This is a genomic window from Polyangium sorediatum (assembly GCF_029946465.1).
Taxonomy (GTDB): Bacteria; Myxococcota_A; Polyangia; order Polyangiales; family Polyangiaceae; genus Polyangium; species Polyangium fumosum.
The window spans coordinates 1-57671 of the sequence record NZ_JARZHI010000050.1 but is presented as its reverse complement, the minus strand read 5'-3'; the positions used below and the strand labels follow the sequence as shown (position 1 = coordinate 57671).

42 protein-coding genes and 1 pseudogene (1 of these 43 running past the window's edge) are annotated in these 57671 nt (G+C 69.0%); 20 read left to right on the top strand and 23 right to left on the bottom strand.

What is annotated here, in order from left to right; translation table 11 throughout:
• The 4 genes in view from QHF89_RS36135 to QHF89_RS36120 are tightly spaced (at most 18 nt apart) and all read right to left on the bottom strand, a layout consistent with a single transcriptional unit that may run on beyond the window.
• Nucleotides 1–545 carry the beginning of a hypothetical protein gene (locus tag QHF89_RS36135; protein ID WP_136972100.1) on the bottom strand. It extends 1003 nt beyond the left edge of the window, so 545 of the gene's 1548 nt are visible here — the first part of the coding sequence; the start codon lies at nucleotides 543–545; its stop codon lies off the left edge, out of view.
• Nucleotides 542–2092, bottom strand: coding sequence for a hypothetical protein (locus QHF89_RS36130; RefSeq protein WP_136972101.1), 1551 nt, complete (start codon nucleotides 2090–2092; stop codon nucleotides 542–544). Before QHF89_RS36130 ends, QHF89_RS36135 begins: the two co-directional genes overlap by 4 nt.
• Before the next feature lie 18 nt (nucleotides 2093–2110).
• Complete coding sequence (locus QHF89_RS36125; protein ID WP_136972102.1) at nucleotides 2111–3058, bottom strand: PEGA domain-containing protein; 948 nt, start codon at nucleotides 3056–3058, stop codon at nucleotides 2111–2113.
• Nucleotides 3055–4554: a serine/threonine-protein kinase gene (locus QHF89_RS36120; RefSeq protein ID WP_284721370.1), complete on the bottom strand. Its 1500-nt coding sequence runs from the start codon at nucleotides 4552–4554 to the stop codon at nucleotides 3055–3057. The genes QHF89_RS36125 and QHF89_RS36120 overlap by 4 nt, the downstream gene beginning before the upstream one ends.
• Here QHF89_RS36120 and QHF89_RS36115 point away from each other — a divergent pair.
• Nucleotides 4553–4681: a hypothetical protein gene (locus QHF89_RS36115; protein WP_284721369.1), complete on the top strand. Its 129-nt coding sequence runs from the start codon at nucleotides 4553–4555 to the stop codon at nucleotides 4679–4681. The genes QHF89_RS36120 and QHF89_RS36115 overlap by 2 nt on opposite strands.
• Here the strand turns inward: QHF89_RS36115 and QHF89_RS36110 are convergent.
• The 5 genes from QHF89_RS36110 to QHF89_RS36090 all read right to left on the bottom strand — a co-directional run bounded on the left by QHF89_RS36110 (nucleotide 4678) and on the right by QHF89_RS36090 (nucleotide 14535).
• Complete coding sequence (locus QHF89_RS36110; RefSeq protein ID WP_136972104.1) at nucleotides 4678–5586, bottom strand: hypothetical protein; 909 nt, start codon at nucleotides 5584–5586, stop codon at nucleotides 4678–4680. The genes QHF89_RS36115 and QHF89_RS36110 overlap by 4 nt on opposite strands.
• 104 nt (nucleotides 5587–5690) lie before the next feature.
• The gene (locus QHF89_RS36105; protein ID WP_136972105.1) at nucleotides 5691–8906 is read right to left on the bottom strand and encodes an error-prone DNA polymerase; all 3216 of its coding nucleotides are present in this window, start codon (nucleotides 8904–8906) and stop codon (nucleotides 5691–5693) included.
• Nucleotides 8903–10732 (bottom strand): DNA polymerase Y family protein, encoded by a 1830-nt coding sequence (locus tag QHF89_RS36100; RefSeq protein ID WP_284721368.1) that lies wholly within the window; start codon nucleotides 10730–10732, stop codon nucleotides 8903–8905. The genes QHF89_RS36105 and QHF89_RS36100 overlap by 4 nt, the downstream gene beginning before the upstream one ends.
• Nucleotides 10733–10753: 21 nt before the next feature.
• Complete coding sequence (locus tag QHF89_RS36095; protein WP_136972107.1) at nucleotides 10754–11485, bottom strand: ImuA family protein; 732 nt, start codon at nucleotides 11483–11485, stop codon at nucleotides 10754–10756.
• A gap of 221 nt (nucleotides 11486–11706) precedes the next feature.
• Nucleotides 11707–14535, bottom strand: a complete 2829-nt coding sequence (locus QHF89_RS36090) for a winged helix-turn-helix domain-containing protein (RefSeq protein ID WP_136972108.1) — start codon at nucleotides 14533–14535, stop codon at nucleotides 11707–11709.
• Nucleotides 14536–14652: 117 nt separating this feature from the next.
• Between QHF89_RS36090 and QHF89_RS36085 the strand changes: the two genes are divergently transcribed.
• Nucleotides 14653–16131: a VCBS repeat-containing protein gene (locus tag QHF89_RS36085; protein WP_284721367.1), complete on the top strand. Its 1479-nt coding sequence runs from the start codon at nucleotides 14653–14655 to the stop codon at nucleotides 16129–16131.
• Here QHF89_RS36085 and QHF89_RS36080 read toward each other — a convergent pair.
• From QHF89_RS36080 to QHF89_RS36055, 7 genes and pseudogenes are all read right to left on the bottom strand, one after another.
• The gene (locus QHF89_RS36080) at nucleotides 16058–16423 is read right to left on the bottom strand and encodes a hypothetical protein (protein ID WP_136972110.1); all 366 of its coding nucleotides are present in this window, start codon (nucleotides 16421–16423) and stop codon (nucleotides 16058–16060) included. The genes QHF89_RS36085 and QHF89_RS36080 overlap by 74 nt on opposite strands.
• A 446-nt stretch (nucleotides 16424–16869) precedes the next feature.
• Nucleotides 16870–18354: an RCC1 domain-containing protein gene (locus QHF89_RS36075; RefSeq protein ID WP_136972111.1), complete on the bottom strand. Its 1485-nt coding sequence runs from the start codon at nucleotides 18352–18354 to the stop codon at nucleotides 16870–16872.
• A 322-nt stretch (nucleotides 18355–18676) separates the two neighbouring features.
• Nucleotides 18677–18874, bottom strand: a pseudogene (locus QHF89_RS50260) (two-component regulator propeller domain-containing protein); the annotation flags it as partial.
• 27 nt (nucleotides 18875–18901) lie between these two features.
• Nucleotides 18902–19696 carry a hypothetical protein gene (locus QHF89_RS36070; protein ID WP_136972113.1) on the bottom strand — a complete coding sequence of 265 codons (795 nt, stop codon included), beginning with the start codon at nucleotides 19694–19696 and terminating at the stop codon, nucleotides 18902–18904.
• A gap of 66 nt (nucleotides 19697–19762) precedes the next feature.
• Nucleotides 19763–20566 carry a hypothetical protein gene (locus QHF89_RS36065; protein WP_136972114.1) on the bottom strand — a complete coding sequence of 268 codons (804 nt, stop codon included), beginning with the start codon at nucleotides 20564–20566 and terminating at the stop codon, nucleotides 19763–19765.
• A 332-nt stretch (nucleotides 20567–20898) separates the two neighbouring features.
• Nucleotides 20899–21759, bottom strand: coding sequence for a pilin (locus QHF89_RS36060; protein WP_136972115.1), 861 nt, complete (start codon nucleotides 21757–21759; stop codon nucleotides 20899–20901).
• A gap of 203 nt (nucleotides 21760–21962) precedes the next feature.
• Entirely contained in the window at nucleotides 21963–22787 is an 825-nt protein-coding gene (locus QHF89_RS36055; protein ID WP_136972116.1) for a hypothetical protein, read from the bottom strand.
• 2048 nt (nucleotides 22788–24835) lie between these two features.
• Here QHF89_RS36055 and QHF89_RS36050 point away from each other — a divergent pair.
• From QHF89_RS36050 to QHF89_RS36010, 9 genes are all read left to right on the top strand, one after another.
• Entirely contained in the window at nucleotides 24836–25183 is a 348-nt protein-coding gene (locus QHF89_RS36050; RefSeq protein WP_136972117.1) for a DUF2934 domain-containing protein, read from the top strand.
• A 62-nt stretch (nucleotides 25184–25245) separates the two neighbouring features.
• Nucleotides 25246–26391, top strand: a complete 1146-nt coding sequence (chrA, locus tag QHF89_RS36045; protein WP_284721366.1) for a chromate efflux transporter — start codon at nucleotides 25246–25248, stop codon at nucleotides 26389–26391.
• A gap of 113 nt (nucleotides 26392–26504) precedes the next feature.
• Nucleotides 26505–27833 carry an aspartate kinase gene (locus QHF89_RS36040; protein ID WP_136972119.1) on the top strand — a complete coding sequence of 443 codons (1329 nt, stop codon included), beginning with the start codon at nucleotides 26505–26507 and terminating at the stop codon, nucleotides 27831–27833.
• A 33-nt stretch (nucleotides 27834–27866) separates the two neighbouring features.
• Complete coding sequence (locus tag QHF89_RS36035) at nucleotides 27867–29387, top strand: fucose isomerase (protein ID WP_136972120.1); 1521 nt, start codon at nucleotides 27867–27869, stop codon at nucleotides 29385–29387.
• A gap of 179 nt (nucleotides 29388–29566) precedes the next feature.
• The gene (locus tag QHF89_RS36030; RefSeq protein WP_136972121.1) at nucleotides 29567–32095 is read left to right on the top strand and encodes a hybrid sensor histidine kinase/response regulator; all 2529 of its coding nucleotides are present in this window, start codon (nucleotides 29567–29569) and stop codon (nucleotides 32093–32095) included.
• A 414-nt stretch (nucleotides 32096–32509) separates the two neighbouring features.
• Complete coding sequence (locus tag QHF89_RS36025) at nucleotides 32510–33067, top strand: hypothetical protein (protein WP_136972122.1); 558 nt, start codon at nucleotides 32510–32512, stop codon at nucleotides 33065–33067.
• Between the two features lie 88 nt (nucleotides 33068–33155).
• Complete coding sequence (locus tag QHF89_RS36020; protein ID WP_136972123.1) at nucleotides 33156–34565, top strand: RCC1 domain-containing protein; 1410 nt, start codon at nucleotides 33156–33158, stop codon at nucleotides 34563–34565.
• A gap of 9 nt (nucleotides 34566–34574) precedes the next feature.
• Nucleotides 34575–35528 carry a hypothetical protein gene (locus tag QHF89_RS36015; protein WP_136972124.1) on the top strand — a complete coding sequence of 318 codons (954 nt, stop codon included), beginning with the start codon at nucleotides 34575–34577 and terminating at the stop codon, nucleotides 35526–35528.
• Between the two features lie 29 nt (nucleotides 35529–35557).
• The gene (locus tag QHF89_RS36010) at nucleotides 35558–37282 is read left to right on the top strand and encodes a putative metal-binding motif-containing protein (RefSeq protein ID WP_284721365.1); all 1725 of its coding nucleotides are present in this window, start codon (nucleotides 35558–35560) and stop codon (nucleotides 37280–37282) included.
• A 151-nt stretch (nucleotides 37283–37433) separates the two neighbouring features.
• On the opposite strand, the gene QHF89_RS36005 is transcribed toward QHF89_RS36010, so the two are convergent.
• From QHF89_RS36005 to QHF89_RS35995, 3 genes are read right to left on the bottom strand one after another with little or no spacing between them, the layout of a single operon-like run.
• Nucleotides 37434–38393, bottom strand: coding sequence for an ABC transporter permease (locus QHF89_RS36005; RefSeq protein ID WP_136933729.1), 960 nt, complete (start codon nucleotides 38391–38393; stop codon nucleotides 37434–37436).
• Entirely contained in the window at nucleotides 38390–39904 is a 1515-nt protein-coding gene (locus tag QHF89_RS36000) for a sugar ABC transporter ATP-binding protein (RefSeq protein ID WP_284721364.1), read from the bottom strand. The genes QHF89_RS36005 and QHF89_RS36000 overlap by 4 nt, the downstream gene beginning before the upstream one ends.
• On the bottom strand, nucleotides 39889–40878 hold the full coding sequence (locus QHF89_RS35995; protein WP_136933727.1) for an ABC transporter substrate-binding protein: 990 nt from the start codon (nucleotides 40876–40878) through the stop codon (nucleotides 39889–39891). The genes QHF89_RS36000 and QHF89_RS35995 overlap by 16 nt, the downstream gene beginning before the upstream one ends.
• A 24-nt stretch (nucleotides 40879–40902) precedes the next feature.
• Between QHF89_RS35995 and QHF89_RS35990 the strand changes: the two genes are divergently transcribed.
• The 4 genes from QHF89_RS35990 (at nucleotide 40903) to QHF89_RS35975 (ending at nucleotide 45303) form a co-directional block, all read left to right on the top strand.
• Nucleotides 40903–42567 carry an FGGY-family carbohydrate kinase gene (locus tag QHF89_RS35990; protein ID WP_136972126.1) on the top strand — a complete coding sequence of 555 codons (1665 nt, stop codon included), beginning with the start codon at nucleotides 40903–40905 and terminating at the stop codon, nucleotides 42565–42567.
• A gap of 4 nt (nucleotides 42568–42571) precedes the next feature.
• Nucleotides 42572–43897 (top strand): acetyl-CoA hydrolase/transferase family protein, encoded by a 1326-nt coding sequence (locus QHF89_RS35985; RefSeq protein ID WP_284721363.1) that lies wholly within the window; start codon nucleotides 42572–42574, stop codon nucleotides 43895–43897.
• Nucleotides 43898–43992: 95 nt separating this feature from the next.
• Complete coding sequence (locus QHF89_RS35980) at nucleotides 43993–44454, top strand: thrombospondin type 3 repeat-containing protein (protein ID WP_136933724.1); 462 nt, start codon at nucleotides 43993–43995, stop codon at nucleotides 44452–44454.
• Nucleotides 44455–44547: 93 nt separating this feature from the next.
• Entirely contained in the window at nucleotides 44548–45303 is a 756-nt protein-coding gene (locus QHF89_RS35975) for a hypothetical protein (RefSeq protein WP_136972127.1), read from the top strand.
• Between the two features lie 13 nt (nucleotides 45304–45316).
• On the opposite strand, the gene QHF89_RS35970 is transcribed toward QHF89_RS35975, so the two are convergent.
• The 4 genes from QHF89_RS35970 to QHF89_RS35955 all read right to left on the bottom strand — a co-directional run bounded on the left by QHF89_RS35970 (nucleotide 45317) and on the right by QHF89_RS35955 (nucleotide 51574).
• Nucleotides 45317–48514 carry an efflux RND transporter permease subunit gene (locus QHF89_RS35970; protein WP_136972128.1) on the bottom strand — a complete coding sequence of 1066 codons (3198 nt, stop codon included), beginning with the start codon at nucleotides 48512–48514 and terminating at the stop codon, nucleotides 45317–45319.
• A 3-nt stretch (nucleotides 48515–48517) separates the two neighbouring features.
• Nucleotides 48518–49747, bottom strand: coding sequence for an efflux RND transporter periplasmic adaptor subunit (locus tag QHF89_RS35965; RefSeq protein WP_284721362.1), 1230 nt, complete (start codon nucleotides 49745–49747; stop codon nucleotides 48518–48520).
• Entirely contained in the window at nucleotides 49744–50433 is a 690-nt protein-coding gene (locus QHF89_RS35960) for a TetR/AcrR family transcriptional regulator (protein ID WP_136933721.1), read from the bottom strand. The genes QHF89_RS35965 and QHF89_RS35960 overlap by 4 nt, the downstream gene beginning before the upstream one ends.
• Nucleotides 50434–50521: 88 nt before the next feature.
• Nucleotides 50522–51574, bottom strand: a complete 1053-nt coding sequence (locus QHF89_RS35955) for a hypothetical protein (protein ID WP_136972129.1) — start codon at nucleotides 51572–51574, stop codon at nucleotides 50522–50524.
• 112 nt (nucleotides 51575–51686) lie between these two features.
• Between QHF89_RS35955 and QHF89_RS35950 the strand changes: the two genes are divergently transcribed.
• The 5 genes from QHF89_RS35950 to QHF89_RS35930 form a co-directional block, all read left to right on the top strand.
• A complete protein-coding gene (locus QHF89_RS35950) occupies nucleotides 51687–52382 on the top strand; it encodes a TetR/AcrR family transcriptional regulator (protein ID WP_136972130.1) in 696 nt (231 codons plus the stop codon).
• 5 nt (nucleotides 52383–52387) lie between these two features.
• Nucleotides 52388–53575, top strand: a complete 1188-nt coding sequence (locus tag QHF89_RS35945; protein WP_284721361.1) for an efflux RND transporter periplasmic adaptor subunit — start codon at nucleotides 52388–52390, stop codon at nucleotides 53573–53575.
• Nucleotides 53576–53608: 33 nt separating this feature from the next.
• Nucleotides 53609–56707 (top strand): efflux RND transporter permease subunit, encoded by a 3099-nt coding sequence (locus QHF89_RS35940; RefSeq protein ID WP_136972132.1) that lies wholly within the window; start codon nucleotides 53609–53611, stop codon nucleotides 56705–56707.
• A gap of 93 nt (nucleotides 56708–56800) precedes the next feature.
• Complete coding sequence (locus tag QHF89_RS35935; RefSeq protein ID WP_136933716.1) at nucleotides 56801–57274, top strand: pyridoxamine 5'-phosphate oxidase family protein; 474 nt, start codon at nucleotides 56801–56803, stop codon at nucleotides 57272–57274.
• 169 nt (nucleotides 57275–57443) lie between these two features.
• Nucleotides 57444–57671 (top strand): hypothetical protein (locus QHF89_RS35930; RefSeq protein ID WP_284721360.1); only part of this gene is annotated, 228 nt, incomplete at its 3' end.

The following is a 57671-nucleotide window of genomic DNA, read 5'->3' as shown; positions in this document are numbered from 1 at the left end:
AGGTGGATCTCCCCCAGTGGACACGCAGGCGCGGGCAATGTCGCCTCGTCACACCCACCCACACACCTCTCCGGCTCCACCTCCGCCGGCACGCATGCGCCCTTCACGCACGTCTGCTCCGCGGGACACTCGATCCCCTGGCAAGCGATCCGCAAATCGACCCGCATCGGCAATTCCTGGTTCGGCGAGAACCGGAGCTGCCGCCGCGCCACGATGCAGCCCGATGGCAGAGGTGAGGTCAGGCATTCCTCGATCGATCCCTCGTCCACACGCGTCGCAATGGCGAATGCGAGAGGTTTCTCCCGATCGTCCGCCGGCGCGATCACCACGTTGCCCGCGCGTCCCGGCTCGATGCAGCCGCGGGTCGTGCTCGACGGCGCGCGCGAGGCGAGCGAGAGGAGATCGGGCGCGATCGTGAGGGAGACCTCGGCGTTCTCGGCGCAGTCGACCTCGGTGAAAACGTCGACGGTGATGGCGGTGGGCGGCGCGCAAGAGGAGGCGACGAGCGCGGAGGATCCGACGATGAGCACTCTCCACGAAGTCATGGCGCGCTTCCATCGCAAAGGACCGTGCTGTATGCATCCGACGTCATCCCGGTGGGATATCCCACGTAGGCGATATGCACGCGATCGGCCCGCGCTGCGATTGCATAATCGTTGCCCCCGAGGACCAGCGCATCTCCTGGCCAACGAGCCGCTGGACGAACGACGTCCCCGCCCTCCAAAAGAGCTGCGTACATCTCCCTGTACTGGTTCAGCTCCTCCGCGAAGATGACCCATGTCTTCCCCGTGGTGAGCGAGACGGAGCGGGGCACCTGGAACATACTCATGGATTGCGGCGATACGACGACGGGCGGCATGGTCGTGTCGCCTTGCCCGTCGAGCTGTACGTACTCGATGCGACCACCGACCTCGTATACATAATTCCAGCCCTGCGGGTGCCCCGATAGATGGGGCGACGAGCACGATGGCGCCACGAGCTTCTCGGGCTCGCTCGACGTTCCGTCGGCTGAAACGAGTGTGACGTAGCAATTGCCATCCGCACCGCGCCACGAAGCGCCGAAGCTCGTGCCGTTCCAAGCGACGTTACCGAGGGCGGTTGCTTGCGAGATCACATGCGCCGGCCCCAGCACGCCCGAGGGATCCATGGTTGCGACCGAAAACTCGATTGCTGACACGCTGGAGACCCAGAACGCGAATCGTGTCCCATTCCAGGGCATTTCCCGTAGCTGCTGCCGGTACATGCTCGTCGGCGAGATAGGTCCCGCCAGCACGTCACCTTGGAGGTCGACCTTCTGGAACATCATCGTCAGGACATCCTGGTACACCAAGACCTGACTCGACCCATCGTACCCCAACAGAAAAAAGTAGTTGTCCGCCTGGCCAGCGGAAATGGGCGCCGCAGGCGAGCTCTTCGGCGCTCCGCCCACCGTGAGCTGTTGCAGATGAATCGTGGACGACTTGTCGGGCTGTACGATACGCCATGCCGCGACAGGACCACTCGGCGTATCGACGAGCTGCATGGACGACGTCCCCTCGACGGTTCCGATGAGGTGGGTCTCCGCAGGCCCACACGAAAGAGGAGGCAACGTCCCCTCGTCACACCCGCCCACGCACCGCGAAGGCTCCACCTCCGCCGCCACACACGCGCCCTTCACGCACGTCTGCTCCGACGGGCACTCGATCCCCTGGCAAGCGAGCCGCAAATCGACCCGCATCGGCAACTCCTGGTTCGGCGAGAACCGGAGTTGCCGCCGCGCCACGATGCAGCCCGCAGGCAAAGGCGACGTCAGGCACTCCTCGATCGACCCTTCGTCCACACGCGTCGCAATGGCAAACGCGAGCGGTTTCTCCCGATCGTCCGCCGGCGCAATCACCACATTCCCCGCCCGCCCCGGCGCGACGCACCCACGCGTGGTGCTCGACGGTGCGCGCGCCGCGAGCGACGCCAGATCCGGCGCGACCGTCAGCGAGACCTCCGCATCGCTCGCGCAATCGACCTCGGTATACACGTCCACCGTGATGGCCGTCGGCGGCGCGCAGGAGGCGAACCCCAGCGCAGCGACGGCGACAACCGTGAATGACCTTTTCATCCGCCCTCCCGGGCTCCCTCAAAAACGAATCTGCCCCGGCGAAAAACTCCCTGTCGGCGCCGCCCGCTCCGTCGTCACGACCACGGCCGTCACCACCGCGCCCGCGACCACCACGCCCGCCGCCGTCCAGAACCACCACTTCTTGTAGATCGGCGTGCTCGCGAGTGGATCGAGCGAGAGTTCCTTGCGCTCCCCCGCCACGATGACCACCTGCGTGCGCGCCGCATCGTAGCCGTCCCGAAACACCTCGACGTCGTGTTTGCCCGCGCCGAGCGACGCCTCCGCCGGCACCACGCCGATCGCCTTGCCGTCCACCTCGGCCCGCGCCCCGGTGACGCGGCTCTTCACGACGAGCAGCCCCACCCGGCTCTTCGCCTGGAGCTTTGCTTCGACGGCGTTCTCGGCCTCGTCTCCCGAGAGATCGACCTCCCGCGAGAACGGCAGATACCCGTCAGCCAGGATCTCCAGCGTGGCGCGGCCGGCATTCACCGGCAGGGCCGCGTCGACCGGCGTGGTCCCGATCTCACGCTTGCCGAGCAGCACGCGCGCCCCTTCCACGTCGCATTGCACGCGCAAGAGCGCGACCTTCCCGCGCACCTCCGCGATGATGTCCTTCAACGTCGGCACCTTGGCGCGCACGGCGGGCAGCGCGTCGGCCTCGAATTTTCGGAAGGCGGCGAGCGCCTCGGGATACCGCGCCAAGAACTGGAGCGCGCGGCCGCGGTTGTACTGGAGGACGGGATCCTTCGCGAGCGCGTAGGCCTCGTCGTACGCCCGGAGCGCGTCCTCGTACCGCTTGACGCGCATGTGGTCGTCGCCCTGCGATTTCAGCTCGGCCGCACGCGCGACCTCCGCCGCCGGGGCCGCCACGGCGCTCGGCGCGGCGAGGGTCGGGCCGAGACACGAAGCCGCGAGGACCGCGGCTAGAAAAATGGAAAACCTCGTTCGATGACGACGATGGCTCATAAAAAATCGGGCGCAGCGGACGGCGAGGACGACTTTTTCGACGTGGTCGGCGTCCGCCCCGGGTTCGCCGTATTCGATGGTGCCGTCGCGCGCTTCGCCGCTGCGCTGGTCGCGGGAACCGCAGAGGCCGACGTGAGCGGACGAGCGGCCGATTCCACGGCGGGAGGCGCGGCGGACGGAGGCGGCGGGGCCACGAGCGGCGCAGACGCGGCGGGAGAGGCCTCCGGCATGATCGCGGGGCGCACGAAGGCTACGTAGACCAGCCCGGTCGTCGCGGCCACGGCGAACGCGACGGCGCCGGCGATCGCGGCCAATCGCGAATCACGCGGGGCTACTCGCGGGGGGACCTCGCGCGGGAGCGCCTCCACGTACACCGATTCCCCCGCGGCCGGCGGACGCGGCACGACCGCGGCCAGGGGCGTCGGGCCGGACGGAGGACCGACCTTCTTCGTGGTCACGTCGTCCGATTGCGAGGGCGCGGGAGTCCGAGCGGAGAGCGGCGGCGAACGCACCGACGGCGGCTCCTCGGCGGGCGCGCTCTGCTGCGCCGATTCGATGTACGCCACGATGACGTCGCGCTTCGCGAGCGCCTCGGCCGCCATCGACGAAACCCACTCGCCGATCTCGGCCGGGCTCGCGAGCGGGCATGCGCGCTCGAGGTCGAGCGCCATTTCACGCGCCGTCGGGAACCGCGCGGCGGCATCCTTTGTAATGGCGCGCATCACGAGCGCGTCGAGCGCAGGCGGCACCTCGGGCCGGACGGAGCTCGGGGGGGACGCCTGCGTCGTGAGCATCTGCATGATCGCCTGGAAATCATTCTCGCCGCCATAAAGGCGCTGCCCCGTGAGAGCCTCCCATAACACCACGCCGAAGGCATAGACGTCGGTCGCGCGCGAGGCCTGCCCGTGAAATTGCTCGGGCGCCATGTACGCAGGTTTGCCCTTGAGCTCGCCCTCCTTGGTGTTCTGGAGGCGCTGCGCGGCCTTGGCGATGCCGAAGTCGACGACACGCGCGAGCCCGTCGACGCCGACGAGCACGTTTTGCGGCGAGATGTCGCGGTGCACGAGCTCGAGCGGCTTGCCCGACGCGTCTCGCGCCTCGTGCGCCGCGTGCAGGCCGTGAAGCGCCTGCGCCACGATCCCGGCGACGATACGCAAGGGGGGAAGCGTGCCGCGGATCCTGTGCTGGCGGAGCGGCCCCGCGAGCGATTCACCGCGGACATAGTCCATGACGATCAAAAGCTCATCTTCGCTGCGCACGACGTCGATGACCGGCACGACGTTGGGGTGCTGGATGCGCGAAGCGAGCCGGGCCTCGTCAAGGAACGCGTTCGCCAGCGCGACGTCGTCGAGGAGGTGCGGATGCATGCGCTTGACCGCCACGATGCGACCGAACCCCTCGGCGCCGACGAGGCGACCGTAGTGCACCGCCCCCATGCCCCCCCGGGCGATTGCCTCGTAGATCTCGTACCGGCCGACGATCAGACGGGGTTGCATGACAGACGGCCGATGGTACGCGCTGAACGAGGTTTCGCCAAGGCTCTTGTCGGAGCGCATCCCGCGCATCGCTGGATTGAGCTGCGCTTGTTTCTCGTTTGGCGCGGCGGGCGCGATCTCGCGCTAGAGCGGATCCATGATCAAGCCATAACCGACGACCTCTGGCTTGCCCGCTCGCTCGAACTTCACCGTGAAGATCCCCGGCTCGGTCTCACTCTGCATCACGGCCCGGCGCATCGTGCCCGCCCACTCGGCCCATACGACCGCGCCCGGCTTGCCTTTCCATTTGATGGGGATCGGCTGCAAATCCGCTTCGTCGGCGATGAGCGCCGCGCCGCCGAATCCCAGGCAGAACCAGCGCTTCACGCCGCCGGCTTCAAACGGCGAGACGAGCAGCACGTGCCGGACCTCGCCCTCCTGCCGGTGCGCCGCATAGTTACCAGGTTCGAGCCCGTTCACCTGCTTGACCCAGCGCACCCCCTTCAAGAGCCCCTCGGGCGCGCGCGCCTCCATGTCCGTGTATCGGACCGCGATCCGATCCTTCACGTACCGCCGCACGACGGCGTGCTTCATCACGCCGTTCCACTCCGTCAGCACGGCGTCGTTGAGCTTCGGCTTCACGTTGTCCGGCACCGGGATCACGTAGCCCGGGTGGACCTTGTACGACGGGCCGCCGGATTGGCCCTCGATAACCAGGTCGTCGCCGTCGAAGCCGATCGCCGTGGCCGCGTAGAGCACGAGCGTCGAGCCGATGCGCGCGTTCGTCAGCATGGGCTCGGAGAAGGTGAAGACGCGGCGCCCCGGGTCGAGCTTGATCTTGCGCGGCGGCAGGCCGAGCGGGTTCGGCTGGGGCGACTTCGGCTGCGGGGGCTGCGTGGGGCTCGGCGCGATGAACGAGCCGAGCGGCGGAGGCCCCGGCGATCCGCTCGCAGAAGGCGCCGCCTCGGTGGTCGTAGACGACCCGCTGCTGCACGCGGCGAGCAGGGCCGCGGCGAAGAGGCCGCGGACGAGGGGTCGGTACGGACCGAGCATCGGCCAGGATCTTTGCCGCGTCGCGGCCGGTCTGGCGAGCAAAAAGCGACCGGGGAGGCGCAGGTTCCGGTCGGTATGTGCACAAACGATTCCCCTCGCGCGCCTCAGTGAAAGTCGCGTGATCGCGTGGGAACGCCGCGTTTTCCGGGTGCGTCGAGGCGCTCGAGGGCCTCGGCGAGGATGTGAACGACCTCGTAGCTCGACGCCCCGGGCTCCGGGGCCCCGGCCCCCTGCCGCTCGACCCGGCCCCGCACGGCCATGATCTTCGCGTACCGCGCGGCCGCGTAACTCGCCTCGAAGAGGTCCTTGCGCACGATGACGTTGACCACGCCGGTCTCGTCTTCGAGCGTGACGAACGTGACACCGCTCGCCGTGGCCGGGCGCTGCCGGCCCACGACGAGGCCCGCGACGCGCACCGTTTCGCCCGCGCGCCGCTCCTTGATCGAGGCCGCCGTCACCGTGCCCTCCTGCTCCAGCCGCGCGCGCAGGTGCCGCAAGGGGTGGTCGTGAAGGGACAAACCCACCCGCCCGTAGTCGAGCACGAGCTGCTCGGCAGCGCGCATCTTCGGCAGGCCCACGTCCTTCTCTTCTTCGAGCGGGACCTTCGCGAAGAGGCCGTCGGGCAGGCGTGGCGCCCGCGCCCTCCAGAGCGCCTCGCGCCGGCTCGGGACGAGCGCTTCGAGCGCGCCCGCCTCCGCGAGGGCCTCGACCTCGTTCTTCTGCAGGCCCGCGCGCCGCACGAGGTCCGCGACGCCCGTGAACGGCGCCTCCGCGCGCGCCCGGAGCACGCCCTCGGCCCCACCCCAGCCAAACCCCTTCACGAGCCGCATCCCGAGCCGGATCACGCCGGGGTCTTCGAGGAAATGATCCCAGCCGCTCGACACGACACACACGGGCCGCACGATCACGCCGTGCCGCTGCGCGTCCTGGACGAGGGAGGACGGGCTGTAAAACCCCATCGGCTGGGAGTTCAGGAGCGCGCAGGTGAACGCGGCCGCGTGGTGGACCTTGAGCCACGCGGAGGCGTAGACGAGGAGAGCAAAACTCGCCGCGTGGGACTCGGGGAAGCCGTACTCGCCGAAGCCGTGGATCTGCAGGTAGAGCTGCTCGGCGAAGCGAGCCGAGATGCCCTTCTCGGAGAAGCCGCGCAGGAGCCGCTCGCGGTGCCGCGAGAGCCTTCCGTGTTTTTTCCACGCGGCCATGTCGCGCCGGAGCTGATCGGCCTCGCCGGGCGTGTAGCCCGCGCCGACCATCGCGATCTGCATGACCTGCTCCTGAAAGAGCGGGACGCCGAGCGTGCGCGCGAGGATCCCGTCGAGGCAAGGGTGCGGCGAGATCGGCGCCTCCTGCCCCGTGCGGCGCCGCAGGTACGGGTGCACCATGCCGCCCTGGATCGGGCCCGGTCGCACGATCGCGACCTCGATCACGAGGTCGTAAAACGTCTTCGGCTTGAGGCGCGGCAGCATCGACATCTGCGCGCGGCTCTCGATCTGGAAGACGCCCACCGTGTCCGCGCGCTGGATCGCCTGGTAGACAGCGGGATCCTCGGCCGGGATGCGGGCGAGCGCGTCGATCGGGTCGAAGGGTTCGTCGGGGCGCGTTCGCTCATGGACCATCGCGAGCGTCTTGCGGATCGCGGTGAGCATGCCGAGGGCGAGGATGTCGACCTTGAAGAAGCCGAGCTCGTCGAGGTCGTCCTTGTCCCAGGGGATGACGGATCGGCCGGGCATACGCGCGGGCTCGATCGGGGCGACGTGGTGCAGCGGCGCGGCCGAGAGCACGAAGCCCCCCACGTGGATCGACAGGTGCCGCGGCATGCCTTCGAGCGCGTTCGCCAGGAAAATCACCTGCCGCAGGCGCGCGTCGTTCGGGTCGAAGCCGAGCTCGGCGAGCTTCTTCTCGCTCGTGTCGGCCTCGTGGTAGAGCGCGAGCCCGCTCAGCCGATCGAGCTGATCCGTGGTCAACCCGAAGACCTTGCCGACCTCGCGCAAGGAACTCTTGCCGCGGTAGCAGATGACCTCGGAGACCATGGCGGAGCGGTCGCGGCCGTACATCTCGTAGATGGCCTGGATGACCTCCTCGCGGCGCTCGTGCTCGAAGTCGACGTCGATGTCCGGCGGCTCGCGCCGCTCGGGCGAGAGGAAACGCTCGAAGAGCAGGCTCGAACGCGCCGGATCAACGGCTGTGACGCCGAGGACGAAGCAGACCGCGCTGTTCGCCGCGCTGCCACGCCCCTGGCACAAGATGCGTTTTTCCCGGGCGATCGAGACGATCTGGTGGACGCTCAGGAAGTACGCGGCGACGTCGAGCAGCTTGATGAGATCGAGCTCCTTCTCGATCTGCGCTCCGACGCGGGGCGGCGTGCCCTCGGGGTAACGGTCACGCGCGCCCTCGTACGTGAGGCGGCGGAGCGCGTCGTCCGGCGTTTCGCCGGGCAAACAGAGGCCCTCGCTCGGGAAGTGGTAGCGGATCTCGGCGAGGGAGAAGCGGCAGGCCTCGGCGACCTCGACGGTGCGCCCGACCCAGGCGGGTTCGTCGCGGAAGAGGTTCCGCATCGAGGCGGCGCCGCGCAGGGTGGCCTCGGCGTTCGGGGCGAGGAGGGCGCCGGCCTGGTCGAGCGTGGTCTTGTGGCGGATGCAGGTGAGGACGTCGGCGAGGGGCTTGCGGCCGCCGTGGTGGAAGAGGGGGCGCGCGGTGGCGAGGACGGCGAGGCCGTACCGGGCGGAGGCCTTCGTGGTGGCTTCGAGGCGCGGGGCGTCGCCGCGGTCGAGGTGGCGCCAGGTGGCGAGGAAGGCGCGCTCGGCAAAGGCGTCGCGGAGCGGCCCGAGGAGGGCGTCCGTCGCGAGCGCGGGGCTCCCGAGGGGGACGAGGGCGAAAAGGCCGCGGTGCGCCTGCGCGACGTCCTCGACCGTGATGCCCGCCGTGCCCTTCTCGTGTGTCGCGTGGGCGAGCGTGAGCAGGCGGCAGAGGTTCGAGTAGCCCTCGTGATCCTGGGCGAGGAGGACAACACTGCCGCTCCTTTCGCCCTCCCTCTCCAGCGTCAGCTCGGATCCGACGATGTAGGGTTGTCCGAGCTTCTTCGCCTCGGCGTGCGCCCGCGCCGAGCCGTAGAGGCCGTCCCGATCGGCAATGGCTATCGAGGACAAACCCAGCTCGTGCGCCCGCCGCACCATCTCCTCGGGCTGCGAGGCGCCTTCGAGGAACGAGAAGGCCGAGCGCGCGCAAAGCTCGGCGAACGCGGGCTTTTCCGCGGGCCCTTCGGGCGAAGGCTCGGAGGCACCACCGGAGACGACGGAGAGGGCCGGCCTTCGTCGGTTCATTCGCACCAGCCCTGGAGGTACCCTTCCCCGGTCGTCCGGTCCACGAAGACCCACGCGAGGCCGGCCGCCCGCGACGCCCCCTCGGCCTTGGATCCCGCCGGGCCCTTCGCGCTCGTGGCGCCCGGGACGAGCCAGGCCACCCCGTAATCCCGCGAGGCCGCCGAGCTCGTCCACCACTCGACCCCGTCGAGCCGCATCACGAACCGCAAGGACTCGATGGCGTAGAGCCGGTTGTCGATCGCGACGACCGCGCCCTTCGTGATCCGGCCGATCGCGACGGGCGTCGCGAAGAGCCGCGTGGGCAGGGGGACGTCGCGATCCTCGGCAGCATCGAGGTCGCCTGCTTGGGCGGGGACGCGCTTCTGGTCGAGATCCCGGACGGGGACAAGCTTCGAGCGCGCCTCGGGCTTGTGGGCGTGTGTCGCTTCGAGCAGGCCCACGCGGTCCTGGCCGATCTCGGCCGAGAGCTCGGCGAGCAGGGCCGGGAGGGCGTCCGGACGAACGGCCTTGTCGCGCGAGAGGTCGATCTGGACACGCCGCGCCTCGACGATCTGCGAGACCTCGAGGTGAACGCCGACGGCCGGCGCGAAGAGCTCGGCGCGCTCCAGCTTGGCCCGGAGCGCGCGGTGGAGGTCGCCCGCGTCGGAGAGCGGTGAGGGCAGGTCGATCGAGAGCGAAAGGACGGGCTCGCGGGCGGGATCCCGCAGGCTCGCGATGGATCGGTCGAGCGGGATCGTGATCACGAGCGAGAGGCAAGCCTCGCCGCGGGCGCCGAGGCGGGCCGCGAAGCGCGAGGTCATGCCGCGGAGCACGAAGAGGATCGGCTCGACCGTAGCGATCGGGTCCTCAAAACTCGTCTCCTCGACGATCGTGCGCGGGGGCGCGTACGGGACGAGCGGGAGCTCGTCGCGGCCGGCGGCGAGATCGAGCACCTCGGCGGCGCGCAGGCCGAGCCGCGGCGTGAGCTCGCTGCGCGGGAGCTTCGTCAGGGCCTCGACCGTGAAGATGCCGAGCCGCCCGAAAAAGGCGGCCGTGTCGGGATCGAGCGGCAGCGCCGTGAGCGGCAGCGGGCCGAGGACCCGCGCGCCGGGCTTGGCGACGACCGTGGGGTGGGGCGCTTTGCGGACGAGGAGCGGGGGTTCGGGGGCGTAGCTCGGCTTGTCCGAGCGTAGCCCCTGACCGTTGACCGAACCATTCGCGAGCACGGGGCTCGCGGCGAACCGGGCGAGGGCGCGGGCGATGCGCGGGCCGTCGGCGATCGCGGCAAGGACCTTGTGGCCGAGCGCGTGGATGCGCTCGCAAAGCTCGTCGAGCAGGGCTTCCTCGCCGCCCACGAGGTGCGCCGCGCCCGTGACGTCGAGAAAGACCGTGTCGAAGGGCGCGTCGCCTGCGGGGCCGCGGCGTTTGTCTTCGTCGGGATGTGGGGGGGCCAGCCGAATGGCCGCGGTCGTCCCGAGGCTCAAACAAACCTCGGCCACGCGGCCGAGCGCCGTGTCGACCTCGGCGAACGAGACGCTCTGGATCGTCAGCTCGGCGAGCGTGGCTTGTGCCTCGGCCACGCGCTGGCCGGGGCGGATCCCGTACCGCCACGCGACCTCGTCGACGAGGTCGAGCGCGGCCGTCGCCCGATCCTGCGCCTCCCCTCCCCCGTCGGGTTTGCCCCTCGCGAACAAGACGGCGAGCGGGCCGCCTTCGTGGCTCTCCTCTGGGGTTTGGGGCGAAGGGCGCTGAAGGCGATCCGAAGCCCCAAGCGTTGGAATGGCGCGTTGCCGCACGAGCTCGCAGCCGAGCTGCGGCAAGACCACCGCCACGATTCGCCGGCCCATCACCCGAACCTCATGCGCCCATCATGCGCTCTTTCCAAGCTCGATCGACTGCGCCCCCGTCACGCGGCCGCGCCGGTCCTTGGCGACCCGCAGGCCGAGCCGATCCTCGCCGAGCCGCTCGAGCTCGATGCGCATCGCGGCCGGCAGCGGCATCGCGCGGGAGGCGGCCGCGTCCGTGAGCAAAAGAACGGTCGTGTCGCTGCCTTCGACGGCGAGGGCGAGGCGCCGCACGATCGTGACCCATCGGTCGAGCCGGGTCTCGCCGCGGCAGCCGGGCACGCCGGCCGTGTCGACCACGACCACGGAGAAGGCGTGGCAGCCGGCGACGCGGACGGCGACGCGGGCGAGGTCGTCGAGGTCCGGCCGGACGACGAGCAGCCGGTCGGGATCCACCCCGGCGCGGGCGAGAGCGGGCGCGAAGAGCGTTTGTGTAGGATCAAGCCAGGCGCACCACGCTCCACGCGTGTCGCTCTCGCCGCGCAGGCGGGCCTCGGCTTGCGCGGAGGCGCAGAGGGACAAGGCGAGCGTCGTCGAGCGGGCGAGGCCCTGGGGCGCCGCCAGCTCGACCACGGCGCCTCGGGGCAGGCCTCCTTCGGGCAAGGACGCGTCGACGGTGTGCAGGCCGAGCGGCAGGGCCTTGGCGCGGCCGGAGAGGCCCTCGATCGCGGGACGGACGAGGGCGCTCTGGAAGAGCTCCTTGTGGCGGGCGTCGGCGTCCGTGGCGAGGACCGTGGCAGCGGCGGCGCGGTGCATACTGAACACCTTACCAGGTACCTGAACGCCGGCCAAGAAAGATGACACGAACCGGGCGCCTGTGACGGACGTACTCTGTCCGATCACCGGTGAACTTGTCCGGGGAAGACCGAAACGGGCCCGCGGGATCCTGGTTCGTGTCCCGGACGACGGATCAGGAAAGGACCACTGAACAGACCGGGCGAGAGGGGCCGCGCACCGCGTTCGCGTCCGCCTCCGCCTCACACGCGGACGTGGATCACCTGCCCCGGGTCGAGCAGGTAGCCGTCGTCGCGCGTGCGGAGCACGTCACGCAGGCCCAGCGAGCGCAGCGTGGCGATCGCCACGTACACGCGGTTCTCGGCGACCCCGCGCCGAGGCCGCTCGTCAGGCCAGGCGCTGGCGAAGACCTCCGCGAGCGACAGCGCCGCGCCGGGGCTCCGGCGCAGGTGCTCCACGAGCCGGGCCAGGATCGCCCGAAGCACGGGCCTTCGGCCGAGATCCACGGGCGTCCCCCCGGCCGGCGTGAACCACGAGCCGTCGGCCGCCACCTCCGGGGTCGAGGCAGCTCCGGCGCGCGTCGACGAGGGCGCCGGAAGCGGGCCCTCGAGCGCCGCGAGCTCGGTCCGCAAGAGCTGCGCGGCGAGCCGGATGTCAGCCCAGGAAACGGCGGGCGACGCGGCTCGGCTCTGGCTCCCCTTGCGCCGGCCCTCTGCGCGACCGCGCAGCGCGCCCGCCTCGACGTCCGCGAGGCGCCGGTGCGCGCGCCGCGCGAGGCGCTTGCAGCCTTCGTCGTCTCCGCGCAGGTCCCGCGCGCGCCGCGCCTCGGCGACCTCGAGCAGACCTCCGAGGACATGCAGCACCCCGGCCACCCATTGCGGCGGCTCCGCACGGCTCACGAGCTCGCTCGCGACCTGGAAAAACGCCCGGGCGTCGGCGTCGCGGCCCTCGAGCGCCTCCGCGGCGCCGGCGAACGCCACGAAGGTCGCGCGCGCATGGCGGTTTCCCACGTCCTCCAGCAACAAGGCCGCGCGGCGGAGGTGCGCGCGCGCCTCGCCCACGCGGCGCTGCAAGAGCTCCACCACGCCGAGGGATCCCACCACCAGGCCTTCGGCGAGCCTGTGCCCGAGCTCCCGGGCGAGCGGCATCGCTTCGAGCAGCCGCGCCTCGCCGCGATCGAAATCGCCGAGATCACTCTCGAGCAGGCTCAGGTAGACGAGCGCGCGGCACTCGACCTCGCTCGCGCCGTCCACGCGTGAGCGGGACAACGCCTCCTCGAGGACCACGCGCGCTTCGGCGTGCCGCCCTTGCTCCACCGAAAGGCTCCCGACATGCACCATCGTGGAGAGCAAGAGCCGCCGGTCTCCGACCTCGCGGACCAGGTGCAAGGCTCTCTCGGCGAGCTCGCGCGAGCGGTTTTGCGAGCCGTGCGCGTCGAGCACGAGCAGGAGGTGCAGCGCGCGCGCTTCTCCGTACCGATCACTCCCGGCGAGGAAGCTCGCGCGCGCCCTCTCGGCGTGCTGCGCCGCGTCCGCGAACGCCGTCGCGTCGAAGCATAGGTATGCGCGCACGAGCGCGGCCTCGCCCTCGAGCGTCGGGTCCGCGAGCCCCCGCGCGAGCTCGGCCGCTTTCACCACGCGGGCGAGCGCCGCGCGCGTCTCGCCCAGGTATCGCTCCTGCTCGGCGCACGCGAGTGCTGCGCGCGCCGTGAGCGCGGCGTCTCCTGCGCGCTCGGCGAGGACGGCGCTCGCGCCGTAGATCTCCTGCCGCGCTCGCAGCGGAGAGGACGCAATCAACACGGGGCCGAGCGCGAGCGCCGCGCGCACCGCGAGGGAAGGCGCCCGCTCGGCGAGGCGCACGTGAATGGCGAGGAGGTTTTCGCGCTCCCGCCGGAGCTTCGCACAACAATCGTCCGCGTCGGGCCCCACGGCGCCGCGCGCCCATCGCTCGGCGAGCGAAACATAAAAGCGTGCGTGCACGAGCTCTGCGGCCGCGCGCTCCGGGCCATCGCCGAGGCGCGCGGCCGCATAATCGCGCACGCTCTCCCCGAGGCGATAACGAGCCTCTGCCTCCGGCGCCACGCGCTCGCGGCTCAGGAGGGATTGCTCGCACAGGGATTCCAGAAGGTCGAGCGTGAAGGGAGCCCGTCCGGCCGCGCCTTCCGCGAGCAGCGCCTCGGCGGCATCGAGGTCGAAGCCGCCCGCGAACACGGACAAGCGCGCGAGCGCGCGCTGCTCGGGAGGGTCGAGCAGCTCCCAGGACCCATCCAGGGCAGCGAGCAAGGATCGCTCGCGCACCATCGCGGGGGTCTCCTGCGATCGCGGCGCGCGCGCGGCGCCTGTGGGAGGCCTCAAGAGCTCGAAGCGGCGGGTCAACCGGGCGCGGAGCTGCGGGAGCGTCAGGACGTCGGCCCTCGCGGCGGCCAGCTCGATGGCGAGCGGGTTTCGATCGAGCCGCTCGACGAGCGCCTCCACCTCGCCCCGATTGCCTTCGCCGATCACGAAGCCGGGCTCGGCGGCGCGGCACCTCGCTTCGAAGAGGCGCGCCGCCGCGCGGCTCGGCAGGGGATCGAGGCGAAGGCGAACTTCTTCCGGGATGCGCAGCGGCGCGCGCGACGTCACGAGCCAGCGCACGCCCTTCGCCCCTGCCGCGAGCGCAGACAGGAGCGCGACGCCTGCGCCGTCCACCTGCTCCAGGTTATCGAGGACGAGCAGCAGCGGCGCGCGCGCCGAGAGCTCCGCCGTCATCAGCTCGACCGAAGGGCCGCGCGGCCCGACCTGAAGGGAGAGCGCCTGCGCGAGCGCCGTGAGCAGCGCGTCGGCGCCCCGCGCGCGCGACAGATCCACGCACCCCACGGCCCTCCGCCCGCCGGCGAGGGCGCGCCTCGCGTACCGGAGCGCGAGGCGCGTCTTGCCGATCCCGGCGGGCCCGAGCACCGAGACGAGCCGGGCGCCTTCGCGAAAGAGCGCGCCGATCCGGCGCAGCTCTCTCACGCGCCCGACGAAGCTCGTCGTTTGCTCGGGCAGGCGCGCGCTGGCGGGCAGCGCGATCGGAGCGCGCGATCGGGACACCTTAAAGGACCTTAGAACGCGCGTGCGCGCCCCGGTTTATGTCGTCGCTCGGTCTCCCGCTGCGCATGTTCAAGGCGAGCGGTCATGGCGGCCGCGTTCTTAAGGAGCATGGCACAGATGCGAACGAAGATGAATCTCACGGGGCGAGGCCGCGCGGTGATGGTCGGACTTGCGCTCGCGCTCGTCGCGGGCGGCTGCAACAATCGAGGGGATGACCCGGGCAGCTCCGGCGATCCGGGCGGGACGGGGGGCTCCGGCGGAATGGGGGGCGAAGGCGGTGCGGGAGGCGGAGAAGACAATGCCTTGCTCCTCGAGCCGCGCGCTGGTTCTTGCGAGATCCTGTGGATCGCCGGTGGGAAAACGACCTCGGAAGGGCTCGGCCAAAACGTCGTCGGCGTCGGGGATGTCGACGGCGACGGCCTTCGGGATCTCGTCGTGACCCGCAAGCAAGGCAAAGCCACGGCCCTGGTCGTCCTCTCGGGCAAGGATGGGACGCGGCTCGACGAAATCGTCCTCGGGAGCAACGCCTACCTGCGGGCCGTGGGCGGTGATTTCGACGGCGACGGCGTCGAGGAGGTCGCCGCCCACGAGCGCGTCTGCGAGGACGACGGCGGGGGTTCCTCCGGGGGTTCCTCGTCGAGCCCCCTCGCGTGCGCCACGAATGTCCGTGTCTTCTCGCCCAAGGGGTTCGGGGAGCGGTTCACGCGCCTGGGCCAAGGAACGCCGGCCGCGGATGGCTTTGGTCATGGCATCACGCTCGCGGAGGATCGCAATGGCGACGGCACGCCGGACTTTTTCGTGGGCAGCTCCGGGGGCAGCCAGCAGCTCCCGGGCTGGGTGGAGCTCTCTTCGGGCGCGGATGCGTCGGTGTTCACGAAGCCGCCGACGCCTGCCCAGGCGAGCCCGCTTTATGGAGGCAATCTCGCGACGGTGCCCGACGCCGACGGCGACGGCCTGCGTGAGCTTTTGGTCGGCGACGTGTACGCGGACTTCTTCAAGGGGCGCGTGCAAGCGATCGGCTCTCTCGCGGGAGACCCTCTGTGGACCCACGTGGGCGAAGCGGGCAGCCAGGGGGGCGCGCCGGATTTGATAGGCAATCCCCTCGCGAGCCACGGCGACGTGAACGCAGATGGATACCCCGACGTGATCGTGGGCGCGCACAACCACGCCTCGCTCGTGCCGAATGGTGGGAAGGTGGTCGCGCTGGACGGGCGAACCGGCGACGTGTTGTGGACGAGCAAGGGAGACCGGGCCGATGACCATTTGGGTGTGGCCTTCGCGTCTGCGGACGACGTGAACGGCGATGGCGTGCCCGACGTCATCGTCGGTGCGAACGGCGTCAGCATGGACATCATCGTGCTCGGCATGACCGGGCGCGTCGCTGTGCTGAGCGGGAAGGACGGCGCCGTGCTCATCGACGTGGTGCACGCGCTCCCCCCGGACAACATCGGCGTGTATGGCTTCGGGAGCGGCGTCGCGTTGCTCGGGGATCTCGACGGCGACGGCAAGGGAGAAATCGCCGTCAGCGCGCCGGGAGCGCCCTTCGACGGTCATGAGGGCGCCGGGCAGGTGATGGCGTTGCATTGCACGCCCTGACGTGACGCTTCGGCGCCCCCGTGTAGACGACCATCACATAAACGCACCCGTCGCTCCCGAGCGCGAGTTTGTGCAGCATCGCCCACCCGAGCAATCCCGCCGCGCCCAGCTTCATGGCTTCGTCGGCATGCAGGGAATAGCCCACGAACAGCGGACGGTCTGGCGGCGGGGCGCTCTCGAACGCGAAGTACAGCTTTCCGTCGCTGGCGAGGGCGAACGCCGTGGACAATTCCACAGGTTCGGACGACGCGGGAACGACCATCTCATCTTTCTGCGTCTTCTTTCTGGGCATGTTGCTTACCTCCTGTTTCAAAAGGCCCAGGAGAGGACGAAGGGAAGTGCTCGCCCAGAGAAGCATTCCCCTTCGCCCCCTTCTGCGGGTCGCTTGTGTCTTGTGAAGGGAGCGAGATGCTCGTCCCCTCAAAGACAAACAATGCGCCAGCGGGCGCGAGGTAACGCGACCGTTGTCAATTTGTGGGAGAGTGTCGTACCCGAGGTGGGTATCAGTTGATAAGGTAAAACGGATAGAGACAGCAGATGGTGACGGCTTTGGTCACGTCCTTCGTGGCCTTGCCCTTCGGCGCTCCCCCTGTCGCGGCGCACGTGCCCGGCACGTCGTCGAGGTCGGATCTACGCGCCCACGCTTCGACGCGGCATCCACCGCGGCAGGCGCACGCAGAGGTGCGCGCCTGGAGCGTCAAACAATAGAGACCCGTCCGCGCGCGATCGAGCGCGTGGTCAGCGGGCCGCCACGCAGTGCCAGCCGCCGGCGGAGATGGCCTTGATGTCGGTGAGCTCCGCCAACTGCACCAGCTTGTCTTTGGTGGTGAGCTGCGTACCGTCGCCGAGCTGGCCCCAGTTGTTGGCGCCCCACGTCCGCACCGTGCCATCCCGTAGCAGCACGAGGGCGTGCCAGCCGCCGGCGGCGATGGCCGTGACGCCGGTGAGGTCGAACGCCCTCTCCGGCGTGGCGCTGTACCCGACGGTCGGGCGGTTGCCAAGCTGGCCCCAGTTGTTGAGGCCCCAGACCCATACCGTACCATCCTCCCGCAGCGCCATGCTGTAGCTCTCGTCGAAGTCGGCGTTGGTGCTGGCCGCAATGGCCTTGACCCCGGTGAGGTTCAAAACCTTCACCGGCGTGTCAATGCTGGCGCTCAGGGTGCCATTGCCGACCTGGCCGAAGTTGTTCTGCCCCCAGGCCCACACCGTGCCGTCCTCGAGCAGCGCCAGGCTGTGCCGCCAGCCGGCCGAGATGGCCTTGACCTTGGCGCCGCCGAAATCCGAGATCTTCACCGGCACGGGCTTGCTGGTGGTGCTGGTGGTGGTGGCGTTGCCGAGCTGGCCGTTGCCGTCGTAGCCCCAGGCCCAGATCTCGCCGTTCTCCAGCAAGGCCAGGCCGTGCCAGCCGCCGGCCGCGATGGCCTTGACCCCGCGCAGCCCGACCACCTCACCGGCGCCGTGGATGCCGACGCTGCCGATGCCGAGCTGGCCATAGTCATTGCGCCCCCAGGCCCGCACGGTGCCATCCTCGAGCAGCGCCAGGCATTGCCAGGTGCCGGCGCTGATGGCTTTGGCGCGCAGCCCGAGCTTGCTGAGGTGCGAGACCTCCACCGCCTTGGTCGGGGTGGTCGTGGTGTCGTCGCCGAGCTGGCCGAAGTTGTTGGCGCCCCACGCCTGCATGGTGCCATTCTCCATCAGCGCCAGGTTGTGCCAGCCGCCGGACGCCAGGGCCCGGACGCCGTTATCGGTGAGGTGCGACAGCGTCACTGGCTTGTTGCGGAGCCCTTCCGCGTCGCCATCCGCCTGCTTCCAGTTGTTGGCCCCCCAGGCCCAGTCCACCGACAGCGTGGGCGTCACTTCGGCGCCCGGCTTGAGAAGCTCGCCGGTGAGGGTCCGGGACAGCCCGCCGTCCTGCGACAGCCACGCGCCGCAGCGGAAGATCCACTCTGCGCCGGTCGCCTCGTCCTTGATCAGCACCTTGTCCAGGAACCAGGCCGGGGCGTCGCCGGTGTTATCGTGGCGAATGGTGACGGTCTGCAGATTTCCCAGATCCGGAGACTCGATAGGGAATCGACGGGTCGTGCCGGCTCCGAAATCGCCCGCGAGATTCTGCTCGGGGGTGGCGCCGAGGGCGCCCTCGAGGGTGATGTGGGCCCTGGCGCGGGTGTCGGCATGCTGTTTGGTGCCGGTGATCACAGTGACCGTGTAGCGTTTCGTAGACATCGTAGCAGTCCTTGTAATGGTGTGTTGCCAACGAGGATGTCTCGCTGCTTACGGCACTGCCGTACCTCATGTCGCTTTTCACATCACGGGCTTTGGTGAATAAGCAGGATATCGACGCCCGCTCGGCCGTGAGGCCTTCCCCGGACCCGAAGCGGGTGAAGCGGCCCTCCGCATAACGGAGGATGTGGCCGGTGTACATCCCGAGCCAAACGGCCCCGTCGCGTGTCCCGGTGATCGACTGCACCCAGCTCGACGCCTGTTCGGGCGGTAGCGACAGCGGCGTGAAGCGGCGCCCGTCGTAGGAGGCGACCCCGCCCTGCGTGCCGATCCACAGCCGGCCCGCGGCATCGAAGGCGATGGCATAGATGGTGCTCTGCGGGATACCGTCCTCCAGGCCGAACGTGCGGATCCAAGGCACGCCGCGGGTCCGGATGTCGGTGGCTGCGGTGGACGTGCGCGCGGAGGTGGCCACGAGCGCGATGGCGAGGACGGCGACGAGGCGACGGGGCACGCGGACCATGGTGCAGCAGGAAAAGGGGTTGGCCCGTTATGTCGGCGCCTCGGGGATCTCGGGCGAGCCGGGCCAGGTGATGCCCACCTTCCGAAGCCTGCGCTGAGCGCCGAGCACGCGCTCCGGCTTGGGCGTGGGGAGAAGGAGCGTATCGAGCTCGGCGGGCGTGAACTCCGTGGGGCCTTTCAGCGCGCGGTCGGTCACTGCGTCGATGACCGCGTGGGCGGGGGCGTCTTGCGGGCGGTCGTGGTTCGTCACGATCCACCCGGGGCGTGGACGATACGACTCACACGACAGCGGCAAGAGCCGCCCGTTGTGGAGCAAGCCCCACGCGGCCAGCCGGACGGCGCCGTGGGGCATTGGATCGTCGAAGAGCGTGCCGCCGACGCGATCGCCGTGGAGCCAGAAGCCCACGCCCGCCCGCCTCTCCCCATGCTCGTCCCCCACGTAGAGCCAACCGACGGCCATCACGAACGCGGGCTCGAGCTCGGCGGGGAGCCCTGGCACGGCCCCGCGCACGTCGTCCGGGCCGCCGGTCACCGCATCGAGCGAGAGGCCGAGCTGCTCGATCGACCCGCACCCGAGCTCGCACGCGAGGCCGACGACGCCTGCCTCGGTCCACGCCACGACCTCGTAGTTTCCCTCTCCGTCGTTGTTGTATATGGCGCCGCGCTTCGGGTCGCCCGTCCACTCCATGCCGTCGGAAGCTGGATACCAAAAACGCGCGATCCGCTTCAGGTAGCTTTCAACGTACGCGCGCAACGCGGCGCGGACGATGGCGTCTCGATCGAAGACGAGGCGTCCGAAACGAGGGGTGACCCGTTCGATCATGGTGCCTCGGCTACACCCCGTTGGTCTCGGCGTCAACGTGCCCGCCGCCTGTGTCCGCCGGCCGCGTCACGGCGTGTACGGCGGAACCTTGTTGAGCTGCACCACCTCTTTTTCCGGCGGGACCTTGTTGCGGAGATGTTGGTTGAGCCTCGCCGAGATGACGGCCGCGTTCTTGTACGCGTTCGTGCCCCACCGGCAACCGCGCAGATCCTTCCTGGGCACCACGTGGTGCACCTCCGCGCGATCGGGGTCGTATCGAGGCGTCTTGCCATCATCCTCATCCAGGAGGACGAGCTTCTCGGTGCAAGTCGTTGGCTTGCAGTTCTCATCCACACAAGGCCACGTGAAGCCCGCGAGATCGGAATGGATCTCGCCACCGTGCGCCTTGCGGTTGACCTCTAGGACCCACTCCCTCTGGTTGAGGGTCATGCCGTCGTCTCCGACTTGGCCGCTGGAGCAGTAGAAGCCTTTGTCCGGCTTGATGGTCGTCACCTCGACCAAGTTCCGGTACGGACCGCGCACCTCCGTCGGAATGCCCTTGATCTCGATGAGCGACGACTGTAGCGGCGCGTCATCGTAGGAGATCGTGATCTTGTTCGCGACATCCGAGCCGACCTGCAGCGTGTAGTTACCGTTGCCGACGGGCTCGCACTCGTAGCCCTTGTCGTACGGCGCATTTCCCGACGCCTCTCCGATCTTCACGGCATCGGCACACGCGGCCTCCCACGTCTTGTAGAAGCAGTCGAACGTGCCAGCCTCGGACACGTAACAAGCGCTGCCGAATGCGGCGATGTATTTGCTCCGCAGCGCGACGTCCGTGCCCGGGTTACCATCGAGCGGGATGCGGTAAAGCTTGCACGGCTCGGGCATCGGCTCCGCGCATTCGGTTGACGTGTCGGTCGGGGTCTCGGCTGGAGCAGGGCACGAATCGGCAGACCCCGGATCGAGAGGCCCCCCGCACGCACCCACCATCGCTGCCCCACCGAAGCCCAACCCCAGCACGCCCAGCATTGCCCAGCGGCGTCTCCTCAATGCTTGCATGGAGGACCGAATCGCACGTTGAGCGGCTGAGCGGCAAGGGAAAGCAAACCAGGGGGGCTCACGATGCGCCCGGGAACCGAGCATCCCATGACGATGACCGGGGCGGCGGGAGCCGGCGGGAGCCGTATACAATCAGATTTCGCTCGCTGCCCGCGCTCCCGCTACCGCCTCCGCCTCTGCCTTGCATCCGCCTCCGCCTCCGCCTCCGCCTCCGCTTCCGCTTCCGCCGCCGCTCCCGCCGCCGCGCCCGCAATCCGCTTCCGCTTCCGCGGCGCCGTCGCTTCCTCCCCCGCCCGCGTGTCCCGCGACGCTCCGCGGATCACGCTCGAAAGCCGCTTCCGCAGCGCGTCGTGTTTTCTCGATCGGCGCCGCACGATCCAGGGAAAGATCAGGCGCGGCAAAAGGAACGCGAACGAAAGGCAAGCGACCGCGGCCACGACGGCGGACAGGCCGCTCTTCGTGGCGGCCGCGATCGTCGCCGCGGCGGGCAGGCCCACGCCGAGCCCCGCGCCGAGCCCGATGCCCAGGTACAACCCCAGGGCGAGGTTCGTGTATCGCTCCTCGACCCGGACGAGCGTCTTCCCATTCCGCGAGCGCACCGTGACCGAGAGTTGCCGCGGCTGCGATTGCGGATGCACCGTGGGCGTCCAGGTCAGGGTTTTTCCCACGATCTGCACCTGCCCCGCGTCGCCCATCACGCTGCGAATCACGTCGACGAGATCCTCGTGCGTCTCCGACGAGATGTCGCCGTCGATTTCCTCCTCGGCGACCGTCCGCGTCGGCGCGCCGAGCCACCCGCCCTGGGCCTTCGTTTCCTCGGGCGGCGCATGCTCGGCCGCGGCGCTCCGGATGGCCGTGCGCGGAATGCCGAGCTCGCCCGCGTGGCGCACGAGATCGGCCTCGGTCATCGAGGTCTCGATCGCTTGCGTCTCGGCGTCCTGCTCGGCGAGATCCAGGGCCCGGCGCAGGATGCGGCGGACCTCGGCCGGGGAGAGTTGCCTTTTGCGAAAAGGATCAGCCATGGCCACAGGAGGATACACGGTCTCCCCGGACGGTCCACGGGGGAGGGCCGGCGCATGCTCTCGTGTGGGACTTTGGTCCCATGGTCCTCAGCGGCCAGAAGCTCTCGAAGGGGGGACACACCATCGTCGTGGAGCCTTCCGAGGCTTGGCGCGGCGATGCAGACGGCCCGGTTGCACGCCGACTCGCTCGAAACGTGCGCCGCTCATGCCCAGGTCCCAAGATATTTCGTGCCGTTGGGGGCAGTTGAATCGAGCTTGTAGACGTGCTTGCCCGCCAGGCCGGCTTGATCGTTGTAATAGGTGTAGACAAAAACAGGCAGCGGAGCAATGGCGACATTCTCGGCCTTCCATGTGTTGAGCCGCGGGCCGCAGTAATGGCAGGGCCGGGCCTTGACATGAATCTCGATACGCTTTTCAGGATAGGCTACGTCGCTCGCTCGTTCCGTGACGGCATTCACGAGAGCGTCCGTGTGCCCATCAATCCATTGCATCTCGGCGTCCTCGGCGCCCACCCCATCACGACCGTTGTTCGTCAGCTCGCCGGGGCGCGTGCTGTTGGTCTTCCATGTGAGGCTGAAGTCGACGGCCATCGCCGCGAAATCCCTGGCTGCGCTGTAGCTGCGATCGCGCGGGGCCGGGGCAGGGCTCGCAAGCTCCAGCGCGGCAACCTTCAGGCTGACCGCGTTCTTCAGCGCCGTTCTCAACTCGGTCCGCAAGGGGCCACGCTGGGCTTCCTGGTTGAGCGGCGTGGCGTTGACGAAGCGGATCCTTGCGAGCAGGGCAGGCTGGAGCGCGGCCGACAGGACGTCGCGGACAAACGTTCCCTTCTGGTTTGTCGCCCAGGCGGTATCCACCTCCGCCCGATGCATGACCCGGCCCCTGTAGAAGCTGTCCAGCTCGGTGATGAGAGCGTCGCGCAATCTTCGATCAGCGCCATAGTCGTTGGCCGCCACGATGTTCTTGATGGCGTTCTTGAACGGATCGCTGGCGTTGATCCAGTCCTCGAGCGTGAGTCTCCAATCGGTCATGACAGTCCCTCCACGAACAGCTTGAAGCAGTTCATCCTAGCTGGAGCTGGATTCCAGAGTGGGGTATTTTTTCCCACGGTCTGAAGACGACCCGTCATCGCTGTTCCCCGAACGAGCAGTTCATCGTTGAATTTTCTTGACCATCGGACACACGTGTGCATCGGCGCTGCCAATACGATCGCAAATGGGTTCACCGAAGCCTCTGCGCCAGGTCCGTCACACCCGACGCTTCTTCGAAAACGGCAGCACGTGTTGCCCCAGGGCACCCGTTTGCGCTTCGGCGGCCCCCGCGCCGACAATCCTGCACGCGCCAAACCTTCGGTTCTTGCGTCCGGCATCAGCGCTACCTGGCGCCATTTCATGTCATGCGCTGCCGACCCGTCGCTTTTTGCGTCCGCCCAAGGGCGCGGCAAGCGTCACCTGCGTCCGCGCGCATCGTCGAGGGGGGCGGATGACGGCTCGCCTGCCCCCGCGCAGCTCGTGACGACGCAAGGAACGGCGTGATCTTCCGCTCTGCATCGCGTGACCAGGGGAGGATCACGCTTCGCCTCGGCGAGCGCGGGAGGTGCGCGGGGGAGGATCGGGGCGTCCTTCGCGCGTGATTCCCGTGGAGGGGGCAAGGAACGGGTCGCCTGCGCCTTTCATTCGAAAAGCGGGGGTGGATGACGCCTTGGGTGCCCGCGGGGGGCTCCTGTCGCCGCGGGGGCGCGGCGACACGCATGGTTGGAACGGCGTGACGACGGCGGGGTTGCAGAGGGCGCCGTCGCCGTCGCCCGCGCAGTTGTCCGCGTCCTTGTCGCAGCCCCAGTCACCCGGCCAGGTTCACAGGCAGGTGCCCTGGTCGCAAGCGCCGACGCCTCCCGAGCAGCATTCATCGTCATACCAGCAGGAACCACCGGTAAGCTGGCAGCATCCCCCCGAGTGGCACTCGCCTTCACAACAGTCCTCGTCCACGCCACATGCGTACCCGCTCAGCCTGCACTCCGCGCAGACATCGTCCCAGCACACCTCGCTGTCACAGGTCTCGCTGAACTGATTGGACGGAGCGCACGGAGCACCGAGCGGGAGGCCACACGTGCCCACGGTGGCCGGAGCGTTGATGGTACAGACGGCAGGGGAACAGCAATCCGAATCCTTGGTACACCCCCAATCCGAAGGCCACAGGCACTGGCAGATGCCCTGGTCGCAACCATAGCTGAGGCTGGGTCCGATGCAGCAGTCCGTGTCATACTCGCAGGCACCACCGGGAGGCTGGCAGCATCCCCCCGAGCGGCAATCGCCTTCACAACAGTCCTCTTCCCCGCTACATGCGTACCCGCTCAGCCTGCACTCCGCGCAGACATCGTCCCAGCACACCTCGCTGTCACAGGTCTCGCTGAACTGATTGGACGGAGCGCACGGAGCACCGAGCGGGAGGCCACACGTGCCAATGGTGGCCGGAGCGTTGATGGTACAGACGGCAGGGGAACAACAATCCGCATCCTTGGTACACCCCCAATCCGAAGGCCACAGGCATTCGCAGGTGTTCCCCCAGCACTGGTTCGTGCAGCAGTCCGCGTCGATGCTGCACGAAGTCCCCACGTCGGTGCAAAGAAGCTGCTCGGCACTGGCCACATTCTCATTGGCCCGCTCGTCGAACACCGGCGCACGGTCGCAAGCGCTGATGATGGCAGCGCAAGACGCGAAGAGCGCAACAATTTTCAAAACAACGTTGCCTTTGGTCACAAATTCCTCCGTGCGTACTCGATCAAAAAACGCCAACCCCGCAAATACACACGCAAAACTCATTGGTCAAGATCTATCATTGGCAGGATTACAACACAAAATTGCACCCACACCACATGAGCGCTGCGCGGCGCTTCGGGCGCGCCCCCGGCTTCGTCGCAGGAGCAGGAGCCCTGGAACGCCGCCCCCGCCTCCGCTCCCGCGACGCCAAGCCACGCGGCGCCGCCTCGGTGGACACGGACACTCCTGCCAGAACTTTGCCCTCCCCCTTCATCCACGTTAGGAGCCGCCTCGCCCGGACGAAACCACCGAGGAGAGGATCGATGAAGACGAAAGGCAAGAAGGCAGCAGCGAAGAAGAGCGACGCAGGCAAGAAGAGCGCGAAGGCCGCCGTGGCCACCGCCGCCGCCGTCGCCGAGACGATCGCGCCGCCGCCGCCCGTCGCCGCCGCGCCCGCGCACGAAGCGCCGGCCGTGATCGACGAGGATTTGAAAGCGCCCGCCGCCTCCGAGCGCAGGCCCATCTCGATCGAGGAGCGCCGCCGGCTGATCGCGCTCACCGCCTATCGCCGCGCCGAGACGCACGGGCTTGGCACGACCGACCCCGTGGAGGATTGGCTCGTCGCCGAGCGTGAAATCGACGCCATGCTCGTCGGCGGGGTCCACATCTGAGCGAGGAGGCTCTGCCTCCCCCGGCGCCACCCGCCGCGGCCGTTCCGGGCCGGCTGCGCGAGGTGGCGCTCTTGTTTTTGCGCCTCGGATGCACCTCGTTCGGCGGCCCCGCCGCGCACGTCGCGCTCATGGAAGCCGAGGTCGTCGTCCGCCGGAAATGGGTGACGCGCGAGGAGTTTCTGGATCTCTTCGCGGCGACGAACCTGATTCCCGGGCCGAACTCGACCGAAATGGCGATCCACCTCGGGTATCGCCGCGCCGGCACGCCGGGGCTCGTCGCCGCAGGGGTCTGCTTCATCCTGCCCGCGGCGCTGATCACCGCCGGATTCGCGATCGCCTACCAGCGCCTGCGCACGCTGCCCGCCCTCGAAGGGCTGCTCTACGGCCTGAAGCCCGCGATGCTCTCGATCGTGCTCGCGGCCATGGCAAGGCTCGTCCTGCCTCGCAAGAAGGATGTTTGGTTCCTTTCGCTCGGCCTCGCAGCGGCCGCGGCGAGCGTGCTCGGCGTGAATGAAATCGGCGTGCTCTTCGGAGGCGCGGCCCTCGGCGCGATGGGCGCGGGCTGGAAGAAGCCGCCGGAGAAGCCGCCCTCCGATACGAATACGAAAAACACGGGCTCGCCGGCCGCTGCGCTCCTGGGTCCGGTCGCCGCGTCCGTCGCGACCACAGGGGGAAAACTCCTCCCGCTCGGGCTGTTTTTCCTCAAAGTCGGCAGCGTCCTCTACGGCAGCGGATACGTGCTGATCGCGCTGCTCCGCGCCGGGCTCGTGACCGAGCGGGGCTGGCTCACCGAGGCGGAGCTGCTCGACGCCGTCGCGATCGGCCAATTCACGCCGGGCCCCGTGCTCTCCACCGCGACCTTCATTGGATACCTGATCGAAGGCCCCGCCGGCGCGGCCGTCGCCACGCTCGCCATCTTCCTCCCGAGCTTCGTCTTCGTCCGCGCGAGCGCGCCGCTCCTGCCGAAGATGCGCGCCGCGCCCCGCCTCGCAGGCCTGCTCGACGGCGCCGCCGCCGCCTCGCTCGGCCTGCTCGCCGCCGCCACGATCGCCCTCGGCCGCGGCGCGCTCGTCGACGTCCCCGCGTGGCTGATCCTCGCCGCCGCCCTGCCCGTCGCGATGCAGCCGAAGATCAATGCGACGTGGATCGTGGTGGGCGGCGCGCTCGCCGGCCTCGCCGTCCGCGGCGCGCTCGGACATTTGCCGTAAATGCGGAATCCGGTTCGCTGCGGCCCCGGGGAAACCTGACGCTCGGGGCGACGCCCCAAACCCCGGAAAAACCGGCTGCACGTTTCGACGCACTGCGCTACCGTCCGGCCGCCATGATCGTCATGAAGTTCGGCGGCAGCTCCGTCGCCAACCGCAAGCAGATCGAGAAGGTGCTCGCGATCGTCCGCGGGCGCGCGGGGCGGACGCCGCTCGTCGTGAGCTCGGCCCACAAGGGCATGACCGACGCGCTGCTCTCGGGCGCGCGCGAGGCCGCCCGCGGCGTCTACGCCCCCGAGCGCGTGATCGAGCGCCAAGCCGCGATCGCCCGCGATCTCGGCTGCGACGACGCCCTGCTCGCGCCCTTCTACGAGGAGATCTCGGCCCTCTACCGGGGCCTCTCGCTCGTTCGGGAGCTCAGCTTGCGCAGCCTCGACTACGCCGCGAGCTTCGGCGAGCGTATGGCCGTGCGGGTCATCGCCGATTTCTTCACGCGCGAAGGCCTGCCCGCCCAGGCCTTCGACGTCTGGGATCTCGGCTTCCTCACGGACGGCGCGTTCGGCTCGGCGCGCCCCCTACCCGGCTACGAGGCCGCGATGCAACGCGCGGTGCGCGAGCGCGTGCCGGCCGGCGTCGTGCCCGTCGTGACGGGTTTCGTCGGAAAGACCGAGGCCGGTGACATCACGACCGTCGGCAGGAACGGCAGTGATCTCACGGCGACGCTCGTCGGCGCCGCGATCGCCGCCGAGGAGGTCGAGATCTGGTCCGACACCGACGGCGTGATGACCGCGGATCCGAGCGTCGTGAAGAAGGCCCGCTCGATCTCCGAGATGCGCTTCGACGAGGCCGCGGAGCTCGCCTACTTCGGCAGCCGCGTGCTGCACCCCTCGACGCTCGTGCCGGCGATGCAAAAGAACATCCCGGTCCGCGTGCTCAACACGAACCGGCCCGAGCACCCCGGCACGGTCATCCGCGAGGCCGCGCCCCCGAGCGAGCTTTCGGCGACGAGCATCGCCTACAAGGAAGGGCAACTCGCCGTGACGATCCGCTCGACGCGGATGTTCGGCGCTGCGGGTTTCCTCGGCGAGGCGTTCCAGGCGCTCGGGCGGCACGAGGTCGTGGTCGATATGATCGCGACCTCGGAGGTGAGCGTGTCGTTCACGACGGACCGCCGCGAGCCTTTGGATCGCGCCCTGCCGGACCTGGAGCGGCTCGGCGAGGTGCGGGTCGAGGCGGGAAAGACGCTGATGGTGGTCGTGGGCCGGAGGCTCGCGGCGCAGGCGGGCCTCGGCGCGGCGATCTTGCAGGCCGTCGCGGACGCAGGCGTGAACGTGGAAATGGTGAGTTACGGCATGAAGAGCATCAGCCTGACGATGCTCGTGGCCGACAAGGACGTAGGCGCCGCGTCGGCGGTGCTGCACGAGAGGCTCTTCGAGCGCGCTTGACGCCGGCCGGCGCGTGGTCGATGGCAGAAGGCGATGAAAAAGATCGCCCTGTTCTGGCCCGGCGACGCGCGGGCCAAGCCGAACGAGGTCGCCGTCCCCAGCATCACGGCCGCGACGATCCAGCTCGAACGAGCGCTGCAAAAGCTCGGTCACGCGCCCTATCGCATCGAGGGGTTCCTCTCGAAGCCCCACGAGTCGATCGAGAAGCTCGGGCCTGTCGACGACCCGATGATCGGCGTGTGTGTGCACTGGTTTTACGGGCCACACACGACGGACGGCGTGGTCGGCAAGGAAAACCCCTTGCTCCTGGCGTCGAATTTCTCGGGCCGCTGGCCCGGCCTCGTGGGCCTGCTGAACACGGGCGCCTGCCTGGAGAGCCTGGATCGGCCGTTCTCGCGGATCTGGACGGACGCCGAGGACTGGACCACGGACAAGGCCTTCATGGAGCGGCTCGACACGTGGTGCCAGACGGGCCGGCTCGCCTGGCCCGAGGACGCGATCCGCGAGCCCGGCCCGATCGCCCCGGCGGCGGCGGCGATCGCCCGCAAGGTGGCCGAGGAGATCCACAAGCGGCGCGTGCTCCTGCTCATGCTCGGCGACACCTCGATGGGCATGATCAACGGGTATTTCGGCCCGCGGCTCCTGAACAAGCACGGGTTCACGGAGCACAAGATCGATCAGGCGTGGATCCTCGATCGAGGCCGGGGCATCGCCGAGAAGCGAATCGACGACGCGCTCCGGTTCGTGAAGGATCGGGGCCTCTCGTTCCACTGGGGCGAAAACGGCGCGGCCGATTTCGACGAGCGCGCGACGCGCGAGCAGCTCCGCGATTACCTCGTGGTGCTCGACCTGGTGAACGAATACAAGGCCGATTGCCTGGGCTGGCAATACCAGCTCGGGCTGATCCCGCTGCGCCCGCCCTCGGACCTCGCCGAGGGCCTGTTCAATTCGGCGTGTCGCCCCGAATCCAACGGCACGACGATCGCCTGCGCGACCGAAGCCGACCAGGGCAACGCGATCCCGATGGAGCTGATGAAGCGGCTCCTGCGGGAAAAAGGGCTGCACGAGGCCGTGATGTTCCACGACGTGCGCTGGGGCGGCGAGCACGAGGGCCGGTTCTTGTGGGTGCTCTTGAATTCGGGTTCATGCGGCGCCTACGCGTTCAACCACGACAAGGACACGCTGCGCGGCGCGCACAGCTACCGGCAGCCGGCGATGTATTTCCCGACGCCGGGCGGCTCGTTCGCGGGCGAGAGCTTGCCCGGGGCGATGACCTGGGCGCGGACGTACATCAAGGAAGGCGCGCTCTGGATGGATATCGGCAAGGGCGAGGTCGTCAAACTCCCGCCCGCGGTGCGCGACGCCTGGTGGGAGGGCACGACGCGCGAATGGCCGTTCATGGCCGCGGACATGGGGATCGGACGCGACACGCTCATGGCGCATTACCTCTCGAATCACGTGGCCGTGGCCTACGGGGACGTGTTCGACGAGATGGTCGCGCTGTCACGCGAGCTCGGCTTCAAGGTCCGCATCCTCGCCGACCGGGCGGGCTGAGGCGCGTCCGCGCCGGGACGTCATGACAAACGTTCGGCCCGGTCGGTCCTGTGACCAGGGATATCGACCGGGCGTGGGCGAGCAGGACGAGAGGGCAGACCACGTTGCGAACGTGCTGCCATCTCGTTAGCCTTGTCAGGACGAGTGTGCCCTGGTTCCGCCGTTCCGAGCGAGGGTCGATGCAAACAGCCGACGAATGCCGCGAAGCGCGGCTCGAGGCCCCCCGGAGTGGTCGTGTAGGTCCGGGAAAGGCGCTCCACGCCTACGGCCTCTCCATGGCCGTGATGCTCGTGATCGTCCTCGTCCGGTTCTCCCTGGAGCCGTGGCTGGATGGCAATGCGCCCCTGCTCGCCCTGCTGCTGCCCGTGGCCATCGCCGCTGTGTATGGAGGGGTCCTCGCGGGCCTCGTCGCCACGGGCCTCTCCGCCTTGCTCGGCGCAGCGCTCTTCCTGTGCCCGGTCGGCAGCCTGACCATCACCTCGTTCGCGGATCAAGTGCGCCTCGGCTTCTTCGTGGCCGTGGGTATGGCCATCACCATGCTGAACGAGCGCGCGAGGCGCGCGCGTGAAGCCGTCCTGGCGCGAAAGCTCGAAGCCCGCATTTGCGCCGAGGCCGAGGTTCGTCACCGCAATGCCGAGCTCGAACGGCGGATCGCCGAACGCGCCGCCGCGCTGGAGGCGAGCGAGCGCGAGGTCATGGTGTCGCTCGAAGCCGCGCGGCGAGCCGAGGAGGCGCTGCGGGAGAGCGAGGCCGTGGCGCGCCGGCAGCTCGCCGAGCTCGAAGCGACGTACGCGGCCGCGCCGATCGGGCTTTGCGTGATCGATCGAAATTTCCGCTGGGTGCGAATCAACCAGCGGCTCGCCGAGATCAACGGCTTTTTGCCGGCCGCGCACATCGGCCGCTCGGTGCGCGAGATCCTGCCAGGGCTCGCCGACAAGGCCGAGCCCATGTTCCAGAGGATCTTCGACACGGGCGAGCCACTCCGGAACGTGGAGCTCGTCGGCGAGACGCCCGCGCAGCCCGGCAAGACGCGGGTATGGCTGGAGAGCTTCTTCCCGCTTCACGACGCGTCCGGCGTGATCGTCGGCGTGAACGTGGTCTGCGAGGAGGTGACCGAGCGCAGGGAGGCCGCCGCGGCGCTCGCCGAGAGCACGGATCGGCTCCGCATGGCCCTCGACGGGGCGCAGGCCGGGTGGTGGGAGTACGACGTCGCGAGCGACCTCTACACGTGGTCCGAGGTGCAGTACGAGATGTTCGGCTTCGACCCGAAGAACCGGACGGTGCACCTCGCCGACTGGGTTCGAGGGGTGCATCCGGACGATCTCGCGCGCGCGAACGCCTACATGGATCAACGCATGGCGCAGCGGATCCCGGATTTCTCGCACGAGTTCCGCTTCGCGCACCCGAAGCGAGGCGAGCGGTGGATCCACACGCTCGGCCGCATCACCTACGACGAAGCAGGCAAGGCCCTGCGCATCGTGGGGATCTGCCGCGACGTGACGAAGGAGAAACAAGTCGAGATCGAGCGCGCCTTCCTGCTCGAGAGCGAGCGCACCGCGCGGGCGGAGGCCGAGCGGGCGAGCCGGATGAAGGACGAGTTCCTCGCGACGTTGTCCCACGAGCTGCGCACGCCGCTGAACGCGATCCTCGGCTGGGCGCAGCTCGTGCAACGGCCCGGGATCCGGCCGGAGCAGCTCGCCAAGGGGCTCGCGGTGATCGAGCGGAACACGCACCTGCAAGCGCAGCTCATCAACGATCTGCTCGACGTGAGCCGCATCGTCGCAGGCAAGATCCACGTGGAGCTGGAGCCGACGCAGCTCGCGCCGGTGGTGGAGGCCGCGATCGAGGCCTGTCGCGCCTCCGCAGAGGCCAAAGGCGTGACGCTGCGCGGGCCGCGGAATCCCACGCGTGTCGCGGTGCGCGGGGACCCGGCGCGTTTGCAGCAGGTCGTCTGGAACCTGGTCTCGAACGCGATCAAGTTCACGCCCAAGGGCGGGCAGGTCGAGGTGATGCTGGCCCAAGCGGGCAAGGGCGCCGTGATCACCGTGCGCGACACGGGAGAAGGCATCACGCCCGAGTTCCTTCCCTTTCTGTTCGAACGATTCCGCCAAGCCGACTCGTCGATGGCGCGGCGGCACGGCGGCCTCGGCCTCGGGCTCTCGATCGTGAAGCGGCTCGTGGAGTTGCACGGGGGCGTGGTGCGCGCCGAGAGCGAAGGCCAAGGGAGAGGCGCGACCTTCACCGTCGAGCTGCCCTGCGAAGTCGGCGAGCGTCTCCGCATGCCCTCCCGGCTGCCCCCGAGCGTGCCCGCGAACGATCCGCGGCTCCTGCACGGCGTGGCCATCCTCGTGGTCGACGACGAGGCCGATTCACGCGAGCTCGTCAAACGCGTGCTGGAAGAACACGAAGCCGTCGTCTGCACGGCAGCCTCGGCCGCCGAGGCGCTCGACGTCTCCGCGTCACGGGCCATCGACCTCATCGTGAGCGACATCGGGATGCCAGACATGGACGGCTATGCGCTCCTCCGCGAGCTCCAGGCGCGGCACAACGGCCACGGAAAGGCCATCATCGCCGTGGCCGTGACCGCCTTCGCGCGGCCCGAAGACCGAGAACGCGCGCTCGCCGCAGGCTACCGGGCGCACCTCGCGAAGCCCTTCGAGCCCTCGGAGCTGATCTCGCTGCTCGCGGGGTTGCGGGAGGCGAGTTAGCACGACGCTACCTCCCTGTCGGTCGTGTCCGCGTCCTGACCCGACGCGTGTACGTGCCCCGATGATGCATCTGCGCGGCTACGCCGTGGACGTGATGCGCAGCTCCCCCATTTCATAACTTCAGAATCACACGCCGCCGCACCGCGTGACGAGCACCACTTCGCCCACCCGACGAGAGGCGACCCACCACACACCGGATCGATATCTCGCATCGGAGGCATGTTCGTCTCCTTTTTGCGCATGCAACGATCGAACGAAAATTTCACTTGCAACTCTGTTGCGTCTTGCATAGGTTACCGCGCCGTGGATGTCGGTCCCCGAGGCTGTAGCGGTGCCTCGGGCTTTGCGACGTCCGCGTGGGAGGAGCCCGTGCGCGCGCCGCGCGACGGGCCCATTCCAACACCAGGAGAGGTTATGAAGAACGTATATCTGTGGGCGAGTTCCATCGTCATTTGCTGCCTCGTCGGTTGCGCAGGAGAGCCCGTGCAAGAGGGCAGCGCGGGGGAAGCCGTGCAGCGCCTCGCGACCGCCGAGGATATCGAGCATGCATGCAGCCATGCGCAGTCGCCGACGGGCGGCGCATATACGAACGTCTCCGCCGTCACCTCCGGCACGGCGCCGTTCCTCGTCGAGCACGGGGCCTACAACGTCACGCTGCCCGGCTCGGGATCGAGTTATGCCGGCAAAGTCGCCTTCGAGGCCGACGAGGACGCCGAGCACGCTTTTTATACCGATCCCAGCGTGACGATCACGGTCAAGCTCGGCACGACGGTCCTCACGCCGGTCTGGTCCACGACCTTGACAGCGGAAGAATGCGCCGGCTCGAGCAATACGAGCCTGCCTGATTACGGCACGGACGCGGCGCTGTCGTACGTGAAGACGTACGACCTCGAGTCGGGCGAGACCTACTCGGTCGAGTTCACGAACACCTCCGCGACGCTGCTCGTCATCCCGGAGAACCTCGAAGAATAGCGCTCGCACGGGGCCGCCGCGCTGGGAGATGTGCGCGGCGGCTTCGTTCTCGCATTTCGAAAGGACCGTTTCTCGCGGAGGTCGTAGGATGCGCCGATCAGAATGGGTCGCGCTGGCGTGCATTTCGCTGGGCTCGCTCGGGCCCTGGGGCTGTACGGACGGAGCCGGAAATGAGCCCGTGGATCCGACGCCGGTCGACGCCGGCGTCGACGCAGCGGGAGGAAGGGGCGGCGGGTCGATCGGGACGGGAGGGCAAGGAGCGCAAGGCGGCGGAGGCCAAGGCGGCGAGGGAGGCGGCGCAGCGCCGGAGCTCGTCCCCGCGAAAATGGCAGCGGGCGACGCGCATGGCTGCGCGATCGGACCGCAGGGGACGCTCCGGTGCTGGGGCTCAAACGAATTCGGCCAGCTCGGCCAGGGGAATACGAGCCACCTCGGCGACGAGCCCGGCGAGTTGCCGCCCGCCGACGTGCCGCTCGGCGAGCCTGCGCTCGAAGCGGCGCTCGGCGGCGCGCACACGTGCGTGAGGCTCGAGGGCGGCTCCGTGCGCTGCTTCGGATACAACGAATACGGGCAGCTCGGCCAGGGGAATACGAGCCACCTCGGCGACGAGCCCGGTGAATTGCCGCCCCCGGCGGTCGATGTGGGCGGAACGGTCGTGCAGCTCGTCGCGGGCGGGCGGCATACCTGCGCGCTGCTCTCGACCGGCGGCGTGCGCTGCTGGGGTGACAACGACTATGGCCAGCTCGGGCAAGGCCATACGAGCCCGATCGGCGACGCGCCGGGCGAGATGCCGTCGCCCGAGGTGCCGCTCGGCGGAGCGGCCACGTATCTCTTCGCGGGCTACGACCATACCTGTGCCCGCATGGAGACGGGCGCGCTGCGCTGCTGGGGCAAAAACGAGTCCGGGCAGCTCGGGCTCGGCTCGACGAACAACGTCGGCGACGAGCCGGGCGAAATGCCGCCGCCCGACGTGCTCCTGGGAGGGAGGGTCGCCATGGGCGGCGCCGGCGACGAGCACACCTGCGCGCTCTTGACGTCGGGGGCCGTGCGCTGCTGGGGGACGAACAAGCGATTTCAGCTCGGCCATCCGGTCGTCGATGGAATCGGAGACGCCCCGGGGGAGATGCCGCCGCCCGACGTGCCGATCGGCGAGGGCACGCCGACACGGATCGGGTCGGGCCATCGATTCAATTGCGTTCGAATGGCGGAGGGCTCCCTGCGCTGCTGGGGCCACAACAGCGCCGGCCAATGCGGAGGCGGCGCGACGACGTACGTGGGCGACATGCCAGGCGAGTTGCCGCCCCCCGACGTCGCCGTGGGCGGAGGGTCGCCCGTGAGCGAGGTGGCGGCGGGGTATTCACACGTCTGTGTCAGGCTCGAGTCCTCCGCGATACGGTGCTGGGGCAAGGGGCAGAACGGCGCGCTCGGCTCCGGCTCGACCGACGACGTCGGCGACGACGAATCTCCGGCATCGATGGCCGACGTCACCCTATTTTGAGGAGCGGCCATGCGCGGACGAACCCGTACGAAAACCTTTTGGCTCGGGCTCGCCCTTCTCGCGAGCCTGCTCGTCGCCGGCTGCAGCGACGGCGCGGAGCCGATGGGCGACGCTGGTGTTCCCGACGCCGCCGTGGAGGAGCCACGGCCCTTCGTGAAGACCGCGGATCCGCCGCACGGCGCCCTGGCGGTCTACCCCTTCGAGCTCTACCGTGACGGCGTTGTGACGCTGCGGCGCAAGATCGTCCGCGTGACGTTCAGCGCGCCCATGGACACGAGCGTCGCAGCCGTCTCGATCGCCGATTCGAGCGGCGCTCCGCGGACGGTTCCAGCGCAATGGTCCGAGGACGCGCGTGAGCTCGTTCTCGCGGTCGGTCCACCGGATCCTTCGGACGGAGGCTCGCTGCCCTTCGATTACGAGTCGACGTACGCGGTGGACCTCGGCGCGCTGCGCAGCGCCTCGGGCATGCGGATCGACGACGCGCACGAGGGGCTCGATGCGGGCCGGCTCGTGTTTTCGACGGCAGCCATGGACGCGCTCCTCGAGCACGCTTGCGGGCACACGTTCGAGGATCCCCATGCGCACGTCGTCGCCACCGAGACGCCCGCGTCCGCGCCCGCGGTGGGGACGACGCATGCGCGGTACGTGGTTCACCTGCCGTCGTCGGGGATGGATGGAGCCTACACGGGGCACGCGTCGCAGAAGGTCCCTCTCGCGGGCAATACCATCGACGCGTACACGTATACGTTCTTTCTGAACGCCGACATTGGGCTCGAGATCGTCGACGTCGGCTCGGCCGAGGACGTCGCGGTGAGCGAGCGCGAGGCGCCGCCCGTATGCGCGCTCATCCGAAACGCGCGGACGGCCGTGCTCGCCGAGGACCACGAATACTCGCTGCGCTTCTCCGCCGAGGGCGAGCCGACCTTCGAGGTCATCTTCGAGCGCGAGATCGTGGTGCCATGACGCGCTCGCTCACGAAAGGAACGGTTGAAATGGCGACGATCACGCGACGCTCGTCACGGCGCCGCGGCGCGTACCTCTTCGCGGGGCTGTGGGCGCTGCTCCATCCGCATACCGCCTCGGCCGACCTGCCTCCGGATTGCAAAGAGCTCGGCCCCGCGCTCGTGGGGCATTCGTGCTTCCACGCCGAGCACGGCCCCTACGAGGCCGTCGAGGCCGCGGCGGGGCTCGCCGAAATCGCCTCGGCGCCGGACGTGGACGACGTGCACACCCTCTACGAGATCACGCTGCCCACGCCGCTCGAGGCGAATACCGTGACATACCGCGTGGCCGACGAGAGCCGCGCCGGCACGTGGGCGTTTTTCTCGGACCCCGACGTCACGCTGCGCGTCTTCGATCCGGCGGGGAGCGAGCTCGTGCCGCTTCTGCTCCACGACATCACACCCTGTGGGCCGCTCGAGCGCACGGCGGTGTACGAGCTCGATTTCGTCCGCTATCGGGTGGTGCTCGGCCCGTCCTCCCAGGCCAAAGCCCTGCTCGTCATCGAGAACGTGGAGGATTTCGTCACATTCAACGGGCGCGACGTCGACGGCGACGGCTTTGGCGACCCGAGCGATGCGGTGGTGACGATGTGCGCCCCGCCCGGAGGATACGCGCCGAACGACGGCGATTGCGACGACACGAATCCCTCGATTCACCCCGGCGCGACCGAGCTCTGCGAAGGGGCCGATACGAACTGCAACGGCGTCCCCGACGACGTCGGCCTCCCTTGCGACGCGGGTGATGGCGCTTGCAAGGCGAGCGGAACGTACGCCTGCGCGGAAGACGGCGCGCCGGTCGTATGCTCGGCCGTGCCGAAAGAGCCCTCCACCGAGTCGTGCGACGGCGTCGACGAGGATTGCGACGGCGTGTCGGACGGAGACGAAGAGGAGATCTGCAAGGGCGACGCTGGCGGGGCGCGATGCGTCTCGGTGCTGGGCTCGTACCATTGCGGCTGCGCGACCGATGCCGATTGCGCGGAGGGCTCCCCTTGCGACGCTGCACAGGCGCGCTGCGCGGCGAAGGCTGCCCCCGACGGAGACCAAGAGGTCGAATCCGGCTGCGGTTGTCGCGTGGGCGCGCAGGGCCGCGAGGGAGCTCGCTTCGCTCTGGCCGCGCTGGCGCTCTCGATGGCGCGGCGCCGTCGCCGCGCATCGGCCGTGCCCTCGGGGCTCGCGCTCGTCGCGGCGCTCTTCCTGCTCGCCGGATGCGGCAGCCACGTGGTGGTCGAGCAGGGCGAGGAGGCTTGTCTTCCTCACCTGGGCGAGCCCCTCGTGGCCCATGCGTGCAGCCACGTCGAGCACGGCGAGCCGAAGAACGTCGTGGCGGCGAAAGACAACGCGACGGCGCCGCCGAGCGTCGACGAGGTCCACGAGGCGTTTCGCGTGGCGCTGCCGTCGCAGGGGGGCGAGAGATCGGGCGTCGTCGGCTATCTGGCGACGCGCGACGGCGAGCACGCCATCTTCGTGCATCCCGCGGTCCCCGTGCGCGTCGAGCGAGCCTCGAGCGGCGAGACCTTGCCGATCGTCGAGACGGCGCCGCCGACCTCGTGCGCAGGTCTCTCCGAGGCCCCGGTGGTCGATCTCCAGAAGGACGAGCAGCACCGCGTGTATTTCGGTCCCACAGACGCGGCGGAAGTCGAGCTCTTCATCGAGCACCTCGGCACATTCGCGGAAGAGGCGTGGGCCGTCCGCTGCCCTCGCTCCGCCGAGCCATGAGCATCCAGGAGGAGCCGCCGGGGTTTCACCCCGGACCCGACCAGGGGTTGTCCACCCCTGGACCCGGACCAGCGCCAGCGCTGGACCTTGGGTGGAAGAACTGCGCGATGCGCAGTTCTTCCAACAGCCAGGGGGGATAGAACCGTCAGCGTCAGCGGCGCGTTTCGCTCGCGCGACGTGCGCGATCGAGTGCGACCGCGGTCACGACGATGCCGCCCGTGACGATGTCCTGCACCCAGTTGTCGATCCCGAGGTAGGTCGATCCCGTGCGGATCACGGTCATGAGGAGCGCGCCGAAGAGCGCGCCCGCGACCGAGCCTTCGCCGCCTGCGAGGGAGCCGCCGCCGATCACCACGGCTGCGATCACCTCGAGCTCGAGGCCTACCGAGTCGGTCGGGTCGCCGACGGTGAGCGTCGAGAATTCCATCACGCCCGCGAGCCCGGCGAAGAGCCCTGCGAGCCCATAGACGAGCCATTTCACGCGCTCGACGCGCACGCCGCAGAGCCGCGCCGTGGCCTCGTTCGACCCGATGGCGACGATGTGCCGCCCGCCTTTCGTGTAGACGAGCATGGCCGCCACGAGCCCCGACGTGGCCAGCATGATCCACACGCCCGGCGGGAACAGGGCCCAGCCATACCCAGGCGGGAGCGGCGCGACGAGGGCGTCGAGGCCCGAGGATGGCGCGTCGATCTTCTGCTCGTCCGCGAGACCTTTCGCGAGGCCTCGGAGCGCCCGCATCGTGCCGAGCGTGACGATAAAAGGCGTGATCCGCAGCGTCGTGACGAGCGCGCCGTTCACGAGACCGGAGAGGAGGCCACTCGCCATGGCGGCTGCGGCGGCGAGGATCGCGGGCGCGCCCGCGCGCATGCAGAGCGCGCAGACGACCGTGGAGAGCGCGACGTTCGAGCCGACGGAGAGATCGATCCCGCCGAGCAGCATCACGAGCGTCATGCCGCTCGCCGCGATGCCCACGACCACGGTCTGGCCGGCCATCGTCGTGAGGTTCTCCGCCCGGGTGAACGAGCCGGGCGCGACGATCGCGAAGATCACGTACACGACGACGACGGCCACGAGCGGGCCGAGAAACGGGTACTTACGCAAGTACTTCATGAGGCCCCTGCCTGCTCCAGCATCACCGCGCGGACGTCGAGCTCGCCCACCGGCCGCGCCGGGCCAAGCTCGCCCTTGTGCATGACCGCGATGCGGTCCGCGATCCCCACGAGCTCCTCGGCCGCGCTCGACACCACGAGGACAGCCTTGTTCGATTCACACGCGAGCCGGTCGATGAGCGCATAGATCGCGGCGCGGGCGCCCACGTCCACGCCACGTGTGGGCTCGTCGAGCAGGAGCACGTCGACGTCGTGGTAGAGCAGCCGCGCGAGCGCGACCTTCTGCTGGTTGCCGCCCGAGAGCGAGCCGACGGGCGCATCGGGCCCCGCGCAGACGACGCCGAGCTTCTCGATGAACCGCGCGGCCGCCGCGCGCATCCGCGCAGGCGTGACGAACCCGAGCGGGCCGAGGCCCACGAGCCGCGAGAGCGTGACGTTGTCCGCGATCGTGAGGCCGAGCGCGAGGCCCTCGCCGCCGCGATCCTCGCTGAGCAGGCCCACGCCCTGCGCGAGCCGGGCCGCGGGCGAAGCCGGGCCCACGTACGCGCCGACGCGCACCTCGCCGCGGCGCACGCGATCGAGGCCGAAGATCGCGCGCAAGAGCTCGGTGCGGCCCGCGCCGACGAGGCCGGCGATGCCGAGCACCTCGCCGCGGCGAAGCACGAGGCTCGCGCGCACGGGCAAACCCGCGCCCGCGAGATCCTGCGTCGAGAGGACGACGTCGCCGGGGACGCGCGGCGATCGTGGATAGAGATCCTCGATGGATCGACCGGCCATCATGGTCACGATGTCCGCGGGCGTGGCCTCGGCGACGCGGCCGGTTCCGGCCGTGCGGCCGTCGCGGATCACTGTGAAGCGGTCGGCGATGCGGCGGATCTCGTCGAGGTGGTGCGAGATGTACACGACGGCGAGGCCGGCCTCGCGCAGGCGGGAGACGACGGCGAAGAGGGCCTCGACGTCGTCGGCGCCGAGGCTCGACGTGGGCTCGTCGAGCAGGAGCAAGCGGCAACGAGGCTCCGTGATGGCGCGGGCGATCTCCACGAGCTGCCGCTCCCCCGGGCCGAGATCCCGCACGAGCGCGTCCGGCCGCAGGCGATGTTTTTTCGCGCCCGTCGGATCGATCGCGAGGAGGGCGCGGGCCGCGATCGCCCGCGCTTCCTCGCGCTTGAGTACGCCGAACCGTGTGGGCTCTCCGCCGAGCAGGACGTTCTCCTCCACGGTCATGTGCGGACAAAGCGCGCGCTCCTGGCTGACGAGGCGCACGCCGGCCGCGCGCGCGGCGGCGGGATCTTTCGGCGCGAACGGCGCGCCGTCGAGCGTGAGGCGCCCGCCGTCCGGCCGCACCGCGCCGGCCAGGATCTTCACGAGCGTGCTCTTCCCCGCCCCGTTTTCGCCGAGCAACGCGTGCACCTCGCCGGCGCGGACGTCGAGATCCACGCCGGCGAGCGCGGTCGTCGCGCCGTACGCCTTCGTCACGCCATGCGCGACGACGCCGCTCACTTCCCGAGCCACGGCGCGAGGTCGGGCGCGACGATCGCCTTCGTCTCGGGCTTGTCGAGGCTCGCCTTGTCGACGACCACCGCGCCCGTGTCGATGCGCGGCGCGACGGGCTTGCCGGCGAGGATCTCGGCCATCGCGCGCACCGCCTCGTAGCCGATCTTGAAGGGATCCTGCACGACGAGCGCGTCCACGTGCCCGTCTCGGAGCGCGCCGACGAGCTTCTCCGAGGCGTCGAACCCGACGAACTTGATCTTCCCGGCGAGCCCCGCCTTCCGCAGCGCGAGCAGCATCCCGAACGTGGTCGATTCGTTGGGACAGAAAACACCGTCCACGCCGCCGCTGCCGGCGCTCTGCGCGGCGAGCAGGCTCTCGGCCTTCTCGAAGGCGCTCTCCGTGGTGGCGCCGCCGTACTGGTTGTCGCTCACGATCTTGATCTCGGGCATCTTCCGGATGGCCTCGAGGAAGCCCTCCTCGCGCTTCTGCGTGCTCGCCGAGCCCTCCTGGTAGCGGAGCACCGCGATCTTGCCCTTTTGCCCGAGCAGCGCGGCGAGCTTCTCGCCGGCGAGCCGGCCGGCCGCGAGGTTGTCGGTCGCGACGAAGCTCTTGTGGGCGCTCCCCGCGAGATCCGAGTCGAAGATCACGACGGGGATGTTCGCCTTCACGGCGCCCTCGACCGGCTTTTCGAGGGCCTTGTCGTTGAGCGGCGCGAGCACGATGCCGCTCACGCCCTGGGCGACGAAGCTCTGCACGACGTCGATCTGCCCCTTGAGGTCGTCCTCCGCGAGCGGGCCCTTCCACACGATCTCCACGCCGATCTCGCGCGAAGCCTTGACGGCGCCCGCATGCACGGCCTTCCAGAACTCGTGCGTCGTGCCCTTGGGGATGACGGCGATCTTGGTCGCGCCTCCGTCCTTGCTTCGATTGCACGAGAGCAGGAGCAGCGCGGCGACGAGCGTGAGGGCGAAACGAAGGGTCCGGCCAAACATGGGCGCCGAGTATAATCGGCCAGGATGCAAGACCGTCACTATCTCGGGATCGACGTGGGCACAGGGAGCGTACGTGCCGCCCTCTTCGACGGCCAAGGACGCAAGCTCGGGATCGGCGTACGACCGATCTCGCTGCATCGCCCCGCGCCGGACTTCGTCGAGCAGTCGTCCGACGAGATCTGGGCGGCCGCGTGTGAGGCCACGCGAAGCGCGCTGCGCGAAGCGGGTGATCGCCCTGAATTCGTGGTCGGCGTGGGGTTCGACGCGACGTGCTCGCTCGTGCTGCTCGACGAGGGCGATCGCCCCGTGACCGTGAGCCCCACGGGCGACGATCGATGGAACGTGATCGTGTGGATGGATCACCGCGCGATCGAGGAGGCCGCGCGCATCAACGCCGGCGGCCACGAGGTCCTGCGGTACGTGGGCGGCGTGATCTCGCCGGAGATGCAGACGCCGAAGCTCCTCTGGCTCGCGACGCACCTCGGCGCGAGTTATAGGCGCGCCGCGCGTTTCCTGGATCTGCCGGACTTTCTGGCCTATCGCGCGACCGGGAGCGACGTGCGTTCGCTCTGCACCACGGTGTGCAAGTGGACCTACCTCGGGCACGAGCCCGGCGCGGACGGGAGCATCGGGCGCTGGGACGACACGTATTTCCGGTCGATCGGCCTCGGGGATCTCGTCGACGAGGGGTTCGCCCGCATCGGCAAGCGCGTGCGGCCCATGGGCGAGCGTGCAGGGGGTTTGACAGAGCGCGCCGCGGCCGAGCTCGGCCTCCGCGCAGGGACGGCCGTGGCGGTGCCGATCATCGACGCGCACGCCGGCGGGCTCGGGTTGCTTGGCATCCCAACGAAGGGCGTGGCTCCGGACGAAGGCGCGATGGAGGAGCGGCTCGCGCTCATCGGCGGGACGTCGACGTGCCACATGGCGTCCTCCCGCGAAGCGCGCTTCGTGCCGGGCGTGTGGGGCCCCTACAACTCGGCCATGATCCCGGGCCTCTGGCTCACGGAGGGCGGGCAAAGCGCGACGGGCGCGCTCATCGATCACGTCGTGCATGCGCACGCGCGGGGGCCGGAGCTCGCGGAGGAAGCGCGGCGGCGCGGGACGACGGTGTACGCGCTCTTGAACGAGCGGCTCGACGCGCTCGCCGCGAAAGCCGCGTTCCCGGCAGCCATCACGCGCGACGTGCACGTGCTGCCGGACCACCACGGCAACCGTTCGCCGCGGGCCGATCCGACGCTCAAGGGCATGGTGAGCGGGCTCGGGCTCGCGGACGACGTCGACGCGCTCGCAGTCCTGTACCTCGCGACGATCCAGGCGCTCGCGCACGGGACACGGCACATCCTCACGGCGATGAACGAGGCGGGCTACCGGATCGAGGCGCTCTACGCGACGGGGGGGGACACGAAAAACCCGGTCTTCGTGCGGGAACACGCGGACGTGACCGGATGCCGCGTGATCCTGCCCCGCGAGCCCGAGGCGGTCCTGCTCGGCGCGGCAATCCTCGGCGCCGTGGCCTCGGGCGATCAGCCGACCGTGCTCGCGGCGATGGGCGCGATGAGCGAGGCCGGCGCGGTCGTCACGCCCACGGGCGGCGAGGTCGCGCGCTTCCACGACCGGAAGCACCGGGTCTTTTTGCGGATGTACGAAGATCAGATGGCGTACCGCGCGCTCATGCGCGAAGACGCGTGACGAGATGGCAGGGAACGGAATGGATTGGCGTGAGCGTTTCGCGGGCAAGATCACGACAGCCGAAGGCGCGATCCGGGCGATCCCGCCGGGGCGCCGCATCCTCATCGGCTCGGGCGCGGCGGAGCCGGCGCGGCTCGTCGAGGCGATGACCGAGAAGGGGACGCACCTCGAAGGCAACGAGATCGTCCACCTGCTCACGCTTGGCCCCGCGCCGTACGTGAAGCCGGGCCTCGAAAAACGCTTCCGCCACACGGCGTTTTTCATCGGCGCGAACGTGCGCGACGCGGTGGCCGAGGGGCGCGCCGACTTCATGCCGGTCTTCCTCTCGGAGATCCCGCAGCTCATCTGCTCGGGCCGCGTGAAGATCGACGTCGCGCTCGTGCAGGTCTCGCCGCCGGACGAGCACGGCTACGTGAGCCTCGGCGTCTCGGTGGACATCGTGCGCGCCGCGATCGACACGGCCGATCTCGTGCTCGCCGAGGTGAACCCGCGCATGCCGCGGACCCACGGCGACTCGTTCCTGCACGTGGATCGGATCGGCCACCTCGTGCCCGTCGACGACGAGCTGCCGGAGCGCGAGGCCGAGCCGCTCGACGACGTCGACCGGGCGATCGGCCGCCACGTGGCGAGCCTGGTGCCGGACGGCGCGACGCTGCAGATGGGCATCGGCAAGATCCCGGACGCGGCGCTCGCGGCGCTCGACGGGCACCACGATCTCGGCATCCACACGGAGATGTTCTCCGACGGCGTGATGCACCTCGTGCACAAAGGCGTGATCACCTGCCGCAAGAAGACGCTCTTGCCGGGGAAGATCGTGACCTCGTTCGTGATGGGCAGCCGCGCGCTCTACCGCTGGGTGCACGACAACCCCTTCGTGGAGATGCGCTCGTCGAGCTTCACGAACGACCCGTTCACCATCGCGCGAAACGATCAGATGATCGCGATCAACGCGGCCCTGGCGATCGATCTGACGGGCCAGGTCGCGGCCGACACGCTCGCGGGCCGGTTCTTCTCGGGCATCGGCGGCCAGGTGGACTTCATCCGCGGCGCGGCGCGGAGCCGCGGGGGCAAGCCGATCATCGCGATGCGCTCGACGGCGAAGAAGGGCGCCGTGAGCCGCATCGCGGCGACGCTGGAGGCCGGCGCGGGCATCGTGACGAGCCGCGGCGACGTCCATTACGTGGTGACCGAGCACGGCATCGCGGATCTTTGGGGCAAAAACATTCGTGAGCGTGCGCTCGCGCTCATCGACATCGCGCACCCGGACCACCGCGCGGATCTGCTCGCGGCCGCGAAGCAACGTCGCTACGTTTTCCTGGATCCCGCCTGATTTCCCCTGTCATGTGAGGCGCCGGCCGCTGGAATTTGGCCCGCCTCCAGCGGCACGACTAGGCTCGGCGCACTTCCTGCTCCGCAGGGGATCACATGCGTGGAACAAGGCGAGCCATTCGTATTGCGGTGCTGTTCGCCGCGCTCGGGACGATGTCCGGGACGACCGACGTGGCCTCTGCGGGCCAGGTCCGCGGCCCCATCGACAGCGACGGCGACGGCATTTCGGACATGTCCGACAACTGCCCGCACGTCGCGAATCCGTCGCAATCCGATTGCGACGGCGACGGGAGCGGCGATGCGTGCGACGCGGCGAGCGTGATTTCCGAGCAAAAGGTGAACGTCACGCCCGACATGGAGAGCTGCCTGCAGTACAAGTTTCACGGCTGCGCCGGGTCGAAGCGGGCCACGGTGCAATACCAGTGCCTCGCGCGCGGGACGTCCTGGACCGAGAATCGCTGGTGCACGAGCGGGCAGGTACAGCGGAGCAACACGTCGAACTTCCAGACGTGGGAGTATTATCTCCGGAACGTGCCGTGGCCTTCGTGCGCGGAGTGAAGGCTCGGATCAGGGCACGGGGGCGAGGTCCTCGGGCTTGAGGTCCAGGCTCGACCGTTCCAGCAGGATCCCTCCCAGGATATCCTCCTCCTCGTGCACGACCTCACCGGCCTGCTCCGCAACGGCATCGGCGTCGGCGTCCCCGTCCTCGTCGGCTTGGCGTTTGCCCTCGCGACGTTCCGGGAATCAAAGCGGGTCCAGCGCGAGAACGAGCGGCGCGCCAAGGCCGAGAACGAGGTCCGCGCGCCCGGCGATCTCAGCCCAGGCCTCGCGCGCCTCCGTGTCCACGTCGTCGACGCCGGCAGCGCTGCGCGCGTCAACATGGGCACTTCCGTCGAGTCTGCCGAGGACCTCTCGGGCGCACCCGAGCTCGAAACCGTGGAGGTCCTCCTCGCCGACGAGAGCGGCCGCACGTTTCGGCTGCCCGTCGGCCATCGCCTCAAGGTCCACGCTTTCGGCGGCGCGCGCCGCCATCTGACCGAGTCGGTCACCACCGAGGACGGGGGCGTCCGTCAGCGCTTTTCCTTCGAGGTCGGCCCCGCGCAAAGCTTCGTCCTCGCCTGCAAGCTCCCCGAGGCCACGGCCGGCAACCATCCCTTTCGGCAGGCCGACGACGCGGCGGCGCTGCTCCCAGCGGGGGATCGATTCGAGATCAACCCTCCGCCGGACAAGGCGCAGACGAGCGGCGTCGGCTGCATCGTGGTTCCGTGCCTCGTCATAGGCGCCGTCGCCGCGACGGTCCCCGAGCACACGGGATGGCGAATCGCCGGATGGGTCGTTTGGCTGATGTGCGTACTGCTCGGGCTCGTCGGACGCTCGGTCGCGAACGATACCCTGCCGAAGGCGTAGAGGCGGGATTACGTCATTCGCCGCCCGGCGCGGGGGCCGGATTGGCGTCGGGGGCTTCGTCGTCGTTCGAGCTGCCGAACTTGAACGTATTGCGCGCCCAGACCGAGAGGTCGTCGAAGAGCGAATACGCGACCGGCGTCGCGAGCAGGGTGAGCAGGAGCGCGAGCGTCTGGCCGCCGATGATGACGAAGCCCGTCGCGCGGTTCGTGCCCGCGCCCGCGCCGCTGGAGGCAACGAGCGGGACCATGCCGGCCACGAACGCCGCCGTCGTCATGAGGATCGGGCGGAGACGATCCTTGTTCGCGAGCAGGATCGCTTCGAGCCGCGGCAGGCCCTCTTCCCGCAGCTTGAGCGTGTGATCGATCTGGAGAATCGAGTTCTTCTTCACGACGCCGAAGAGCACGAGGATGCCCAGCATCGAGAAGATGTTCAGCGATTGCTTGAAGATGATCACGCTCAGGATCGCGAACGGCACCGTCAGCGGGAGGCTCAGCAGGATCGTGATCGGGTGCAGCCACGACTCGAACTGCGCCGCGAGCACGAGGTACATGAAGATGAACGAGAGCAGGAAGGCGAGGCCGAAGTTCTTCGCGGCGCGGCCGAGCTCGCGGGAGCGGCCCGTCGCGCTCGCGCTGTACCCCGGCTCCATCCCGAGGTCCTTCGCGGCCTTGTCGAGCGCCTCGATGACCGTGCGCTCCGAGAAGCCCTTCTGCAGGTTGCACATGATCATGACCTGCCGCTGCCGGTTGTAGCGGTCGATCTTCGACGGGCCCGAGCCCTCCGTGAACGACACGAGGTTCTCGAGCGAGACCGTGCCGAGGCGCATCGAGGGCACCGTGAGCCGCTTGAGCCCCTCGACGTTCGAGCGGTAGCTCGGCACCGCGCGGACGTGGACCTCGTACTGCTCGCCCTTCTCGTTGTAGTTCGTCACCTCGTAGCCGCCGACGAGCAGGCGCAACGAGCTCGCGATGTCGGCGACGCTGACGCCGAGATCCGACGCTTTTTCGCGATCGATGTGCGCGCGGAGCTCGGGCTTGCCGAGGATGAGCCCGGTGTCGGCGTCGACGACACCCGGCAGCGTCTTCATCTTGGCGAGCAGCGCCTCGGCGTAGGACGAGATCTTCGTCATGTCCGGGCCGGTGATCTGGTACATGACCGGGTAGTTCGCGCCGCCGCCCATCGAGTTCACGGGGCCGATCGAGATCCGGTAGTCCTTGCCGTACTTGGGCAAGAGCTCCGCGCGCGCCTTGTCGATGAGCTCCTGCTGCGAGAGCTTGCGCTCGTTCGCGGGGAGGAGTTTTACGTAGAGGCTCGCGAGGTTCGGGGTCTTCTGCGCGTCGTCGCCGACGGTCGTGATCGCGTACGCGACGCCCGGAATCTTTTCGAGATCGCCGACGATGCGCGTCGCGATGAGGCGCATCTCGTCGAGGCTCGTGCCCTCGTTCGCGCGGATGCTCGCCTGGAACTGCGACTCGTCCTCGTCCGGGAGGAAGTTCGCGTTCGCCCGGCCCGCGAGGACCGGAATCGAGAAGAGCGCGACGACGCAAGAGACAACGATCACCCAGCGGTGCGACATCGACCAGCGGAGGACCCGGACGTACGTGCGCTCGATCGCCCCGTAGATCCCCTTCGCCTCGCCGTGGCCATGCGCGTGCCCGTGTCCGTGGCTCGGAGCCGGGGCTGCGGCCGGGGCCGCGGCGGGCTGTTCCTTGCCGTCGCTCCCCTTCTTCACGTGCCTGCGCAGCCACCGCGCGCACATCATCGGCGTCAGCGTGAAGCTCACGAGGAGGCTCACCATGATCGAGAACGACATGGTCAAGCCGAACGAGCTCATGAAGCGGCCGACGATGCCGCCCATGAACGCGACCGGGAGGAAGACGGCGACGAGCGAGAGCGTCGTCGCGAGCACGGCGAGGCCGATCTCCTTCGTCCCGTTGATCGCGGCCTCCATGGGCCGCTCGTCATTCTCCTCGATCCGCTTGAAGACGACCTCGAGGACGACGATCGCGTCGTCGATGACGATGCCGACGGCGAGCGTGAGGGCGAGGAGCGTGATCGCGTTCAGCGTGAAGCCCGCGGCGCGCATGACGCCGAAGGTGCTGATGACGCTGGTCGGAATGGCGACGGCCGCGATGATCGTGGACCGGGCGTTTCCGAGGAACGCGAACACGATGAGCGCCGCGCAGAGGGCGCCGAGCACGAGGTGCTCCTTCACCGAGTGGATCGAGTTCTCGATGAACTCGGACTGATCCCGGGCGATGTCGATCGTGTAGCCCTGGGGCAGGCGCTTGCCGAGCTCCGCGAGGCGCTCCTTGACCGTGTTCACGACCTCGACCGTGTTCGTGCCGCTCTGCTTGCGGACGTTGAGCACGACCGTGGCGCGCTGGCCCTTGAAGCCCACGGATTCAGGCTCGGCCGTGCCGTCCTCGACCTCGCCGATGTCGTTGAGGCGCACGCCATAGCCGTCGCGCGTCGCCACCACGATCTCGCCCATCTCCCGGACCGACTCGACGCGGCCGCGCGTGCGGAGCGTGAGCTGGCGGGCACCTTGCTCGACGCGCCCGCTCGGCAGCTCGATGTTCTGCGTCTTCAGCGCGCGCTCGACCTCGGGGCCGGAGATGCTGTATTTCTGGAGCTTCTCCGGGTCGATCCAGACGTTGATTTGCCGCGGGCGACCGCCGATCAGCGTCACCTGGCCGACGCCGTTGATCGACTCGATCTGCCGGCGCACGACCTTGTCCGCGGTCTCCGTGACGTCACGCACGTTGCCCGGGCCCGAGAGCGCGAGCGTGAGGATCGGCGCGGCGTCCGGGTCCATCTTCGCGATCACGGGCTGCTCGATGCCCGGCGGCAGCTCGTTGAGGACCGCGTTCACCTTGTCGCGGACCTCCTGCGAGGCGACGTCGACGTCCTTTTCGAGGACGAACGTGACGATGACCATGCTCACGCCCTCCGAGGAGGAGCTGCGGAGCTCGTCGATGCCGCTGATCGTGTTGACGGCGCTCTCGATCTTGTCGCTGATCTCGGTCTCGATTTCCTCAGGCGCCGAGCCCGGGAGGATCGTGGTGATCACGACGGCCGGGAAGTCGACTTTCGGGAAACGATCAAGGCCGAGCTGCACGTAGGAGAAGAGCCCGACCACGGTCAGGATGAGCACGATCACCGTCGCGAAGACGGGCCTTCGTACACAAATCGCTGCGAGCCATTGCATGGGTTACTTCGCTCCAGGCGCAGCGACATTCACGTCGGCGCCGTCCTGCAAGAGGTCGACTCGCTCGATCGCGATCTCGTCGTTCGCGGTCACGTTGCCGCGGATCTCGACCTCGCCGTCGATCTCGCGGCCGAGCGTGACGATGCGCTCGACGACGCGGTTGCCCGAACGAACGAAGATGCGGCTCGCGCTGCCGCTGGATCCGACGGCGGCGCGGGGGACGAAGATCGCATTCGTGTCGGCCTCGCCGAGCTCGACGTACGCGCGCGCAAAGTACCCGGGCTTGAGCTGGCCGTCCGCGTTCTGGACCTCCGCCTCGATCGGCAGCGTGCGCGACTGCGCCTTGAGGCTCGCGCCGACGCGCTTGACGATGCCCTTGAAGGTCTTGCCCGGGTGCGCCGAGACGGTGAGCGTCACTTCCTTGCCCGCGGTGACCTTCGACGCGTCCGTCTCCGGCACGTCGATGCGCAGCCGCAGGGTCTCGTCGCGCACGACGACGGCGACGACCTTGCCCATCGGCGCGAACTCGCCGACCGTGGCGCGGCGCTCGGCGACGGCGCCGTCGAAGGGCGCGCGGATGCTCGTGTCGGCGACCGATTTGCGGGCGAGGTTCGCCTGGGATTGCGCGGCCGCGAGGCCTGCCCAGCCTTGCATCGCGCCGTTCAGCGCGCCCTCGTACTGCGCGCGCGCCTGCTCGGCGCGGGATCGCGCCTGATCCCACTGCGACGCCGAGATCGATCCGCCCTCGTAGAGCTTCTTCGTCCGGTCGGCCTCCGACACGGCGAGGTCCATGCCCTCCTTCGCGGCGCGGACCTCGGCGACGTTGTTCGGATCGAACTTCTGGCCCGACTTCACGCCGAGCTTGGCGAGCGCCTGGGTCGCCGATGCGTCGGCGGCCTGCGCGCGCAGGGCCGGATCGCGGCTGTCGAGCTGCACGAGGATGTCGCCCTTCTTCACGCGCGTGCCGACGTCGATCTCGACCTTCGTGACGATGCCGGAGGTCGCGGAGGCGACCTCGCTGGTCTCGTCGGCGGCGAGCGTGCCGGTCAACTCGAGCGTGGGCGAGAGCTTGCGCTCGGTGACCTTCGCGAACTTGACCGCCGGCGCGGGCTCGGCGGTGGCGCTCTCCGCGGGTTTGGCCTTCTGCTCGGCGTTCTTCTTGGCGCACGAGGGCGTGAGCGAAAGAAGCAGCGCGAGCGCGGCGACGTACGCGGGTTGATCAAGACGCATCATCGTTCTCCAAGATTGCTTTCATCACGCGGGCGCTCGGGGCGATCGGCCCTGCCCGCGCCGTTCAAATAAAGGTCCACGAGGAGCGAGGCCTCGGCTTCGAGGTTGGGGTGGCTCTGCTCCATGACCATGCCGATGGTGGAGGCGCGAAGAAGGCCGCCGAGCATGCGCGCGAGCGGCACGGGATCCATCTGCCGGAGCGCGCCGCACGAGATCCCCTCGTTCACGAGGGCGAGCGTGGTGGCGCGGAGCTTTTCGAAGTGCTCCACGGCTTTTTCTTTGAGGATGTTCGAGGCCGAGGCCGTGCCCTTCGCGAAGAGCCCGCAGTCGAGCGCGACCTGGTGGAAGTCGCGGTGCTCCTCGACGAACTGAAGCGTGCGGACGACGCAGCACCTGAGCTTTTGAGCGAAGGGCTCGGGATCCGTGGGATGCGGCCGCAGGCTCCCGATCATCTGCTCGAGCCGCACTTCGAGCAGCGCGTGGAGCACGTCTTCTTTCTGCTCAAAGTGGTTGTAGACGGTGCCGACCGCGATCCGCGCGTGGTCGGCGATGTCCTGGATGCGCGCGCCGTGGAAGCCCTGCTTGGCGAAGACGTGCTCGGCGGCGTCGAGGATCGCGTTACGGAACAGCGCCTTGGCCTCGTCACGGCGACGTGGAAGCGCTGTTCGTCGTGCGGACGAGTTGCTCACGGGGTGAACCGTCGCTCATCTTTTGAACGAAGGCAACGACCGTTCGCCGCAAATCGATGAATTTGGGGGGATAACTAACGAGATCGGGTCACGATGCTGCGGGGCGCCGACGGCGAAGCCGTGAAGCCCCCCACATCAACCCAAGGAGTCCGAGTCCCGCGACCCCGGAGCGCGCGTCGCCCGGGGCGCGGACCGCGCAGGAACCGTCGTCGCCGCTGCTACTGCCGCCGCTTCCGCCTGCGCCGCCGTTTCCGCCGTTTCCGCCGCCTCCGCCGCTCCCGCCTCCGCCGCCGCTCCCGCTTTCGTCGCAGACGCCGCCGGGATGGACGTCGGCCCCGGTCCACATCGGCTCGTCGGGGGTCCACTGTGTCATGCCGGGCGGGTCGACGCGCACGTGGCAAGGCAGCGAAACCACAGTGGATCCGCCGGATTGTCCCGCTGCGTCGTGTGTCGTCACGCGGAACGTGAAGGCCGTCGCGGGCTCTGCGCCTTGGAGCTCCTGGGCGAGCTTGTAAAACCGGAGCGCGCCACCCGCGAACACCGAGCGCGTGAATGCGAGGTCTTGCATCGCCGCGTCCCGGAAGGCCTCGACACGCCACACCTCGGGCGCCGCATCCGCCGCCGCAGCAGCCGCGTCGACGTGCAGAAAATACGCGAGATCACTGTCGATCTGGCAATCCCCGGGGCTCGCCTTGAAATCGGGGTAGTCGTAGACGTTGAAGAGCAGGCTCTTCACCGGCTCCGGCGCCGTCGTGTCCGGCGCGCTCGTCGTGAACGAAATCGATACCGGTTCACACGTCACGCCCGCGGTGCAGAAATCGCCGTTCACCTTCACGACCTGCCCGATCGATGGGGTCGGGTCGATGCGCACGACGAACCCGCCGAGCCCCTGGAGCGCCGCGTCCGCGACCGGCACGAACGACGCGGGGTAGCCGTCGACGGTGACCGTGACGGCGTCGAGCGAGATCGAATGACCTGAAAAGAACAACGCCGCGTTCACGGGGTACGTTGCCCCGTTCTCGGGGATGTGGTTGTAGAGGCCCGGCAGCGGGGGCGTGCAGGCGTCGGCAGGCTGTGGGGCCGCGAAGACGAGCGAAAACGCCGCCGCGAGACCAAGCGACAAACGGGGGAGCATACGCATGGGAAGCCTCCTCGGAGAAGCAAGGACGCCCCATCGTATCGCGGAAGCCGAGGGGGCCCGAGCCCTCTTGACCGGAAAGGGCCATCCCCCCATAGTGACCCACCGGTCAGTAATGCCTCGTATCGCCGACCCACGCGCGCGCATCGACCTCCTCCGGGCCGCTGAAGCGATCTTCGCCGAGAACGGCCTGGCCGCAGCCAAGGTCGAAGACATCACGATCCGAGCAGGCGTGTCGAAGGGCGCGTTCTACCTGCATTTCAAGAGCAAGCAGGACTGCTTCCGGCAGATCGTGGAGGGCGTCGTGGCGCGGCTCGCGTCGTGCGTGGAGGCCGCGCGCTTCGATGAGTGCCCGCCGGCCGAGGACCTCGAGGCGCTCCAGGAGAGCCGCCTCACCCACGTCGTCGACCTGCTCGAGTTTTGCTGGCAAAACCGCGGGATCTTGGGGATGATCCTGACCGGGGGAGGCGGGACGCCGTATGCGTACCTGATCGACGCGTTCACCGATCGAATCGAGCGGCAGAGCGAGACCTGGCTGCGGCACAGCGTGGAGGTGGGGCTCTACCGCGACGACATCGAGCCGGCGATCGTCGCGCGGCTCATCGCAGGCACGCACGAGCGGCTGGTGCGCGAGATCATCAGGCAGCCGCGACGCCCGGACATCGAGGGCTGGGCGCGTCAAGCGCAGGATTTGCTCACGCGCGGGCTCTTCTCCGTGGCGGCGAGCGCGGTAGTTGACCGGACGGTCACGAAGAACCGGGAGCGGGAGGAGAGCCCGCGAGAACCCAGGTCGAGGGCGAAGGCAGGATGAGCACCGTGGCAACGACGGGTACGACGAAAAAGTTTGGCGCCGGCAAGCTGATCGCCCTTGCGATCGTGCTGGGCACCGGGGGGCTGATCGGGGTCCGGGTGAAGGCCAAGATCGCCCAGAAAAAGGCGCTCGAAGCGCAATCGGCCGTGACGGCCGAGCACGCCGCGGCGCCCGGCAATCCAGCGGCGCCTCCGAAGGTGACGGCGCGCGGCGGCACGCTGATCGCGAAGCCCGAGGCGATGCGCTGGCAGCCGAGGGTCGCCGTGACGGGCACGCTGGAGCCGATTCAGCAGGCCGACGTGGGCTTCAAGGCCGGCGGGCGGCTGCTCGCGATCAAGGCGAAGATCGGCGACGTCGTGAAGACGGGGCAGGTCCTCGGCGTGGTCGACGCGTCGGAGTCCTCGGCGCAGGCGAACGTCGCGCAGACGGGCGTCCGCGTGGCCGAGGTCTCGCTCGAAATGGCGAAGGACGCGCAAAGGCGCTCGGATACGCTCTTCCAGCAGAGCGCGGTGCCCGAGGCGGAGAAGACGACGGCGACGCAGCGGGCGCTGCTCGCGGCAGCGCAACTCGAACAGGCGCGCGCGCAGGCGCGGCTCGCGTCGGTGTCGGTCGGCAATGCGACGCTCACGGCGCCCTTCGGCGGGCTCGTGACGCGCGCGCCGAACGGCATCGGCAAGATCGTCGCGCCGGGCGAGCCGCTTTATCACGTCGAAGACACGTCGGTGCTCAAGCTCTCGGCCTCGGTCTCCGAGAACGACGCAAACGTGTTCGAGGTCGGCGCCGCGGTGTCGATCGACGGCGCGCCGAAGGCCACGGGCAAGGTGACGGCGGTGCTCGGCTCGCTCGATCCGCAGACGCGCCGGGTGCCGGTGATCGCGGAGATCCCAAATGGGCCCGAGGTCGCGATGCTCTCGGGCTCGTTCGTCCGCGCGCAGATCGTGGCAGCGGAGACGATCGAGGTGCTGCGGCTCCCCGCTTCGGCGCTTCGGCCCGGAGCGCAGGACGAGATCGTCGTGGTGCAGGACGGCAAGGCGCACCTCGTGCGGGTCTCGTTCACGGTCGCGCCCGACGGCTCGCTCTACGTGCGCAAGGGGCTCGAGGCTGGGGCGTCCGTCGTGGCGAACCCGAGCCCCGAGGTGAAGGAAGGCGAAGCGCTCGATCTCGGCCCCGCGGCGGCGGCGCCCGCGAAGTGATCGGCTGAACCACCAGGCGAACGAGGACATTTCATGAACCTCTCGGCGATCGCCATCAAGCGCCCCGTCTTCACGGTGATGGTCGCGATGGCGCTGCTCGTGCTCGGCGTCGTGGGCTACCAGCGCCTCGGCACGGATCTCTTCCCGGACGTGTCTTTCCCCGTCGCAAGCGTGACGATCGTGTATCCGGGCGCGAGCCCGGCCGAGATCGAGACGCAGATCTCGAAGCCGATCGAGGACGCGGTCGTGTCGCTGAACGGCATCGATCGCGTGCGCTCGTTCTCGCGGGAAGGCGTGTCGACCACGGTCGTGATCTTCAAGCTCGACGTGGACATCCAGGAGGCCGCGCAGCTCGTCCGCGAGCGCGTGGCACAAGCCCGCTTCAAGCTGCCCAAGGACATCGAGGAGCCCGTCATTTCGCGCCTCGACACAGGCGCGGCGCCGGTGCTCGTCTATACGCTCCGCGGCAAACGATCCCTGAGCCAGATCCGGGATTTTGCCGACGACGTGATCCGGCCCTCCCTCGAACAGGTCGACGGCGTGGCGGCGGTGAACATCCGCGGCGGCGCCGAGCGCGAGGTGAAGGTGCTCTTGGATCGGGCGCGGATCGACGCGCTCGGCGTGCAACCCTCGCAGATCGTGGCGGCGATCCGGGGCGCGAACCTGACGGTGCCCGCGGGGCGCTACGAGCAGGGGACGCGCGAGATCAGCGTGCGCGCGATGGGCGAGCTCGAAGCGGTCGATACGCTGCGAGATCTCGTGGTGTCGATGGCCCGCGACGGCTCGTCGGTGCGGCTGCGCGACGTGGCCGACGTGCAAGACGCCTTCGAGGACATGCGCACGCGCATCCGCGTGAACAACGAGGAAGCCGTGGCCTTCGAGGTCGTCAAGCAGAGCGGCCGCAACACGGTCGAAATCTGCCAGGGCATCCGGACCCGGCTCGCGACACTCGAAAAGCAGTTCCCCGAGGATCTCAAGACGTCGCTGATCATGGATCAGTCGACGTTCATCGAGGAGAACGCGCACGAGGTGCAGATCGCCATCTGGTTCGGCGGCGCGATGGCGATCCTGATCATCCTGATCTTCATGCTGGATCTGCGCTCGACGCTGATCAGCGCGGTCGCATTGCCGACGAGCGTCGTGGCGACGTTCTTCCTGATGTACGTGCTCGGCTTCACGCTGAACATGATGACGCTGCTCGGCCTTTCTTTGGCGATCGGCCTGCTCATCGACGACGCGGTCGTGGTGCGCGAGAACATCTTCAAGCACCTGGAGCGCGGCGAACCACCCATGGAAGCCGCGCTGAACGGCACGAAAGAGATCGCGCTCAGCGTGCTCGCGACGACGCTGACCATCGTGGCGGTCTTCGTGCCCGTGGCGTTCATGGGCGGCATCGTGGGCCAGTTCTTCCGTCAATTCGGGCTCACGGTCTCGGGCGCGGTGCTGGTGTCGCTCTTCGTGGCCTTCACGCTCGATCCGATGCTCTCGTCGCGGTTCTCGAAATCGCTCGAGCACGGGGCGAAGGATCCATTCGCCTGGCTCAAGCGGCCGTTCGAGTGGGTCTTCCGCGCGATGGACGATTCCTACCGGGGGCTCCTCGGCTGGGTCGTGAAGCACAAGCTCGTGGTGGGGCTGCTCGCGTTCGGCACGCTCATCGGTTCAGGGCAGCTCATGGCGCTCATGGGCTCGGACTTCGTGAACCCCGAGGATCGCGGCGAGATGATGGTCGAGATCGAGCTGCCCGCAGGGACGTCGCTCGACGAGCTCGCCACGCAATCGCACGAAGCGGAGAAAAAGCTGCTCGCGCACCCGCAGCTCAAGACGCTCTACGTGACGCTCGGGCCGAACGGCGAGGTAAACAAGGCGCATTACCGCATCCTGACCACGAAAAAACACGAGCGGACGATGCCGCTCGACGCGATCAAGGATGACGTGCGCGCGATTGTGAAGGCCGTGCCCGGGGCCAACGTGGTCATCACGGAGCCCGAGTTCGTGGAGGGCGCGGGCGTGCAGGCGCCCATCATGATCAACGTGCGGGGCGAGTCGTACGACGACATCCGCGCGCTGGCCGATCAGGTCGCAGGCGCCCTCCAGAGCACGGTGGGCGTGACGGACGTGCAGGTGAAGTTCTCGCCCGGCAGGCCCGAGATGCGGGTGAAGGTGGACCGGCAGCGCGCGGCCGATCAGGGCATCAGCGTGGCGCAGGTGGCGATGACGCTGCGCACCGCGATCGAGGGCGAGGAGGCGAGCAAGCTCCGGCAAGGCAAGGACGAGGTGCCGATCCGCGTGCAGATGCGCGAGGAGGATCGGGCGTCTCCGGCCGAGCTTTCGCGGCTCACGTTGTGGTCGCCGCGGGGTGCGGTGGCGCTCGCGGATATCGCGCGGCTCGAAATGGGCGAGGGTCCGCAGGTGATCGAGCGTGAGGATCGGCAGCGGCAGATCGCCGTGTGGGCGTCGCCGCGGGGCCGCTCGCTCGGCGAGATCGTGGGCGAGCTCATGCCGAAGATCGACGCGCTGCAGAAGCCGAAGGGCACGTCGCTCGCCTACGACGGGCAGATCGAGCAGATGAACGACACGAACTCCTCGATGGGGACGGCGCTCCTGCTCGCGGTGATCTTCATCTACCTCGTGCTCGCGTCGCAGTTCGAGAGCTTCATCCACCCGCTGACGATCATGATGACCCTGCCGCTCGCGCTCGTCGGCGCGATCCTGGGGCTCTTCCTGATGGATACGTCGATGGCCATGGGCGCGATGATCGGGATCATCCTGCTCATGGGCCTGGTCACGAAGAACGCGATCTTGCTCGTCGACCGGGCGATCGTGCGCGTGCGCGAGAACAACGAGACGCCGCTGCAGGCCATCCTGGAGGCTGGGCCGGAAAGGCTCCGTCCGATCCTGATGACGAGCGCTGCGATGGTGCTCGGCATGCTGCCGACCGCCCTCTCGAACGGCGAAGGCAGCGAGTTCCGCGCGCCGATGGCCATCGCGGTCATCGGCGGCGTCGTGAGCTCGACGTTGCTCTCGCTGATCGTGATCCCTGCGCTGTACCTCGCCATCGAGAATGCGAAGGCGTGGCTCCGGGCGCGCGGCATCGTGAAGGGCGACGCCGAGCCCGCGCCCGCTGCCGAATGAGCAAACGGGGCCCACGCGGCCCCGCTTGTTGACGTCCCTCCCCGAAAGCCCAAAGGAGCCGCTGCCCTGCTGCGAGAGGAGGCGCGCGCGCTCATGGTCGGCAAGCTCAGCTCGGACGAGATCGAACGGGTCCTCGGGACCGCAATGATCGCCCACCTCGGCTGTCATGCCAGCGGCCGGACGTACGTCGTGCCCATCACGTACGCGTACGAGGACGACTACATCTACGGCCACACGGGCGAGGGCCTGAAGCTCGCGATGATGCGCGAAAACCCGGAGGTCTGCGTCGAGGTCGAGAAGATCGACGGGCCCGCGCACTGGCGGAGCGTGATCGCGTGGGGCACGTTCGAGGAGCTCTCCGGGCGGGACGCCGCGCATGCGCTGCAGGTCCTCCTGGAGCGATATTTCTCGCGTGAGGCGAGCGAGACCACGCGCGGACCGCTCGGACCGCACCGTCAAGGCGCGGTTCACCCGGACGCACACCTCTTTCGTATCCACCTCACCGAAAAGACCGGGCGCTTCGAGGACGGCGCGCGAAAGCGGCCGCGACCGACGCTCGTTCGTTAAGTTTGTCACAGTGTAAACCGCCAAGAACATGGCTCCGAACAGGTTTCACCCGGGACATGCGAGGGTTCGTCCTTCCTGCATGACGGTCGGGTGACGTCGCTCGGGGCGTCTCTGGTTTTGCGTTCGTCCCGGCGTGCCTCCGTGGTAGACGCGGCGCAGAGGGACAATCATGCGCAGGACCACGAAGCTGACCTTGATGGCATTCGCCCTCCTTTCCACCGGCACAGGCTGTGAGATCATCGCCGCGGTGGATCGGAGCCAGATCGACCAGTCGACGGGCACCGCCACGGGAGGGACCGGGGGCATCGGCGGCATGGGCCCCGGCTCCGGCGGCATGGGCCCGGGCTCCGGCGGCATGGGCCCGGGCTCCGGCGGCATGGGCGGCGGCGGCATGGAC

Coding starts and splice junctions, on each gene's coding strand:
- QHF89_RS36130 (WP_136972101.1), bottom strand. CDS start 2,092: ATGAAAAGGTCATTCACGGTTGTCGCCGTCGCTGCGCTGGGGTTCGCC.
- QHF89_RS36125 (WP_136972102.1), bottom strand. CDS start 3,058: ATGAGCCATCGTCGTCATCGAACGAGGTTTTCCATTTTTCTAGCCGCG.
- QHF89_RS36115 (WP_284721369.1), top strand. CDS start 4,553: ATGACAGACGGCCGATGGTACGCGCTGAACGAGGTTTCGCCAAGGCTC.
- QHF89_RS36120 (WP_284721370.1), bottom strand. CDS start 4,554: ATGCAACCCCGTCTGATCGTCGGCCGGTACGAGATCTACGAGGCAATC.
- QHF89_RS36110 (WP_136972104.1), bottom strand. CDS start 5,586: ATGCTCGGTCCGTACCGACCCCTCGTCCGCGGCCTCTTCGCCGCGGCC.
- QHF89_RS36105 (WP_136972105.1), bottom strand. CDS start 8,906: ATGAACCGACGAAGGCCGGCCCTCTCCGTCGTCTCCGGTGGTGCCTCC.
- QHF89_RS36100 (WP_284721368.1), bottom strand. CDS start 10,732: ATGGGCCGGCGAATCGTGGCGGTGGTCTTGCCGCAGCTCGGCTGCGAG.
- QHF89_RS36095 (WP_136972107.1), bottom strand. CDS start 11,485: ATGCACCGCGCCGCCGCTGCCACGGTCCTCGCCACGGACGCCGACGCC.
- QHF89_RS36085 (WP_284721367.1), top strand. CDS start 14,653: ATGCGAACGAAGATGAATCTCACGGGGCGAGGCCGCGCGGTGATGGTC.
- QHF89_RS36080 (WP_136972110.1), bottom strand. CDS start 16,423: ATGCCCAGAAAGAAGACGCAGAAAGATGAGATGGTCGTTCCCGCGTCG.
- QHF89_RS36075 (WP_136972111.1), bottom strand. CDS start 18,354: ATGTCTACGAAACGCTACACGGTCACTGTGATCACCGGCACCAAACAG.
- QHF89_RS36070 (WP_136972113.1), bottom strand. CDS start 19,696: ATGATCGAACGGGTCACCCCTCGTTTCGGACGCCTCGTCTTCGATCGA.
- QHF89_RS36065 (WP_136972114.1), bottom strand. CDS start 20,566: ATGCCCGAGCCGTGCAAGCTTTACCGCATCCCGCTCGATGGTAACCCG.
- QHF89_RS36060 (WP_136972115.1), bottom strand. CDS start 21,759: ATGGCTGATCCTTTTCGCAAAAGGCAACTCTCCCCGGCCGAGGTCCGC.
- QHF89_RS36055 (WP_136972116.1), bottom strand. CDS start 22,787: ATGACCGATTGGAGACTCACGCTCGAGGACTGGATCAACGCCAGCGAT.
- QHF89_RS36050 (WP_136972117.1), top strand. CDS start 24,836: ATGAAGACGAAAGGCAAGAAGGCAGCAGCGAAGAAGAGCGACGCAGGC.
- QHF89_RS36040 (WP_136972119.1), top strand. CDS start 26,505: ATGATCGTCATGAAGTTCGGCGGCAGCTCCGTCGCCAACCGCAAGCAG.
- QHF89_RS36035 (WP_136972120.1), top strand. CDS start 27,867: ATGAAAAAGATCGCCCTGTTCTGGCCCGGCGACGCGCGGGCCAAGCCG.
- QHF89_RS36030 (WP_136972121.1), top strand. CDS start 29,567: ATGCAAACAGCCGACGAATGCCGCGAAGCGCGGCTCGAGGCCCCCCGG.
- QHF89_RS36025 (WP_136972122.1), top strand. CDS start 32,510: ATGAAGAACGTATATCTGTGGGCGAGTTCCATCGTCATTTGCTGCCTC.
- QHF89_RS36020 (WP_136972123.1), top strand. CDS start 33,156: ATGCGCCGATCAGAATGGGTCGCGCTGGCGTGCATTTCGCTGGGCTCG.
- QHF89_RS36015 (WP_136972124.1), top strand. CDS start 34,575: ATGCGCGGACGAACCCGTACGAAAACCTTTTGGCTCGGGCTCGCCCTT.
- QHF89_RS36010 (WP_284721365.1), top strand. CDS start 35,558: ATGGCGACGATCACGCGACGCTCGTCACGGCGCCGCGGCGCGTACCTC.
- QHF89_RS36005 (WP_136933729.1), bottom strand. CDS start 38,393: ATGAAGTACTTGCGTAAGTACCCGTTTCTCGGCCCGCTCGTGGCCGTC.
- QHF89_RS35995 (WP_136933727.1), bottom strand. CDS start 40,878: ATGTTTGGCCGGACCCTTCGTTTCGCCCTCACGCTCGTCGCCGCGCTG.
- QHF89_RS35990 (WP_136972126.1), top strand. CDS start 40,903: ATGCAAGACCGTCACTATCTCGGGATCGACGTGGGCACAGGGAGCGTA.
- QHF89_RS35985 (WP_284721363.1), top strand. CDS start 42,572: ATGGCAGGGAACGGAATGGATTGGCGTGAGCGTTTCGCGGGCAAGATC.
- QHF89_RS35980 (WP_136933724.1), top strand. CDS start 43,993: ATGCGTGGAACAAGGCGAGCCATTCGTATTGCGGTGCTGTTCGCCGCG.
- QHF89_RS35970 (WP_136972128.1), bottom strand. CDS start 48,514: ATGCAATGGCTCGCAGCGATTTGTGTACGAAGGCCCGTCTTCGCGACG.
- QHF89_RS35965 (WP_284721362.1), bottom strand. CDS start 49,747: ATGATGCGTCTTGATCAACCCGCGTACGTCGCCGCGCTCGCGCTGCTT.
- QHF89_RS35955 (WP_136972129.1), bottom strand. CDS start 51,574: ATGCGTATGCTCCCCCGTTTGTCGCTTGGTCTCGCGGCGGCGTTTTCG.
- QHF89_RS35950 (WP_136972130.1), top strand. CDS start 51,687: ATGCCTCGTATCGCCGACCCACGCGCGCGCATCGACCTCCTCCGGGCC.
- QHF89_RS35940 (WP_136972132.1), top strand. CDS start 53,609: ATGAACCTCTCGGCGATCGCCATCAAGCGCCCCGTCTTCACGGTGATG.
- QHF89_RS35935 (WP_136933716.1), top strand. CDS start 56,801: ATGGTCGGCAAGCTCAGCTCGGACGAGATCGAACGGGTCCTCGGGACC.